This window comes from Coleofasciculus sp. FACHB-542 (genome assembly GCF_014695825.1).
GTDB lineage: Bacteria > Cyanobacteriota > Cyanobacteriia > Cyanobacteriales > FACHB-T130 > FACHB-T130.
Genome location: NZ_JACJPB010000052.1, coordinates 1 through 57,671 on the forward strand (window position 1 = coordinate 1; position 57,671 = coordinate 57,671).

Below are 57,671 nucleotides of genomic sequence, written 5' to 3' on the forward strand. Positions count from 1 at the left end.
CGATTTCTGGCAAACGAGTCATCAGCAGTGCAACTACTCAACTGAATCTAGCCTAAGATTTGCTTGATGCCTATCCAGAGGGATTTTAGATTCTCTTTATAAATCAGCTCTAAGAGCCGAGAACGGTTTGATTTAGCAGTTCAAGGTTCTAAAGATGGATTATGGGATTGGGATATAGCAACCAACGAGACCTATTTTTCACCTCAATGGAAGAAGATGCTGGGCTATGAGGAGCATGAGTTGCCCAATCAGATTGAAGAGTGGGAAAAACGACTGCATCCCGATGACCGCGATCGCGCGATCGCAACCCTTCAAGCTTATGTAATAAATAGCCAAGCTTCTAATTACGAATCACAGCATCGTTTGCAGCACAAAGATGGCTCTTATCGGTGGATTTTAGCGCGGGGAGCAGCGCTGCGAGATGGCAATGGCAAAGTGATTCGGATGGCTGGATCGCACACGGACATCACCCAGCGCCAGCGAGCAGAGGAAACTGCGAAAAAAGCCAAAGAAGAACTAGAATTCAGCTACAGCCTTGTGTGTGCGGTGATTGAAGGCACCCCGGATGCCATCTATGTGAAGGATCTTCAGGGTCGCTATTTGATGATCAACTCGGCGGGTGCCGCTATTTTTGGCAGACCGGAAGGGAAAATTATCGGCAAGGATGATACCGAGTTACTGCCTCTAGAGTTGGCACATCCAGTCATGGAGACTGACCGCCAAATCATGACGACGGGCGTGACTCAAGTTGTCGAGGAAACGATACTCACCAGAGGGATTACCCGGACGCTTCTTTCCACAAAAAGCGTCTACCGCGACCCCAAAGGGAACGTCATCGGTTTAGTTGGCGTAGCGCGGGAAATCACCCAGCGCAAACAAGCAGAGGAAGCACTCAAGAAAGCCAAAGAAGAGCTAGAAATCCGCGTTGAGGAGCGTACCTGCGAATTAAGAGCTGCCATTGGGCAATTGCAAAGCGAAATTGCCAACCGGGAAGAGGCAGAGGCGGCGCTGAAGGCGAGTGAGCAAAGATACCGCCATTTGGTCGAGACTTCCCAGGATTTGATTTGGTCGGTGGATAGACAGGGGCGATTTACATTTGTGAACTCTGCGGTTAAACAAATGCATGGATACGATCCCCAAGAAATGATCGGGCGTTTGTTCACCGATTTCCAGCCACCGGAACAAGTGGAGCAGAACTGGCAGATACATCTGCGCCTGCTGGAGGGTGAGCCGTATTTCCAATACGAGACGGTGCATCTGCGTAAAGATGGAACGCCGATTCAGATGAGCTTCAACGCGATCGCATCTAAGGACGACGCCGGAAACATCCTCGACACCACGGGCACTGCGAGGAACATCACAAGTGCCAAACAGGCTGAAGCCGCTCTGAGGGAGAGCGAACAGCAGCTTCAAGCAATTCTGGCTTACTCTCCAGCCGCTATCTACGTCAAGGATATTCAAGGTCGTAATATTTTGATGAACCGCAAGTGTGCCAACTTGCTCAACGTGGATGCAGAGGCAGTCAAAGGGAAGACAGAGTTCGAGTACTTACCTTATGAGGTCGCTGAGGCATTGCAAACCAACGATCAAAAGGTACTTGCGGCAGGGATTCCTTTAGAAAGTGAGGAAGTGATTCCTCAAGACGACGGCTTACACACCTACATTTCGATGAAGTTTCCGCTTTACGACGACAATGGTATGCCTTATGCAGTTTGCGGCATTTCCACCGACATCACCGAACGCAAACAGGCTGAAGTCGCTCTGCAACTATCGGAAACTCGATTCAGACAACTCGCTCAGCAGGAAGAACTACTCAACCGTCTAGCTAACCAGATCCGGAACACCCTCGATCTAGATACGATTCTAGAAACCGCCGTCGGGGCGATCCAAAGGCGGATGGGGATTGAGTCATGCACCTTCGCTTGGTATCGCCCCCATTCGTCACCCCCCGGATGGGAGGTTGTTAAGGAAGCGAGAACTTCCACCGAAGCGAACTGGCTTGGCTTCTATCCGGTGGGATTTTTTCCAAAGTTTGAGGAAAAAATGCTGAATTTAGAAATGTTCCGCCTGGATGAAGTGCAAACTCCGGACGATCCAGTCATTCCGCAAACATTACTCGTTGCAGGCACTCGGTCAGCGCTGGCGCTGCCAATACAGACACCGAGTGGCGAACTGGGTGCCTTGGCTTGTCATCGCCGGAACCAAGTGCAACCTTGGACGGACAGCGAGGTGGAATTACTCTCGGCGGTTGTCAACCAGCTAGCGATCGCGATTAACCAAGCCGAACTTTACACCCAGCAGCTTGATGCCGCTAGCACTGCCCAAACCAAAGCCGCTCAGCTTGAACACGCCTTGCGCGAACTGAAGCAAACTCAAGCTCAACTGATTCAAAGTGAAAAAATGTCCTCTTTAGGACAGTTGGTTGCGGGGGTTGCCCACGAAATTAACAATCCCGTTAACTTCATCTACGGCAATCTTTCATACGCTAATGCATACGCTCTCGATTTACTACGCCTGCTTCAGCTCTACCAGGAACACTATCCCCAGCCACCCGCTGCTATTCAAGCTCAGGCGGAAGAAATCGACCTGGTTTTCCTACTTGAAGACCTACCTAAAATCCTATCTTCTATGAAGGTAGGAGCTGACCGCATCCGCGAAATCGTCTTAAGTTTACGAAACTTCTCTCGTCTTGATGAGGCAGAGATGAAGACTGTCGATATTCATGAAGGCATCGATAGCACGCTGCTGATCCTGCAAAATCGTCTGAAAGCCAAACCGGATCGTTCGGGTATTCAGATCGTCAAAGAATATGGCAACCTACCCAAAGTTGAATGCTATGCGGGACAGATTAATCAAGTATTTATGAATATTTTGACGAATGCGATTGATGCCCTCGAAGCAGTTCATTGCTCGCCGTTCGCCGTTCGCGGCAATAAACCATCAGCGATGAACCCCGAAGAATCTCCAACAATTTGGATTCGGACTTCTACGGTGCAACCCAATCAAGTCAGGATTCAGATTGCTGACAATGGCCCAGGAATGACGGAGGAAGTCAGCAGTCGGTTATTCGATCCGTTTTTTACAACTAAGCCGGTCGGTTCTGGGACAGGTTTGGGGATGTCAATTAGCTACCAAATTGTAGATAAGCATAACGGTCAACTGAAATGTACTTCAGCACCGGGACAGGGTGCAGAGTTCTTAATTGAGATTCCAATTGAGCAACAAAAAAGTCAATTACTGGTGAATCAAGAAGTATAAAATGTGAATTTCTGCTGTATAGGACATTGCACACCCCCAAAAAATAAGAGCGATCGCTGTTTGCATCAATCTCTTAGCTTTTAGAGTGGATGCTATTTGGACTATAGCGTTATCATAAAAAACATTCAATTGTCATAACTCAGTCGGATTTGTCTTCCCGTGCAAAGTAACTTCAACAGAGATTCTGACTCTAGTCCTGCTATACAAGATAGCGATCCGGGTTTGCGAGCATTTGCTAACCGTCTTGCCAATAGTATCGAGCGAGATGTTTTAGTTCAAAAGACGACCGACGAGCTAAGAGATTTGCTTCAAGTCGATCGCGTAATTTTATATTACTTTTATCGCCAATGGAAAGGGCAGGTTACGTTTGAGTCCTTGAGGTCTAGAGAATACTCGATCTTCGGCTCAACAGGCCCTGATGATTGTTTTAATGATGAATATGCCGCCTTGTACCAAGCAGGAAGGGTACGAGCGATCGCAGATATTGAATTAGAACCGATTACCCCTTGCCACCGCGATTTTCTCCGCACGATGAAGGTACGCGCTAATTTAGTGGTGCCAATTCTAAATTCTGTTCGGTTGTGGGGATTGCTAGTTGCTCATAATTGTCAGGATGCTCGTACCTGGACATCATCGGAGCTTGAAGCAATGCAAAAAGCAGCAGAAACTTTGGCAACGGCTCCTTCAATCCGAGATAGCTAAGTTGTGCTATTTCTTCAATGATTCGTGAAGGCGAAATCCCCGATTTCGAGCGGGAAATCGGGGATATAAACCACTGGTATCTCAAAACTCATATCGGATTCTTATAAAAGTAACTGTAAAGGGGCTTGCTTTACCTAATTTTAGCCGATTTATGCTTGCAAAATGGTGGGGTAACAACTTTTTAGAATGATTGAGCGATCGCGCTCATTGCCTACTCGATAAATCGCCGGGTAAATTTCCTCTATTTCAGCTTAAATTCATCAAACTTTACCACCTCTGAGTCCAGTTTTCGCGTATCAAAACGGTAACTGCTTACCGTACCCGTTCCCGTGTCGAAGATGCTAAATGCCGTAATCTCATTACTCGCCACATACGACAATGGCTTCCCATCTTCACCCATTAGCGGCGCAATGGTCGGTACCACTGCTTCCAACCCATTCGGATCGCCCGTTACGATATCATTCTCTTGATACTCTTCTGGTACAGGTCGCTTCTTTTCGCCCAACGCCGCACCATAGGAGTTGCCGACATTCGAGGTTTCTAAAAAGTGCATCCCGCTAGAACTGACAAAGCGATTCCACAGGTGCGAGTGCCCATAAAATACTAACTGCACATTAGCAGCTTCTAGCAGTGGTACTACATCTCGGATAATGTAATCTGCTTCTCTAGGGTACTTGTAACGCACCGATTTAATATTGCCATTCCCATCTCGGTCGATCGTCTGCACTGGGTCGGTATAAGGAGGGACAATGTTATCGCCCAGTGAATGCGGTGGGTGATGAAACATCACGACTTTATACTTTGCTTTCTTAAAATCTGGGCTATTCAGTTCTTTTTCGAGCCAGGTGTATTGTTCGCTACCCTTGGCAATTGGCTCAAAGATGTGCTGCCCATATCCCCACTTTTCCGGGTTATTTAAGTGTTTTTCTCGTTCGCGGTATCTTCCCTTTGTCTTCTCCTCCAATCCCCAGTAACGCCACGCATTGGTCGCGTAAAGTACCACCAACCGCACATCACCAAATGTGACGGCATAATATTTTTTTCCACCCTTCTTGCTTTCGGGTAAAGTAAAAATTTCTTCGTAAGTATCGGTATTAAAAGAATTATCTTTTAACTGTTGAAGAGACGCGAAATTGCGCTTCGTGTCCTCACCGGGGTTTAGTTGCTCTGCCTTTTTTTCTTCTGCCTTTTGTGCATAAATTTCCTGAGCAGCCCAACGAGGATAGGAGTCATCGAACTGGTCGTTTAAGCTACTTTCCATCGAGAAGCGTCCCATCACCTCATGATTGCCAATCGCTGCAAACATGGGGGCGTTTTGAATTATCTGTCCACCCCGGTAAACCGTCTTGACACCATTGTGTTCAAGTTCATTGTGTTCAAGTTCGTAGTTGCTGCGACCTTGGAGACAAGGAAAGAAGGCACCCCCCCGATTGTCATCAAACCACTCGGAGGCACGGTCGGGAATGTTGACTAAATCGCCAACAAAGAAGACAGCGTCTACTTGCCCGACGGTCTCAACGACCTTCTGAAGATTGGCAGATGTCATCGGCTTGAGCTGGTGGTCGGAAGTCAGCAAAATTTTCAGTGATGTGCCCGGTGTGGGTTTGGGGGCGAGCGTGAATACCTTACTGCTAACGCTCGTACCATCTTCCCGCAGACTGGTGACGCGATAAGAAACTTGCGTGCCAGGAGTTAAGCCAGTCACCTCTGCTTCGTGCCGCCAGATGTCTCGGCTGGTTGGCTGCTGGTAAATCTGACCGTCTTGAGTCTGATTTCCTACCCGCGATTGACTATCCTCACGAGTGCGGCTGAGTTTGGTGGTACTGGCGACGACACTGCGAGCGAGATTCTCACCGTAGGCGACACGATGCTCACCAGCAAACTCAGTAAACCACACGACTCGCACGCTTGTTTCGGTCGGCAGTTGTAGAAAGGGATCGGTTAGCAGCTGGGGTTGAGATGTCATAACTGGCTGCTTAGTTAATAGGACAATTATTAGGGTAAGCGATGTCACAACCAGAAAAATAGCTGCCGTCAGCAGAGAGCGGCTGGTTAAACGTCTGAGCATAAGCGATCGCTCCACAACAATAACCGCGATACAGGCTCCCTACACGCTAAGCCATGAGCGTCTATGACTTAGCTTCTATGACAATGATGAGCGATTTTTTATCTCCCTCAGGAGAACTCGCCCCTTTCAACTTAACGGATTCTGCCGGACTAATCGGAGTGGCGGGATTCGAACCCACGACCTCAGCTACCCCAAAGCTGCGCGCTACCAACCTGCGCTACACCCCGGCACAGTCTTATATTCTATACCAGCTTTCTTAAAGCTGTCAAGATGCAATCAGAAAACCTTTAACATTTGAGCCGCTTGCATCAAACCCGGTACTGCTGCCTCATTCCAGCTACCCTCACCCCGCCGTCCCGTGTGGAGAATGAAACGAAGGCTGTAAGCATGGGGGTAGCCCTCTACTTCCATCCAAAGTAAGTCGCTTTCGGTTTCGCAGGCGATTTTCTCCTCATCCATCAACTCAGTCGCTATCTGGCTCATACTTTCTGCCAATTGTGCCAGCAAGCGACAAAACTCATTTAACTCTGCCTCTGTCAGCTCTATCGCCCAATCATCCCCACCAACTAACCCTTTAAACTCAGTCGTGTTAGGGTTCCAGCCAATGCGCCAGCCAACTCCACTTTTGATGAGACGTTCCATAAAAGTCATTAAAAATCAAAAACTAAAGCGCTTTTCTTACATTTTTAGTTTTTAATTTTTCCTTACTTGAGTAACTGAGCATCTCCTGGCTGAGGCAGTGCTAGCCCTCCACTGGGTTTGGGTGCTGCCTGTGGCTGAGGTGAAGCGCTGGGAGAAGGTACGGGTGCCTGCTGCTGAGAATTGGGAGTGAATAGACTCACGAGGACTTGAACTAAGGCGTCTCGTTGCGCTCGATTCAGGCGTTCAATGACCGCGCGATCGCTCTGCATGGGATTTTTCTGCAACGTATCATAACCCGGATATAGCGACTCCTGGATTAGTTCGTTTGCGCCCAGATAGTCCGCTAAGGTCAGTTTCCAGTCCAGCCGATAGTTGGGTGGACGTGACTTTACATAAACGTGATAGCGGATGATGCGACCTACTAGGGTATTTTCCGATGCCTGCTTGCCGGTTTCCTTACTGATGTATTGATTTTCTAGCGGCAAATCCGGTAGGCGTTGATAAACTTGCCGCCAGACATCCTGAGTTCCGTACATCTGGGCAATCGCAGGCTGTTCGGAAAGATGAAAAAGCGAGGATGAAGGATCAAAGATGCTTCCCCAAGGAAATAAAAACAGCGCCGTTAGAGAGGCAACGGCAAAACGTAGCATTCGCTTGGGAAATTTTCTGGTTTGTCGCTTCATCTTGCTTGTTGTTTTTTATCTAATCGCCAATAATTTCCGGTTGCGTTAGCTCATCGGACATTTCCAGAATCGCCCGCAGCACTGGCTTCATCATCGGATCGTCAACATTATCAAAGTCTTCATAGCGACGGCGCTTAGCGCGATTCGCTACTTGAACGGTAATCCGGTAGCGATTGGAAGCAGCACTCACCAGCTCTTCAGCCCGGAGTAAAACTTCGGTTGTATCAAACTTGAAACGCTTTTGCATCACGTTGGATTAGTTGTTAATTGTTGTTCGTGAGTAGCGGCGCACAGTCGCGCGACCCTCCTGTCACCTTGCACCCTTCAGTCTAGCAGGAGTCCCCAATTTTTGTGGCTGTTAGCACCGCCCGGAGATTCACTGAAGAATTTCTTTCAAGACAAAGAATCGTTTAATATTATGTAGATTCTTATCAATCTATCTATATCATTCTGAAAATAAGTTCGAGATTACAGTCCATGCAAACCCTTGTCCCTCCTACGATTAAGCCGTTTCCTGAAAGCGATCGCCATCCTCTGAAGCTTGTAGCACTGGGAGACAGTCTTGTTTATGGATTCGGCGATCCGGAAGGTGGCGGGTGGGTAGAGCGGCTGCGGCGTCGCTGGATGCTGCCGGATAGTCCGGGACACGTTCTCTACAATTTGGGTGTCCGGGGTGACGGCATCAGCCAAGTGCAACAGCGGTTAGAGCAGGAGTTTCGCCATCGCGGTGAGCTGAGAAATCGCGTACCCGATGCCATTATTCTATCAGTCGGGGTCAATGATTCGGCTCGGTTGGCTCGACCGACTGGGCGGAATTTTACCGACTTTGAAGTTTTCAAAGCAGAAATGGATTTGTTGCTGGAGCGATGTACTCAGAGCGCAACTGCAACGCTAACCCAAAGATTCTGTCCGGTACTCTTTGTGGGGATGGTGCCAGTAGATGAGGCGAAAATGCCGTTTCTCGACTGTTTTTACTACAATCACGCCGATCAATATCGCTATAAAGAAGCAACGCGGCTAGCGTGTCAGGCGCGACAGATTCCTTATCTAGATATTTTCGAGCTGTGGATGAATCGGGGTGAAGATTGGTGGCGATCGCATCTTACCGAAGACGGACTCCACCCCAATGTCGCAGGCTATCAGGCATTACTCCAAGATGTCCTCAACTGGGAGCCTATGCAACAATTGGCGAACGACCGTTTAGCGACAGCCTAAGCTGTCCCGCGTAGAAACACCCGTTACTGGGTTCACACCTTCTGCTCGCTGACAGAGCTGAGCCACTTCGTAGCGGTCAATTAGCGCATCCGTAAAATCAGCGCCAGTAATGATGGTGTCGTAGAAGCGAGTCCGCGTCAACGTCGCTTCCGTTAAAATCGCGTTGGTTAAATTAGCCTCGTCCAACGTTACTCGGTCTACCAAAGCCCCAGTCAGGTTTGCTCCTTCCAGATTTGCTTTTAATAACACTCCCTTGGTCAGAATCGCATTGGTAAGGTCAGCTCCCTGGAAGTTTGTTCCTCGCATTTCAGCTGCGACAAATACACCACCAACTAAATCAGCATTCGAGAAATCCCGATTTTCCAAATTAATATTGGTGTAATTAATTGTCCCTGCCTGAGCAAAAGCAGGAGTAGCGCTCAACATCACCCACAGCCATGCCAAAGCTAATAGCAAGATACCGCTAAGCACGCGCACCACAAAATTTTTAATTGCTTTTGAAGTTAAAGGTTGCATAGGATTAATCAAAAATTTAAAAAGCAAGTTGTTCTTTTTAAGGTTCTCCAGCTTCGTCTGCAATCAAAGATAAAAATAAGGCGGTTTTTCAATTTTTTATTGTACATTTTTCATTGTATCGAGCCAGTCTTCACCCACTCGTAGGGTAATCTCAGATTCCAAATCACCGATAGAAGCCGCTTCAATATGACCGACGCCCAGCACTCTTTTCAAAGCCGCTGCTTTTGTTAAATCGCCTTGCTGCACAATAATTTGAGTTTGGCGTTCGCGGTCGGGCCAATCATTGACAACATAAACATTTACAAATCCCTTCGCCGCCAGATATTCAGAAACGCGATAAGCGATACCAGGCTGCTCGGTGGCATTTTGGATTGCGATTCTCAGGGTGCTAAGAGAACGGCTTTCCTCTACAGAGGCAAGAGTCGTTTCTTGCCCAAAATATTGGCGCATGATGCGATCTCTCCCCCCGGAATCCAGAATCCAATAGCTGGCAATGTACTCCTGGGGGTCGCTGAATCGACCGGGCAACAACACCATTTTGAAATCATCTTGCTCCAAGTTGATGCCAAAATTTGCCAGCGCTAGGGTTTCTTCTAAGCTGAGATTCGTGTCAACGTACTTCCACATCACCCGGATCAGTTGAGGCAAGCGAGGCAATACGGCTGGGTTCGTCAGACGCTGCCGCAACGACTTGAGAAGGGCTTGCTGTCGCTGCACCCGACCAATATCGCCGTTCTTGTCATTCCGGAACCGCGCAAACTGTTCTGCTTGGTCGCCATTGAGAGTTTGCCAGCCTGGGGAAAGATCGATTTTGAGTTTTTGGGTTTCGTCTACATAGGACATCTGGCGAGGAACAAATACCTCAATGCCGCCCACCAAATCCACCAACTCCCGAAAGGCATCGGTGGTGACTCGCACGTATCGATCGATCTGGACGTTGTTTAGGGTACGGCTGACAACTCGTGCGGATAAGGCTGCGCCCCCGTTGACATTCGCCTGGTTGATCTTGTTAAAACCAACGCCCGGAATTTCCACTCGCGTATCTCGTGGAATGGAAAGCATTTTTACTGAATGGTCAGTCGGGTCTAACCGTAACAGCAGCATCGTATCGCTGTTGCCGGTGAAATTATCCGGCGAATTATCTGGTGAGTTGTGGAGGCGGTCAATTCCCATAACCAGGATATTGACGGGTCGCGCCAGACGGTACTGAAAACCTCGACCCCATCCCTCAGTCGCGGTCTTTTCTCCTGGAGTCTGGGAGGCAACGATCGGCGACAAAGGGGTAATCAGTGCTAAAGTTGCTCCCACTGTGGCAGAAACTGTTGCTGTAATGAGAAAGACAGCGATCCATAACAAGCGCCGCCCCAAGCTATTTCTTTGGGGCGAAACCTCATTTGCCACATCGCTTGTCTGCGATTGGGGTGAGGTATCGGAATCGTCATCAACGCCATCTGTACGGGGTTCCTGCTGATTGCCAGAACCTTTAGACATTTCGTGGTCTGGACTGGTTTGAGACTGTTTGATACCTTCTTCCACGTTTACCTCATCACCACAACCGCAGACTATATGTATCTTTCTGGAGACTTATTTCCAAGGTGGATTATAACTTCAGGTTCTCCATCTCCCAAAGGAAATGACATTGCAGCGGTACCTTAAGCTTGCTTCTACAGGTTGGTTTCTACAGAAAGTTGGGAGAAGTTGCACAAGGCGTTTGATCGGGAGCAAGCACAAAGGTTAAACAGCGATCGCGATCGCGTCAAGGTTAACATAGAGCCGAAAACAATAGGCTAAAGCCAAAAATGAATCAATCGCTAATCCCTGTAATTCTCGCCGGTGGTAAAGGGGAACGCTTCTGGCCCCTCAGCCGCAAGCACCGACCTAAGCAGTTTTTAAGTTTGGATGGCAGCGGCAAGAGTTTGCTGCAAGCGACTGCTGACCGACTGTTGTCTGTGGCTGGAGGCTGGGAGAAGCTATGGGTCGTTACTTCTGCTGTGCTGGCAGATGGGGTGAAAGAACAACTGCCCCACCTACCAGCAGAAAATTTGCTGGTAGAACCAGAGGGGCGCGATACTGCCCCAGCGGTCGCTTGGACAACACTGGAAATTGCCAAGCGGTATGGAGAAAACGCGGTTGTGGGCTTTTTCCCCGCCGACCACTGGATCGCGGATGAGAAGGCTTTTCAACAAACGCTGGAAGCCGGTGCAAGCTTGGCAGCAACTCAGCCGTCGATTGTGACGCTGGGGATTCAGCCGAATTATCCATCTACGGGCTACGGTTACATTGAGCAAGGGGAAGAAACTGGCAAGGTTGGGGAATTTCCTGCCTACCGCGTCAGCCGATTCACGGAAAAACCCGACCGCCCGACGGCAGAGGAGTTTCTGGCAACGGGTCGATTCAGCTGGAATAGCGGAATGTTCATCTTTCAAGCTGGGGTCGTCCTAGATGAACTCCGTACTTACGCACCGGAAATTATTCATCTTCTCGAAGAAAAAGGTGTCGAAGCGTACTCTCAGGTGCCGAAGAAGAGTATCGACTATGCGCTGATGGAGAAGACGCAGCTAGCTTATGTGCTGCCAGTGTCTTTTGGCTGGGACGATTTGGGAGATTGGAACGCCATCGAACGGTTGCTGAAAGGCGATAAGCCCAATGTAGAACTGGCGACTCACGTGGGAATGGATACGCAAGGGGCGATTCTCTACGCCGAGGGTGAGGATGAGGTAATCGTGACGATTGGGATGGAGGATGTGGTGATTGTGCGCGATCGCAATGTCACGCTGATTGTCCAAAAAGACCGCACCCAAGAAATCAAAAAGGTTCTTGAGTTGCTACGAACCGATCCGAAGCTTGAAAAGTTGCTGTAATCTACCCTCCAACGGAAGGCAGAAGTTGGAAGTATGAAGTATTAATAAGAGGGATGATGGCTAATGGCGAATTGCGAATTGTTCAAGACCCATTAGCCAGACTTCCATGATTCCATTAGCTATCCCTTAAAACCCGTGTTTTCCTTAACCCAAACCACTTCTCGCCAAAGAGAAATCCTTGAGGTCGTCTTCCGCAACGGTTGGGACTACATGAGACGGCTCTTGACCGGCGGCAAAGCTGATGAACCGAGGCTGCCGACTCCCGCCGTCCTTCGCAACATCTTAGTGGATTTGGGTCCCGTCTATGTCAAGCTGGGGCAACTGCTCTCGACTCGCCCTGACTTACTCTCGGCGGACTACATTGAAAAACTGTCAACGCTTCAATCTGAGGTACCGCCCGTGCCTTGGTCAGAAGTTGAAGTGGTGATTCGGAAGCAATTGGATCGTCCGATGGAGGAAGTTTTCAGCACCATCAACCCGGTGGCGGTTGCTGCTGGTTCAATTGCTCAGACGCATCGCGCCACCTTAGCAGATGGGCGGGAAGTGGCTCTGAAGGTGCAGCGACCTGGAATTGATGCGATTATCTCTCAAGATATTTCCATCATTAAAGGTTTAGCCGATTTAGTTGCTCGCACCGATATTGGGCCAGATATCGATATTGTCGCTTTAGCGAACGAATTTTCTAATGCTTTGCTGGCTGAGCTTGATTTTACCCAAGAAGCTAATTTCACCAACCAGCTACGCCGCAATTTATCGACCAGCCGCTGGTTTGACCCGAAGCAGGTGGTGATTCCGGAAATTATTTGGCAGTTAACCACCCAAAAGCTATTGGTACTGGAATGGCTAGATGGGGTACCGCTGCTAGAGGCAAATTTCGAGCAAATCAACGACGGTAAAAGCCCCAGCGACCAGCGGCGAGACATCACTCGGCTACTGTGTCGCGTTTTCTTTCAACAGTTGTATCTTGACGGCTTCTTTCACGCTGACCCGCATCCAGGCAATATTTTTTATCTGAGAGATGGTCGCGTAGCGCTGCTTGACTTTGGGCTGATCGGGCGACTAGACCCCCGGACTCAGCAGATTTTAACAGAGATGCTGTTAGCGATCGCCAATATTGATGCCCGTCGCTGTAGTCAGTTGACTTTGCAATTAGCTGAATCGGCTCAACCAGCAAATTTAGCAAAGTTGGAAAGTGACTTTGAAAAGCTGTTGCGAAAGTATTACAACCTGAGCCTGTCACAAATTAATTTGAGTCAAGTTTTTTATGAAGTGTTGCAAATCGCCCGCGACAATAAAATCCGGTTGCCTAGCAACATGGGCTTATATTCAAAAACGCTAGCGAATTTGGAGGGGACAGGGCATTTATTTGACCCAGACTTAAATCTCATCGAGGAAATTAAGCCTTTGATGACCGATTTATTTCGGCGTCAATTATTCGGAGATGACCCATTACAAGCTTTGTTGAGAACCGCTTTAGATATCAAAAGTTTGTCTTTGGAATCTCCCCGGCAAGTGGAGTTGCTGCTTGAAAGAATCACGACTGAAACTTTGAAGTGGAATATAAAGATGCCAGACATCATTCCATTTCGTCGCAGTTTGGAGAACTCTGCTAACCGCCTTTCCTTTAGTGTTGTCGTGGGTTCCCTAATTATCGGGGCGGCGATTATCTCCAGTAATGCTCAAACAGGAGGGGGGCTATCTTTATTAAGCAATGGTCTATTTGCTGCTGCTAGCTTCCTGGGTTTGTGGTTAATTGTGAGCATCCTACGTTCTGGGCGTTTGAAGTGATAGAGTTACTGTTGTCCGGGAAGTAACCTTTTTTTATCACGAATCAAGCTTAATAGGGCAATCCTATTTAAGGTATGAGAGCCTAACAGTTTTAAATCCCCGAATTCTTGAAGAATCCGGGGATTTCGCATTTCGGAATTATATAGAACTGCTAGATCAAGGCTATCTGCTCACCGATGTTTACAAACAGCCTCTAAAAGTCGGAGAATGGGCTATTAATTTAAAGTCACATACTTCTATTGATCAAAATAAAAGGCTCTCCTCTTTTGCTCGGCATCTTTCTGGTGTCGCTGACGCTACGCATCCTGGCAATTACCGTTCCCATCAATTCTGATGAAGTGCTGTGGATGACTCGCGGTAGCACCTTTATACAGAACTTGCTGGAGGGAGATTTAACTGGCACCTATCGCCGTCATCATCCAGGCGTCACCAATATGTGGGTGATTGGCAGCAGTATGTTAGCGAATTGTCGGTTGCAAAAGCACTTCCCAAGTTTGCTAGGTCTGAATCAGCCACTAGACCTAGATGCCTGTTTCAACCAAGTTCAGTTCCCCATCCTCTTCTACGTGCTGCCGCGCTTGCTACAGGGTGCGATCGCTTCAGCGTGTATGGTGTGTTTTTATATACTTGCAAAGCGGCTGTTAGGGCAATCCGTCGCCCTATGCTCTCTTAGCCTACTGTTACTAGAACCCTTCTTTTTGGCTTATCAGCGCTACCTCACGACTGACGCGCTCATGGCTGATTTTAGTATTTTGGCGTTGCTGCTATTTTTACTGTATCTGCGGAGCGATCGCTACCGCTATCGTCGCTTGCTTGTCGCCTCTGGGGTATTTATGGGACTGGCGACAGCGACAAAAGTGACGGCTCTATTTATCTTGCCTGCTGTTGCCCTCTGGATAGCGCTAATTGAGTCGGGAATCTGGCGACCCAGCTTCCCTCAAAGGGGTTGGAAGCAGCAGTTGGCGGATCTCAGGTGGTGGGGATTGAGCATTTTAGGGACAATCGTTCTAATTTGGCCTGCGATGTGGGTGTCCCCCTCCTATGTTGTGGCGCAGATTTATAAAGGTCTGTTGAAAGAGTCAGCCAGAGGCGTACTTTTCTTTTTAGGGCAAATCACTGATTCGCCGGGACTACTTTTTTATCCGCTAGTGCTGGCGTATCGTCTCTCTCCCGTGCTGCAAGTGGGGTTGCTGGCATTTTTAGCGATATTGTTAATCCCCAAGCTGCGGCGTCACCAAAAGAAGATGCCGGAAGTAACAGCACTCGCTTTAATTCCCTTGTGCGTGCTGCTGATCCTCTCAGTCAGCGACAGTAAGATTGACCGTTACATTAACCTTTTCTTCCCAGTGCTAGCACTGCTATCTGCGGTTGGCTGGCTAGAAATGATGATTTGGGTCGGACGCGGCGCGGAGGCACTGCGGCGTCGCTTCGGGAAGCATCGCTTCGGTAAATGGGGAATCAACCGAGGCGTAACCACAGCGATCGCGCTTTTCCTCTTCCAACTCATCGTCCTTATCCCCTACTATCCTTATTACCTGAGCTATTACAACCCTTTGCTGGGCGGTTCGGGTGCTGCCAAACACATATTTATGATCGGTCAAGGCGAGGGTCTCGACTTAGCCGCTAAATGGTTGAATCAGTCACCGAATGCCAAAGAAATCAAAGTCGCTAGTTGGTATAGTTCCTCATTTGCCGCCTATTTTCACGGTCAAACTTTACCGATAGAAAAAGATATCCTGCCCGATCCTCAACCTTGGACAACAGCGAATCGCGTGGTATTGTACTACAACCAATTCCAGCGTCAGTTGCCAGAACCAAAAGCGATCGCTTACTTTGTCCCTCAGCAACCGTTGTATGCGGCACGATTGCACGATATTGACTATGCACGAGTGTATCCTGGCCCAATGCCTTTACCGGAGGATTTAGAACGCATTCAGGTTCCGCTTTCTATATCTTTCGGCAAGCAAGTGCGATTGCTCGGTTATGACGTGAATACTTCTAAACTCTCGCCCGGTGAAGTGCTGGTATTGACATTCTACTGGAAATTTTTGGCACCGATACCCCCTGATATGACGATTAACATCAGTCTGCGCGACACGCAAGGAAACCTACAAAATCGTTCCGATGCACGTCCGCTGGATGGCTATTTTTTTACAGATAAAGTAACTTCAGGGACAGTTTTACGCGATGTCCATAAACTTACAGTTGCACCCGGTACACCCCCCAATCGCTACCGTCTTGAGGTAGGGTGGTATTCGCCCAGCAAGGGACAACAATTGGAAACCCACGATGCGGTCGGAAATTCCCCAGGAACCCAAGCAATCATTGGTGAGGTGGAGGTAATAAAGCCAGATACATAATATAAACGTTTGGCTAATTTCACTTATTACCTAAAACTCTATATAAGGTATGTCTGGTAGCTATTTAATTGAGAGCATCTCATTGTGAAAATTTATATAAACCCCTCAACTAGGATTTCTCCTTTTCTCTTTTCTCCCTCCCCGTTTACGGGGAGGGTTGGGGTGGGGTTCCGGAGTGCAATTAGTTTTTAAAATGTATTAAAAATATCCTCTCCATTTACCATTAGCCGCTCATTAATTATTGATTTTAGGCTTTTGCTACCTATAAAAGTAAAAAAAAATATTAAATATGACCTATTTAAAGAATATCTTTTTTCACCTAATCATACTATTTCTCTACGTTGGCTTCGTACTTGCAATTAGACCAGTCCAGCAAGCTTTTGAATTTGATTATGATGAGGGATTAAATTTAATAAAAGCGCTTTTATACTCCCAAGGCTTTTCTCTATATACCCAGATATGGAACGATCAACCACCTCTATTCACCGTCTTTTTATCCTACTGGTTTAATATATTTGGATATTCAGTTTTTGCGGCACGGGTGTTGGTTATACTCTTTTCAGCACTTCTAATCTGGTCTTTTTATCAAATTATACGCTTCTCTTTAGGAAGAATACCTGCCTTTGTCGCTACAGTATTACTCTTCACTTCATGGTTATTTCTTAGACTCAGCATTTCCGTGATGATTGGGATTCCCTCTTTATCTCTGGCAATGCTCTCTGTTTATTTGCTAACTCTCTACAAACGGCAGCGTCGTAAACGTTTCATTATTTTATCAGGAGCCGTTTTAGCAGTATCTTTGCAAACGAAACTATTTACTATATTTCTGGTTCCTTTAATGATTTTTTATCTGCTGGATTTTAAACTCCGAGAACCGGAGGGAAGTAAATCAAAAAACTTCTTTCCGTCCTCTGTTTTATCTCCTCTGCTTTTATGGTTAATTTTTATTGCAGTTATCTATCTAGGAGTTAGCTTAATTTTTCAAGCTTTTAATTATGAACAGCTAGTTCAAGCACACTTGGGAGAGAAAGTTCAAGGTCAATCAACAACCTTTAATAATATTGAAAATTTACCTTACTTTCTTTATCAAGACTATGACTATGTATTTTTGGCATTCATTGGTAGTCTAGCAATTTTATTTAAAAAACAAAGAGAGGGGATTTTTCCTATAACATGGCTAGTGACTGCTAGCCTAATTCTCCTCAAGCATAAACCTGTTTGGTATCACTACTATCCTTTACTGGCGATTCCTATCTGCTGGTTAGCTGCCTATGGAGTTGCTTTAGTAATTAATTTGTTTCCAAAAGGGTGGAATTCTAATCTAAAATCGCTAAATTTCAAAAAGCTAATTTTTCCCGTCTTAGCAACAGCGCTTTTGATTGTGTCGATGATTGCGATTCCTGCTAAGCCTAAAGGAAGACCACCGAAAAGTCTTGAAGTTATGAATCTAGTCTTGAAACACAAAGATTCTACTCAATGGATATTCACAGATCGCCCCATATACGCTTTTTATGCGGGTTTGCCGGTTCCTCCAGAACTTGCCGTTATGTCAGATAAACGATTTAAATCGGGAAATTTGACTTTCGATGATATTATTGCTGTTTTGACAAAGTATCGTCCCGAACAAATTGTCCTAGCAAGATGGATTGAAACATTTAAGAGTAATAGTCAATTCAACACTTACATCGACGAAAATTACTCAAAGACTTATCAAGATGACAAAGGGACGGTAGAACATTATTTATTAAAGAAATCTTCCAGTTAGGGAAATTGCGACTGTTGCTCGAAAAGAGATGATAGTGGATTCCCAAACGCAGCGCTACCGTATTTAATGACTGGGACTTTGCCATAAAGCGAGATATCTGCGAACCACTCCGGCTTATTTTGCAAGTCAATCTCGATCAGTTTAAACTCTACACCTTTCTCAAGCAGCGCCAACCGCGTTCGATGGGCATAGGGACACACGCTTGCGCTGTAGATTTCTACTTCAGCCATGACTTTATCGTTTGCTAGTTATAGCTTGATTGTCACTTTTTCAGCTGAGTTTGTGGGTAGTTGGGGAGGATGCGAGAAGGGATCGCAGTTTCAGAAATTATTAGTCATTCAGCCTTATGTAGCTGAATCCTATTTAAAATAGATATTTATACATCGATTATCTTAGCCTTGAAAATAATTAATGCTTCCAGTCGATCAATAGATTTATAGGTTAATGCTGTTTCTAATCCCGCTGTAGCGCCCAATTCCTCTCCTTTTTTCAAAACAAGCCCTGTAATTCTCTTTAGCGTTTTTAACTTAGAGCCTGCAATTACACCAAATAAAGCTTTTTGACCAAGCTTTCTGAAGTTATCGTCGTAACTAGTATCCAGGGGCACCGTTAACTTATAGTCAATGTTATTAATAGTTTCATCTGCGCCTGATAACATCGCATCATTATCAGAAACTAGAATCTTAAAATTTGAGTAAACTTCTGCCCCAATTGCATCAAAAACATCTTGAGATATACTTAGACCTCCATCTCGTCTTATCGGCTTAGTATTTAGTATGGTTTCTGTAAGGAAAAGAACTATTTGTCTTAGTTGTTTTAAGACTTTTGTGACTGTTTTTCGATCCTGTAATTTATAGGGAACCAGAACAGGCTTTCCCTCTTTGGCATGAAACAAGCTACAACGAACCTTATAGATATCTGTAATTGTAGCTTTTTCAAAAGGTTTATTTGTTTTAAAAATTGGACTTGGCTGCGTTAAAATTCGCTTTAACCAGACGCATTCTTTCTCGTCTTTTCTTTTAGGGTCTATATAGCTAACAAGCAACTCTAGTGATAAATACATATTTCGATATGAATCAAATAGATCGTTAGTTGCTTGTGCTAATCTCAGATATCTTAGGCTTTCGTGGTATTCTGTTTTCTGAATTGGCGGCGGAGGAATTATATTTCCGGATGAATCTCTTTGAAATCCAAAAGCAGAACATTTTAGGTTATGATTGCATACAAATATTATTCTCAAAATTTGAGTTGAGCCTTCGCGCCACCATATCAGATGCTCTTCAATACTATTATTACAAACAGATAAATCTATCCCATGATTGATAGAAAGTAAGTCAAGCCCTATTTGTACATATTCATATGCTAGCTCAAAAACTGTTGACTCTGTTGCATTTTTGCCTCTAGCAACTACATAAGGGCTACTTGAACACACTTCTATTTCCCAATCTGGATTAACTTGGATTACTCGATTATATGTATGACGTTGAGTAAGAATAAACGCCGCTCCTGAATCAAGTTTTAAATTTTTATCAACGAGTGCAACGCCTGCTAATTCTGTCATATTTTATAAGAATTTTTTTACAAATAATTTAGCTGAATAACCTTCCTACAAAAGTTTTTGTAGTATTCTATCTTTTAGGAAAAAGCAGCTAACCCCGTTTTGTAGTACAATTGTAGCACGGATGGTGCTAACCATTTGGTGAATGATACCAAATTCTATCTAATTACTTATCCTCGGTGTGAAGGTACCTAGAACAGAGAGAGGAGTGCGATCGCTCTCCCGGATTGCTTGGCATCAATAGCGATTTGGGGAATACTTCATCTAGATTCTCGTTGACGATAGTGGATTCCCAGACGCGATCGCTATCGTTACTGGTTACGGCTTAATTTTTACCTTTGCCATGAGTCACTGACTTAAGCCTGAAGCTCGTAGGCTGGATTTCCTTCGACGAACCCAGCCAAACCCTTTGAAATGTTGGGTAACGCTTAGTCGCACGGAACAAACTTACGAATTCTCGCATTTCTCCTTATGTCAGTGCCATTTCTCTATAAACGCTCACCGCTACAAATAGCTTAATACTCAGCATAACTGGTTGTTTTTATCTATAAATATTTAGTAAAGATTGTCTATAAAAAAATAAAGATTTAGTAAAGGTACGCCTCTAATTGAAAGTTGTTTCGCTTTACTAAGTTTGTTTTATATCTATCAGCTTTCGCTAATAGCTTATAGCAGTTATTGAAACAGTCAGTCCTTTGATAGAAGTAACAATCCGCTCTTGAGATAGAGCCATTCGTGCGTTTGCAAAAGTTATTCTGAAAACAATTCAAGCAAAAGTAGCGAATCAAACTACAACAAAGCTAAGAATTCTTTTTTGAAAGAAAGTGCGTCACGCCGACAGACTTTCAAGGTTCTATTTTATCTACATTTTTTTGGAGTTTATCAACAGCTATGACTAATCCAAAGGATTACCAAACTTATAACCGTGAAGTTCGTCAGGATTCTTACAATGACGCTAACGGTCATACTCACACCAACGTAACGCGAACAGAAACAGTTAATAATGGCGTTGTTAAACCTAACGCTGACTCGTACCGGGATGGTTACGTTAGCGGGCGAGTCTCCGAGCGCAGCTACCAAGAAGAGAATTTAGCGGTTCGGGATAACAACAATGCCGCGAGTGGCTTGGTAATTGGCTTGCTCCTGACTTCGCTGGTAGGCTTGGCCGCTGGTACTTGGTTCTTTTTAAACCAACGGAATGAGGCACCCGCTCCGGTTATCCCAAATATTGTGGTTCCTAGACAACCAGATGCCAAGCCAGCTCCTGAAGCGAAGCCAGCTCCTGAAGCAAAGCAAGCTCCTAGAAAAGAAACCACGATCATTGAAAGAACTAGGGATGTTTTGGTTCCAGTTCCTCAACAGCAAGCTCCGGCACCTCAACAGCAGGCTCCGGCACCTCAACAGCAAGCTCCGGCACCTAACATCAACATTACTGTGCCCAATGCTGAGCCAAAGCAGCCTGAGGCTCAACAAGCACCTTCGACACAAACTGCTCCCACACAGTCCGAAAGTGAGAGCGATCGCACTCCAGCTCAAGACGAATCGAGTGCAACAGATTCAACATCCAGCAGTCAACAAAACCCTGCTGCCGATAGTCCGGAAGCTCCTGGTCAGTAACAGCCATAAAAAAGCCGCGATCGTCTTACTTCAAGCGTTAATAGTTTGAAGGAGAATAGCCTCAAAGTGAATGGCTTTGAGGCTATATTTTATGTTTGGTAAAATACCCACCTAAAGAATGACAATCAGCTTTACTACCCACCCCTCACATAGTTGATGAAGCAGGGGGAGAGTTTTCATGGTGGGTTATTTCTGCCGAGCTGGTCTTGTTCAGACATGAAGTAAGCTGCTGTTGAGTGCAAGCACTTTTATAGAAAGCTTGAAACCAAGACTTCTGCCTGCTTGCGTGACAATTCATTGCGACCATCAACAATTTGACAATTGGGCAAATAAATATGTATTTAACACACCCAAGCCGGGAAAAACGGCTAAAATTTTAATCTAATTTTTTTAACAGAGGTCTATGAATAACTCCTCTAACTTCGTAATGCTAAAGAGTGCGGAATGGAAGTTTTGGTTAGGCTGGATTGCTTTATCTACTATAGGTAGTTTGCTTGGGATTGTTACTGGCTTTTTTGTAACACTTTTGACTGGAGGTTTTGGCAGCAACGGATTTCCCTTTGGCTGGACTGTTGTATGGGCTATTTTGGGTTGCTTCCAATGGTTGTTGCTCAAGCGGCGAATTAAGAGATCGAGTTTGTGGATTGCAGCGTCTGCTATAGGCGGGGCGGTAGCTTTACCAGTATGTGTGCTAGCGAGTTACTCTATATCTACAAACGCACTATCTGATTTTTTTAGTGACTTTATATCATTGGATCTAAGTAATTCGTATGAGCTTTTTAGCCTATCTAAGATAGGTGCAATAAATGAAGCAATTGTTGGAACTGCACAATGGTTCTTGCTGAAGCGACAGATTTCGAGAGCGGGTTGGTGGATTCCAGTTTCTGCGTTAGGCGGGGCAATGATTCTACCTCCGATTAGTGCTGCAATTAAAGGTTTAGCTTTGGTTTTGATGTTTCGGCAGACAACATCAAAACCAGATAGCTATATTCAAGAATGACCAATAATTCGCTAACGCACAGTCTTCGTTACGCTACTCCAACTAACTTAGCACTGAGATCCCACAGCTTTTGAGCTTTGTTATCATCGCTGGCTTCGTCAGAAACCTCTTGCACAAAAGACTGACGACCGGGTTTCTGGCGATTTCCCCAACTCCAATACATCCCGGATTCCTTGTATTCAGGATCGGCAACAATCGCTGCAACCCTTTCCCCTGCCAACTCCTGAGACACGTATCCCCCGGTGATGTTCTTTTGGAACAGCGGAAAGATTTTCCGAAACAGAGGATAGTGGTTGCGGAATAGGGGCGTATCTGCAACGCATCCCGGATAGAAGGAGTTAAAGGTAATGCCTGTGGAAGAGTGATAGCGCCGATGCAGTTCCCGCATGGTTAAAACATTGCAAAGCTTGCTATCTTTGTAAGCTTTGCCTGGTTTAAACTTCTTGCCGTTAATCATCGCAATCGGTTCTTTGAAACCAGCTTCAAAGCCCTGGAGATTGCCTAAATCTGGAGGCGCTGGAATCGGAATCTTACCTCCCAACTCCTTCGGATTTGCCGTCACAGTTCCCAAAATTACAAGTCTGCGATCTGGATAAGAGGACTTTTTCAGATCCTCCAGCATCAGGTTGCACAGCAGGAAATGACCGAGGTGATTCGTCGCCACACTCAGTTCATAACCTTCGGCACTCCGCATAGGTTCTTTTAATAAAGGTAGATAAACTGCGGCATTGCACACCAATGCGTCCAAGGACTTGCCGCTAGCTCTGAAGTTATTCACGAACTGGCGAACGCTCTCCAAAGAAGCTAGGTCAATTTGCATGAGGGTGTAGCTGTCTTGGGGGATTTCCACTGTTTCGGCAGCTTTTTTCCCCTTCTCCAAATCCCGACAAGCCATCACTACGTGCCATCCCTTTTTGGCAAGCGCTTTTGCACCGTACAAACCAACCCCTGACGAGGCACCCGTGATTACAACTGTTGGCTTCCGATGTGATTCCATTGTGTTTAGACTCCGTTGACCGCCGTTAACTGTCTCTAGGATCTAGGATTTTACACCACTGGGTCATCAGCTCTTATTTTTCGAAGTGCGCTGTTATGAGTATCTTGGGGAAAGTTTTCTATCCATACTGGTTTTGCAATCGTTCATCAACAACACCAATTCAGTAGCGATCGTACCAACAATTTTGTAACTACCTGGCGATAGCGTACTTGACTTGCTAATACCATTCAGCAGCGGCAAGCAACGCGAACTTCGCCAAATTTAGCTTTATCTAATAGCTCTGTTTTACTTAGAGCGTTCAGCGTAGCGATTACCGTTTAACAGACTTTGAAGAATAAGCCCTGAGTTGATGAAAAGTACCCCAACCATTCCATTGTCCGTCCGGTGGTTCCCAATATTTGACATATCTCGCAGCAGTCGGTTTGATTGCAACATCAATATCAAGTTTATTAAAAACAGTTGTTGGAGCGTAAGGATGAACAATGTTAGAAACTAACTGCCAAGACTTGTTATCTGTTGATACTTCGACTCGAAATGTCAAGGAATTCTTAAACGCGCCATCCCAATCGATGTTATAGCCGACTCCATTAAGTTGATAAACGGAACCCAAATCCACAACTTGAAACGTGCCCTTACCATTATTCGTTTCATTTCCCCATCGACCTAGCTGTGGATAATTTGTTGTTGTTTTGTAATCCACATTATCATTGGCATTGGCCCAACCTGGGTAAGTAATTCCTCCGCCTCTGGCAATCACCTGTTTTTTCGCAGCAACGTTAACCCCTGGAAAGTTAAGTTTTTTTGCAACTTTAACTTCTCGCTCGGGTTGAGCTTTTGATGGAAGCGGGGAGGAGTTTTTTAAGCCTTGGGTAGATTTAGAACAACCAACTAGCGTGAAAGCGACAAGAAAAGCAAAGGCAGATAATTTAACACCTTGTATTCTCATTTTATGACTCGATTGGCTTTTCGCAAAATTTAATTCGCATTTACCTAACATAGATAGTTTTTATCCATTTAGTAGGGAAATGGAAATAAAATTTTATTGGTTTTGATTAGGTTAGAGTAATCAAAAGCCCGGTCGAGTCAAAGCAGCAGCGTGGTGAGCGAAATGATCGCCGATAAATGAGGCAATGAAATAGTAACTGTGATCGTAACCGGGTTGTTTGCGGAGAGTCAGGGGATGATTTACCTCTGCACAAGCTTGTGCAAAAACGTCGGGTTGCAATTGTTCGCCTAGAAATCGATCGGCATCTCCCTGATCGAGCAAAATGGGCAATCTTTCTGGAGCAGATTTAATTAGATGCATCGGATCGTAAGCTAGCCAGTCAGATTTATTGTCGCCCAAATAATTTTGAAACGCTTTTTGTCCCCAAGGGACAAGGCTTGGGGTAACAATTGGAGAAAAGGCGGAGACACTTTTAAACATTCCGGGATTTTTCAGGGCGATCGCTAAGGCACCATATCCGCCCATTGAATGTCCGAAAATGCCCCGAATTGCCATGACGGGGAAATTGGCAGCGATCGCTTCCGGCAGTTCTGAAACTACATAGTCATACATCCGATAATGCCTTGCCCAAGGCATTTGCGTTGCATTGAGATAGAAGCCTGCACCTGTTCCCAAGTCCCAGCTATCTTCTTCTCCAGGGACATTACAGCCGCGCGGACTGGTATCGGGAGCAACCACAATTACACCGTATTGCGCTGCAAATTGCTGTGCGCCTGCTTTACTGATGAAATTTTGTTCTGTGCAAGTTAGTCCACTCAACCAATAGAGTACGGGACACGACTGCGTTTCAGCTTGGGGAGGAAGATACACGCCAAAATTCATCTCGCAGTCGAGTACCGCAGAGTGATGGCGGTAGACAGATTGCCAGCCACCGAAACTCCGGTTGCGGCTGACTAAGGTGAGGTTTGTCGGGATGGGTTGGTTCATGACTGATAATGCTGCATACCAAGTTCTGCGCGATCGAGAAGAACCCCACCCCCAGTCCCTCCCCGCAAGCGAGGAGCGGAGCTATAGGCTAAGGCTATGGCGGGGTGGGGTTCTCTTAATTATGGGCAAGGCGGACATGATATTACGAATACAGAATCACAGAACGAATGCTCTTACCCGCATGCATCAAATCGAACGCTGTGTTAATTTCCTCTAGTGGCATCGTCTGAGTAATGAATTCATCAAGTTTAATTTCGCCTGCAAGATATCGTTCTACATAACCGGGAAGTTGCGATCGCCCTTTGACTCCGCCAAAGGCAGAACCCCGCCACACGCGCCCCGTAACCAGTTGGAACGGACGAGTGCTAATTTCTTCTCCCGCACCCGCAACCCCAATAATGGTTGATTCTCCCCAACCTTTATGGCAAGCTTCAAGGGCAGCTCGCATCAAATTGACATTGCCGATGCACTCAAAGGTATAGTCAGCACCGCCATCCGTGAGTTCGACAATCACTTGCTGAATTGGCTGCTCGTAATCTTTGGGATTGATGCATTCCGTTGCGCCTAACTGCATTGCCAGTTCAAACTTACTAGGGTTGATATCTATGCCAATAATCCGCCCTGCTTGAGCCATTACGGCTCCCTGAACGACGCTTAACCCAATTCCCCCCAAACCAAACACCGCAACCGTTGAGCCTGGTTCTACTTTCGCCGTGTTCAATACAGCACCAATGCCTGTAGTAACGCCACATCCTAAGAGGCAAACTTTTTCTAACGGCGCGGCTTTGTTAATCTTGGCGATCGCAATTTCGGGCAATACGGTGTATTCGCTGAACGTACTGGTGCCCATATAGTGATAGATAGTTTCACCGTTCTTGCTGAAACGGCTAGTTCCATCAGGCATCAATCCTTTGCCTTGCGTGGCGCGGATTGCCTGACACAGATTCGTTTTTCCAGACAGACAAAACTTGCATTGCCCGCACTCTGGCGTATACAGCGGAATTACATGGTCGCCTGGTTGCACACTGGTGACGCCAGCACCCACTTCTTCCACAATCCCGCCGCCTTCATGCCCCAAAATCGTTGGGAAAATGCCCTCTGGATCTTTACCAGACAGCGTAAATGCATCCGTGTGGCAAACGCCTGTGGCAACAATCCGAACCAAAACCTCTCCAGCTTTTGGCCCTTCCAGGTCAATTTCTTCAATTTCTAAGGGCTTGCCAGTTTCCCAAGCGATCGCCGCGCGTGTTTTCATCGTGACTTCCTGCCAATTTTGTTCAGCACTACATCATCCCGAACTTTGTCCTAGATAGCGAGCGCTGTAATTCTTACTTTAGCGATCGCAGTTCGTTTCGCGGGTGAAAGCGACCCAGAAGTTTTAAAAATACGTTTGTAAACGCCCCCTCAATCCAAACATTGCTTGAATTAAGCCGGCTTTCTTACTTGTGGCTTAGGATAGGCTTGCAAAATTCTTACTTCGGGTAAATAAGGATGTGGCACAAAAAAAGTTTGTGGTGGATCTTGGGAGGATTGGGAGGAAGTGCGATCGCTATCTTTGCCCTACTCAATTTCTCCCACTGGCATCGTCTTCGTAGGTACGAGAAGATTCCTGACTTGAGGGCTGTGCAATGGAGTGGTAAAAACTTAGCTGGTGCCAATTTTTCCCGCCAAATTTTCCGAGAGGCAAATTTATCGGAGGCAAATCTGCGACGGGCAAACCTCCAAGGGACAGATTTCTCTGGTGCGGCTACTCGCCTGATTGACACCGACTTACGGGAAGCAAATTTAACTAAAGCTTTACTCTCCGGTACTCAGGCTACCAGAGCCAATTTCTCTGGCACAATCCTCCGGGAGGCCGACTTAAGCAACGCTAGCCTGAATGGTGCGCGTTTTAGAGATGCTGATTTGCAGGGAGCAATTCTGATTGGGGCAAAACTGGTAGGAGCTGACTTCAGCGAAGTGAAGCACGATCCGGCTTATCTCGATCGAGCGGATTTGACCGATACGGGTATTACAGGATTTCGCGATACACGGCTTTGCAACGCCACTATGACAAATGGTGCAATTTCTAAACAGGGTTGCTTTTGGCCTTCCTACGATTTGAAGCAAGCAGCACAAGCTCAGGATTGGCGCTGGATGGATTCGGCAACCAGTTATCTATTTCGAGAGGCGGTGATTCCTGGGGATGCCAAGGCACTTGAGCAGACTGTAGACGAGATTACACCCGAACAAATCCGGGCGATGCCCTGTAAACATCTCAAAACTCTAGACCAACTTTGGCGACAAGCAAGCGGCGATCGCTTTGGGTTCGGCATTCAGCGGCAAATTTGGGAAAGTTCTCAAGTAAATCGAGATTACACCAAGTTCGGAGAAGCTGTGGGATGGAAGCAGAACGGAACTTGGCTCAAATTTAATGATTTAAAGGCTAAAGAGTCCGCTTCCAATGGCAGTGTTCTCCCAATCGGTCATTTTCCCCGGCACTCTTGGCAAGTTCTGGAACCTACTAAGACCGAGCCTACTCGCTTTCGCCGTGTGGGATTTGGGGAATGGATGGCACGACTTAAAGCCTGTGGAATTTGAGCGGCTCCCAGTCGTTAATCTCAAACGCCTTCAAGTGATGTTCCGACGAGTCCCTAATGGTTCCGAAATTCCCAAAACTTGCTCTTGTCAATTCGGAGTCGTTATGAGCGTGGTTAATTTAACGAAGTCATTAAGAGTTTGACTTAAACAAGGTTAAGTAAGGATATCTATGAGCGATCGCGAAAAGTTGACCACAGCCACAGGTTGCCCAATTGCTGATAACTAGAATTCCCTAACAGCTGACCCGCGTGGTTTTCTGTTGATGCAGGATGTGCAGCTTCTAGAACAGATGCAGCAGTTCTATATCGATATTGTTACTCATCACAGCACGCTCTCGGCTTTATTTTGTCATCGCAGTCGCGACCCTCTTACTGAGGATGACTTAAACGTATAGCAGTTTATAATCTGTCCAACTAAACCACCGCATTGAGATTAAGCGCTGATTGATTCACCATTTGCATCCCAATTTTAGTTTGCTCTAAACCACTTGCTGTTTCTACCGATCCTTGTTTCAAATTATTCATCACTTCTACCACTTGCTCAATCGCCAGAGCTTGCTGCTTAGCAGTGAGAGAAATTTGCTGACTGCGTAACACAACATCATTAATTGCTGCTATTGAGTCCTGTTGATTGTTTAAAACAACTTCCTCAATCGCTTGAATTACGCTACCATACGCTTCCAACACAATATCATTAATTGCTTGGGTAACATTTGTAGAAGACTCTAAGACAACATCATTAATTGCTTGAGCCACTTTAGCAAAAGCATCGGCTGTTTCTCTAGACATTTCAATAGTTTCATCGGCATTCTTCTTCCCTCGTTCCGTCACTACCACTGTTAAATTTATTGCCTTTTGAATATCGGAAATCAGCGTATTAATCTTTTCTGCTGATTTTTTGCTTTGGTCGGCTAATTTGCGAATTTCGCTAGCAATGACTGTAAAACCTTTACTGTTCTCCCCTGCACGTACAGCTTCTACTGCGGCATTTAATGCCAGCATATTTGTCTGATTAGATATGCCTGTAACTAAGGCGCTAATGTTGCCAATCTGATTAGCTTGTTCGCTTAAACTCACAATATGGTCTGCGATCGCGACAACTTTTTCTTTCAATTCTGACATTCCATTTACAGTTTTTATGACAGATTGATTGCCCGATGCAGCTAAGGATAGTACCTGCCGCGAACCTGTGGCTGATGATTCTGCTAAAGCTAATACTTGATTTGCACCTTTGGTTGATGATTCTGCTAAAGCTAATACTTGATTTGCACCTTTGGTTGATGATTCTGCTAAGACTAATAGTTGTCTTGCACTTTCTAGCGATGCCTCTGCTTGTTCTGATGCTTGCCGAGCTGATGCATTTAATTCATTCATCGTTGCACAGGCTTGATTAACGGCAACAGCTTGGTTGGTTGCTATACGTTCTTGTTCTTCTACAGCAGTAGAAATTTCTGTAGAAGAACTAGCCAGCGCACTAGTCACGTCATTAATCGGTCGGACAACCTTTTTAGAAATAAACCATAAAGTAAAACAAGCTAAACCTATTGCAGCAGCAGTGCCGCCTAAAGAAATAAAATTTGATATTTCTTCGGCTCGTTTAGCTTCTTCTTTCCTTTTATCCAGTAGTTCATTTTCTATGGCAATCATTTCGCCAATCTCTTCGCGAAGATGATCCATAACTTGCTTCCCTTTACCAGAAAGCACTAAAGCTCTTAATTCTGTTTCTTTACCTGCTTTCTTTAAAGAAATAGTTTCCGCTAATTCTGAAATTTTTTCTTGAGACAAATCTTCAACATTAGCCAAATTTTCCAATTGTTTGGGGTTGTCTTGTATAAGTTTTTGTATTTCCTTGAAATCTTTATTTATTATTTCAAGAGCTTTATTATAAGGTTCCAAAAAAGTGTCTTTCCCCGTAATAATGAAACCTCTTTGCCCTGTTTCTGCATCAACTAGATTTTTTTCCAACCCCCCCAGTTTATCTTTAACCTCATAAGTGTGTGTTACCCAATCTACTGCTTCTACCAAAGTATTTGTACTGATTTTAGAAGTAATACCTATACCAACCATCAGTGCCATAATTGTCCCAAAGCCGACTTGGGTAACTTGACCGAGCTTAATTTTATTTTCCATATCTAGCTATCTCAATTAATTGCTTATTGATATATTAACAATCAGCAAGTTATTGACAGCAACCGCAAAAATACGGTATTTCCTTGTTAATCTAAATCAGTCCTTAATAATTCTTAATAAGCAATATTTTTTTATAAACAGATTCAGGTTTGAGCGAGTCGAGATTAGTTTGTTTAAATTTGAGAGAACAAGTCATAGCATTTTTTTTGCTTTACAGTAAATTTAGTAAAAAAATTAACAATTACTAAGCAAACACGCAAATCAGCAAAGTATTTCTGTAGTTAATTGATGGGCTGAAAACTTGAGATGTAAGAGACAGTTGGTAAATAGATATGAAGCGAGTATATAGCAGGAGATCAAATAATCGATACAAGATGCAACAAATGAGTCAACCCTTTTACGACAGTGACTTTAACGATGAGGAACAGCAACAGATTGAACCTTTTTTACTCCGTGCCAAGCCTTTTTGTAAACACTGATTTGTAAACACTGAGAGGTTAACTTACGAGAGATTTTGAATGCTATTGTCTACCGAGCAGATAATGGAATTAAATGGCGCAATTTGCCCCGCGATTTTCCAGGGTGCCAAACAGCCTATGGCTACTATCGTTTATGTAAAATTGGACATCTGGGAGCTTTCTCAATCCAGCCCTGGTGCAGCAAGTACGAGTTAGCAAGGGACGGCAGGCTCAAGCCAGTTTAGCCATAATTATCCATTTAAGAAGAGCCTCTGCCATACTCCGACGCAGGCAAGAGCCTTTTCGGCGGTAGGCATAGGCTGTTATTGACATGATACCGAGTATCACCATACCGTAAAAGATGTACTTGACTGGCTTGAATTGACCGAATAATCATCCTGCAAACATTGGCGATCGCACTCAAGCAGCGAGAGGGTCAAAGTTGCGATCGCCTATTTCTGCTTTAGACTAACTGCCATCTAACTGGTTTGTGCGAATAAAATATCACCTAGCGATCGCTAGTCCTTCCGTTGATGGACTAATCCCCGCTAATCTCTACTAACATCTCGCCTGAGCGCAAAAGCTCCAAAGCGTCTGGCAATGTTGCACTCAAAATCTCTCGCAATCGCGTATTGGATGTATTGCCACACGTCAACCAGATAATTTGTGGAGGTACCCCGTAGCGAGCGACCAAATCAACAAAATCTCTGTCCTTGGTTATAACGATCGCTCCTTGCGCTTTTGCTGCCTCAAAAATCTCATAATCTTCAGCATCTCTCAGACCAATATCGCGCAAGGCTACTGCTGTCACCCCAAATGTATTCGCGATCCAGGGTGCAATTCCAGGCGACAGTTGTGCATCTACCCAAATCGTCATGCCACCAGAACTGGATGATCGACTTTACGCGCCGCGTAGGTGAGTGCTGCTTTCAGATCCTCCATTTCCAGATCGGGCATTTCCTCCAAGATTTCTTCGGCACTTAAACCAGCCGCAAACAAGTCCAGCACATCTGATACCCGAATTCTCATACCCCGAATACAGGGACGACCACCACACTGTTTTGGATTAACTGTAATTCTTTCAAGCAAATTTGGCATCCGATTTTACTCCGAAATAAATCCTTATCTCAGTGTGGATCGAGTTTGCCTAAGTTGCAAATTCAAAAAATCTGAAGATGCGATCGCTTATTTTTTCTTCTGACTAACTGCTATCTAACTGGAATCACAAGGCGTAATTGCGATCGCTTGCCAGTTTCTAATCCCAACTGCTTGACAAGTGGCAATGAAGATATATCGTTAATGGGTAATCGCGTATTATCTGCTTTTGCATAATTACCCTGCCAGGAATACTCCTCATAGATCCCTGTATGGCTAACAATGTATAACCCTCACTTTAACTACAAAGTCGCTGGATAGTTACATTTTGGACATTCATGGATAAGTTTATCTCTAAAACTATAATATTTAGGTATTATGCACTGTTTACCATCTATTGTTAGAGAATAAAATTGCCAACTACTAAATCCAGGTAAGAATAATATATCCTTTAAAGACAAATTTTCAGGATTGTAAATATAAACTTGATTTGATTGAGGCACATCTTCAGAAGATGTAGTATCATCAGAAGCCATAGCAATATTGAAAATTGTAGATAAATCCGTCGGTTTTGATTTAAAACATACCTCTATAATTGTGTTAATTGCTTCATGAGATATCTTACGAAAATAGCGACCGTGTTTTGGGCAATCTCCAATTTCTTCAACCTCCCCATAAGTAAAACAATACGCTCTTTCGCTTGACGTAAATGGTAGTCTTACATATTGATATAAATCTACTGTTTTGACGTTGGCAACTTCTAGTAATTCCATTAAGTAAAGGTAAAAAATTAGAAGGGTATTGCCTATATTAGGAATACCTGTAGCTTTTGGCTTAGAAATATTTTTGATATCACTGTTCCTGAAATAGTGATATCTTAATCCATTTGGCACCAAGCCTTCTTCACAAGGTATTATTAACCCTTGGTTCAGAACAACAACAAAATTTGGCCAAATTGACGAAGGATTTTCTATCATAAATTCTTCTATGGTTTTTGCTAAGGTTGTCCATTGTAAGCTGCACTCATATGCAAATAAAATGCCAAATCTTTCCTCAGCCCCTTTAAGCTTCTTAAATGAAGCTATATTCTTTAATCCCTTATTTACATCGTCCTTGCTACTCAATTTTGACTTAACTTGTATTACACCGTAAACAGCCTCAATTGCTAAAAATGACAGACTTGAATAGCTAACTAATTTTGGGCTGTTGAAAGAGTCATAAATTGCTATATCAATTTGCTCAGTTTGATGTCCAGTTTGAGAAACAACCCGAACACTTGACTTTGAAACACCATACTTTAAGGGAAGATATCCTTTTTCAGACAAAAATTCTCGTAATATTTCTTCTCGAACAGCACCTTTATCTCCTGGGTGCCTGATGGATGATGACCGCTTATATTCATTAAATAGTTTGTCTTGATTTAATGCAAATTCCCGTTCCAATCCCTGAAATTCTATTGATTGCTCTCGAAACTCTTGAGCAGTTGATTTTAATTCGGAAATTAATTTGTGTCTAGGATCTGGATGTGTCATTTTTTTTAGTAAAATTTTGAAACTTTAATTTATTTTTGATTATTGTTATTGGGCGTTAATTCTTCAATTCTATGCTAATTCGCCTTAGCGATCGCACTAATTCGCGTTAAGGGCTTTTGTCTGTCTGCTCCAAAGCAGTTTTAGGCTGGGTTATGGCAGCAGGAGGCTGGTTTTCCTGCATAACTTTTATTAGAAACCGTAGAGCTTCATTGACTGCATTGGCATTGGGAAACATCTCTGCGACATCGGGTTCTAAGCGAACGATTGTCTCGCCAAAACTCTTTCTTTGGGAACCTAACTTTCTGACTCGTAGACTTTTTAAGTCATATTCCGATCGCATCTCATCTTCCATTTCGGGCTCAACCCTCTTCATAGACTTCTCGCTCGGAGCGGGTAACAACTCTTGCGCTAATGAGACGAATCGAGTCTCCTCTTTCCGTATAAGAGACAATTAATAAGCGTCCTTGATTGGACTCTCCAACAATAAGGTAACGCTCTTCGTCATCAGAGTGGTCTGGATCGTAGAAGTCAACATAGAGTTGATCGTCGAAAACAGTTTTGGCTTCTTCAAAGGAAACTCCGTGCTTTGAGAGATTGCTTGCCGCTTTGTTTTCATCCCACTCAAACCGCATAGGAATATCTTAGCATCAGATATTTGAGGAAACTTGATGAACGGTTAAGGCTTGAGTAGCGATCTCACTGAGCAGTCAGCCGTCGATGATATGTTGATTTGCATTAGCGATCGCTCTCCCGCTATCAGGTGTAAACTACAACCGGAACTCGCTTAAACGCAGGTATCCCAGACCGCTTATCTATACGCGCTTTAAAGATTACATTAACTTCGGGATAGAACATCATTGCTGCTCCTTGACGCACAGCACCAAAGATAATTTCAACATTCTCTAACTTGCCTGCATCACCCTGCACCGTGACTCGTTGATGCTCTTGCCATCCTGCTTCTTCTGCATCCAAGGGGTTCATTAAAATGCAATTTCGGTGCGGCATTCCGCGATACTTGTCGCCTTGTTTATAAACTACCGTGTTATGTTGCGAGTAGCTGCGTCCCGTCATCAATGCTAATACAATGCTTTGCCTAGATTCCGGGACTCCAAACTCTTTTGCTTCCGGTAAATGCAATTCTGGTAATGGCGTGAGAAACATATTCGCTTTACCCGACGGTGTAGCAAATTTTGGTTCCTTGAAAATGCGTCCGGCGATGGTGAATTCTTCCTTGGTTTCATCAATTGTCGCCATCTGCTCAAAGCCAGGAATCGTTTTGGCAATCAGTTGGCGGACATATTTAGTATCTTGCAGTTTGCGCCAATCAACCGGGTTGCTGCCAAGAATGCGATGGGCTAATTGCGTGAGAAATTCTACCTCCGAAATCAAATCTGCATCCTTGAGATGGGTTTTTCCAACATCATTCAGCCGCACAAAGTTGTTGCCTGATTCCGTAGTAGTTTGGTGCGGATTTTCAAAGCGATTAAATACGGGAATGATGATAGTATTTTTCTGGGCTAAACCGTGAAAGTGTCCTAGATTCGGTTTAGTGGCGAGGTAAATAATCGTTTCAATATTGCCTAAAGCTCGCTTTGCTTGATTTAAGTCAGGGTTCGCCGCATACAGATTCCCACCCAGGCAAATCAACGTGTCTACTTTGCCTGCATCAGCCGCATCAATTAAGTCGCGGGCGCGATATCCAGGGTTGCGGTTGAGCGATCGCCCTAGCAATTTCTCTAGTGCTTCTTGAATCTCTTTTTTGAGCTGGACTGTGACTCCCATCGAGCCAAAACCTTGGACGTTAGAGTGTCCCCGGATCGGCATCGTACCGCCGCCGTCTTTGCCAGCATTCCCCGTCAGCAGAGCAGTGTTAGCGATCGCATAGATGTTATCCACGCCGTTTTCTTGCTGCGTTGCACCCATCGCCCAGGCAAACACTACACCTTTTGAAGAGGCGATTAGTTCGGCGGCGATTTCGATCTCCTGTTGGGAAACACCGCAAGTTTGCGCGATCGCATCCCACGAAATAGAGTTAGCATAATCGACAACCGCTTCCCAACCCTCAGCATGGGCGCAAAGATAATCTGTTTGAATTAAGTTGCGTTCAATTAGCGCTTTTTGGATGCCGATAAATAGCGCCACATCGCTACCGGGAATCGGTTGCAGATAAAGTGAGGAAATCTCCGATCCGGTAAATAGCGACTTGAGGGGAAATGCTGGGGAAGCAAACTTGACCAACCCCACTTCAATAACTGGATTAACCACAATAATTTTGCCACCGCGATCGCGCAACTCGATCAGTTCGTTCATCAAGCGCGGATGGTTAGCAGGTGCATTCGACCCGATCAGCACCACGCATTCTGCCTTTTTCAGGCTATCCAGACTCACCATTGACGTGCCAGAGCCAAACATCTGCTTCAGTCCCACTGTCGAGGGGACGTGGCACAAATCGAAGCAATCTGCCAAATGATTCGACCCCAGCGATCGCATCATCAGTTGCAACAGATAAGCCGCTTCATTCGACGATCTCCCAGAACTATAAGAGGCGATTCGTTCCGGCGACTTGCGAAAACCAGCTTCGCCAATCTCGTAAATCTCATCCCAAGAAATCCGCTCGTAATGAGATTTTCCCTCGCGCAGAATGACCGGAAAACTGAGACGACCGAGGCGATCCGCTTCTAAAGAAGTCAACTGCTGGAGTTCGGCGATACTGTGGCGCTCGAAAAAATGCGTCGATACGGCTGGTTGCAACTCGGCGGAAATTGCCTCTACGCTTTTCGCGCAGCGTTGCATCGTTTCCCCCAACTCGTTTGCGAAGCCGCCTTTTTGTCCCCCCGTTCCCCAAGCACAGGACAAGCAAGCACTTTTATGCAACAACGTTTGCCAGAGTTTTGGCCCTTCGGGTGATAGGGTATGCTCTGCCCAATATTGCACGACGGGCAAACCGCCACCCATTTCTGGAGTATTGCTGGTTGCTTTGGTTGCGTCTTCTGGTTTAATTTCTGCGTCCATACAGCTTCCTCTTGAATGCAGCGCCACTCATCTGTCAGCCTGGAATGCGTTTTCTCCCTCGGAATTTATCTTGAGCTAAATACTATCTAGAGGGGCTTGAAATCAGCGTAACTCATCAAAACTTCTCTCGCACGATTGTATGGATGTGCGATCGCTGAGAGTTTTTTCCCTAGAAAACTAGCTTCTCAAACATCCTCTAACTATTTCAATCGTAGCGCTGGGATCTCAGTCTTTAAGCAGATTTTCAGATGCCTTCCCGTAGCCTGCAACTGCTCTATGAAATAATGGGGACACAACTGTTCCTAAAATTTTTATGACCATTTCTCACAGCCAGGGCTATCTCGTCACGATCATTTGCGAATCGGTATTGCAAGATCGCCTAGTTAAGCTGCTCAGCACAATAGGTGCTTCTGGCTACACCATTATTCCCGCCAAGGGCGCTGGTAGTCACGGTAAACGTATGGGAGATATCGCTGGCTATAACACCAACATTGAAGTCAAAACCATTGTGTCAAAAGAGATATCAGACCAATTGTTAGAAGACCTAAAGGAGTTTTCGAGCAATCATGCCTTGATTGCCTTTCGTCAAAAGGTAGATGGCTTGTTTGATTAAGTAGTTGAATCTAAACTCTGACTGGGGCCAGAGATTTCAATTTGTCAAGCTATTTATTGATTAGTTATAGCAAAAGTGGCTCAATTTTTGCTTGTACTTCCTCAATCAGACTTTCTGGCACAGACTCGACAAATTGAACACCACGAGCTTTCCAGTCTAAACACTTAATCTGATCTGCAAGAATAACCCCCTGAATCTTCAATCCAGATGGCAAGAGAACTTCAAAAGGATATCCTTTTTGTTGTTTTGTGATAGGCATGAACAAAGCCAGGGAGCTTTTCTCGTTATAAACAAGAGGCGAGATTACAAAAGCTGGTCTATGACCCCTCTGTTCGTGCCCCTTTGTCGGATCGAAGTCCAAGTAAACGATATCTCCTCGGCTTGGAATATACAGATTTGCTTGTGCTACCAAACTTCATTCCCTACAGCGATTCCACTATCAATTTCAGTGTGAAGATTCTCCGGTGTAATTCCCTCAATAAGCTCATCAAGCGAGTAACGCTTTCGATTTCTGGGCTTGATAACTAGAGTTCCATCTACCACACTAATATCTATCTCAGCCCCTTCAGCTAACTGGATCTCCTTGGCTAAATTCTGTGGAATCCGAACAGCAAGACTGTTTCCCCACTTTGCAACAGTCGCAGCCATAGTCTGAATCTCCATCTAGCGAAACCGCTCTCTATACTCTGCCCTTATTCAAGTACGTATCTACAGTATAGCGACGAAGCAAATGCTCGACAAGCATTCTGCCCCAAAGCCACTTGCAGCACTTCCAGCCAAAAATCATTGCAGTATTGTCTTACAGGCAACTTTCTAAAATTTTCAATTCGGTTTTGAGCATAATTCAGCTTCTTATTTGTCGTCAATCCTGGTGCCGATGCCCTTAGCGAGGCAAGACATACACCCGTAGAATGAGCAAATTATCTCAATTATGGCGATTCATAACGGTGAATTTTAGCGATAGCAGATAACCTCTTGCTTGCAACAGATAGCCTCCCGGCGCTTGGCTCTAACGATATGTTAGATCGCGAGAATTATAGGACTGGGCGTAGTTTCTTTCTCTTTCAAGAAAACTAGAAATGTAAAGTCGTCATAAAAGACCATCCTGATGATGAAATTTTTATCTTCAGATTTTAAGAATTGGTAGTAGAACACGTCTGGACAAGACCCTTTTTTAGTTAATCCTAATTCTTGGTGTTTTTCTCCATGAATAAAGCCTTGATTGATATGATTCAAAACGTAGGCATCTTGTGAGTTGCTCAAGTTCCTATTTAAGAGGTTGGGACTTTTGATAATGCAGCTATTAAGCCACTTCTCTTGATAGCCTGACTCACGATAGTAAAGAGCACGAGCAATCGATTCAATTACACGCTCAATACGCCGCATCTCATATGAAATAGCTAAAGTCTCGTAAGGGATAAGTAAGCCGTTATTTTCAGAAATAACTCTTGCGCTTCTAGCAGTGGAAAAGATTCTCTTTCCTAAGACACCTTCGCACCTAAGCAGGGTTTGAACCCATTTTGACTTAAAAATGGTAAATGCAAGATCACTCTTGGAGTTCATAACGATCACTGCTGCTGCATATTCATCATCACTGGATCTGGAATTATTATGTTCTGAACATGAAGGTACAGTTATTAGATGGCTTCTATAGTTAGGGCTATTGCTAGGCAAGTATTTCTTCTCAGGGAAGAAGCATTTGGGAGGAATGTGATCTTTTGTTGTTGCTGTTCGTTCACAGCAATAGCACTGTGCAGGCTCAGGGGGTTTCATTGTTCAGACACTTATTGCAGTCTAAATGTACTATTCTAGTTAATATTACACTTTGTAGTACAAAGTTTTGAAGAAGTGCCCAAGCTTAGGAGTAGGTAGCAGTTTGCTCTACGGTACAGGAATGCGCCGTGGCGAGAGATTGCGGCTGCGCGTCAAAGACATCGACTTTGGAAGCAAGGGGATGATGATTCGTGATCGCATTGAGGCGGAAAATTGCATCACCATGCTACTCAAACAGTTAGTAGAACCATTAAGGCAGCATTTACAATATGCGAGATCGCTTCATTTTCCCATTACCCGATGAAGCAGCCGTCAATAATATGCTGATTCGCACTTGAGCGATTGCATCATCAAAGACAGCATCAAAAAACGTCTTCCAGAAACAGAAAAAAATGCGATCGCGTCTTTAACTGTTGCTTAAAGCCATTGTTAATTGCCGACTAGATTTTGCGCTATGTCTGCGCTCAAGTTCCAGTAAACCTTCTTTAAGACGGACTCCACCTCTAAAACCTGTAAGTGTACCGTTGCTGCCGATGACACGATGACAAGGCACAATAATACACAGAGGATTTTTACCGTTGGCTGCTCCCACAGCACGCGCTGCTGTTGGCAATCCTATTTTTCTCGCTAGTTCTCCATAAGATATCGTTTGACCGTAAGGAATCGACTGGAGTGCTTTCCAAACCTGCTGTTGAAACACTGTACCTATGGGGGCAAGTGGTAGCGTGAATTGATACAATTCGCCATTGAAATATGCCTGAAGTTGATCAACGGCGTCACCGTCTAGCTTCTTTTGGAAATGCCAAGTGGCTTCTGGAGACTTTGCAGCCAGTCCTTCTTGAAAGTCTATTGCCACTAGCCCAACTGAGTTTTGCGCGATTAAGATACGTCCCAGAGGGCTATCCATGTAGGTATAGAAAATTGAATCAGAAATCATAAAAATTCCTTTTTGCTTAGATTTTCCAGAACGCGATCGCCTAAAACACCAGGTATATTTTTGCATGGATTCCCATCTGTGCATCATGGGAATGCGTTGACGAAGCCCACCGAAAGTATCGCTTATCAGCAACCCATACCATCGTTCAACCCAACAAATATTTATAAGAGTTGGATTGGTTTCCTTAAACGCCACGACGCAAGGACGCGGAAACTCCCGCTTGTGACTCGCCAACCTCTGTGGATTTTAAATTTTTAGCTCTAATTGCTCCATCTCGCCAGCAGCCTTTTTTGAGCAGAAATGGACGGTTGCAAAAAAAATCCCCTGGCAGAAATGCCAGGGGATGAAAGTGCTAAATCTTAGCTAATGAATTGAGGAACTTATGCTCTTAGGCGACCGGAAGTAACTCACGCTGTTCGGATTTGACTACCTGAATCTGACCGTCATCGTCAACATCAATGATGGCTGTGTCTCCATCTTGAATGGTGCCAGATAGCATGGCTTCAGCCAAGTTGTCTTCCAGGAGTCGCATAATCGCCCGACGCAGCGGTCTTGCACCGTAAGCAGGACTATAGCCTTCGGTTACGACACGGTCTTTGAAGCGATCGCTGACTTCCAGCGTAATTCCCTGTTCGGTCAAGCGTTCGGCAATTTCGCGCAGCATGATTACAGAAATTTGCTTCACTTCGTCCTTCGTCAATTGACGGAAGACAATGATTTCGTCGAGACGATTGAGAAACTCAGGACGGAAGTATTGCTTGAGTTCTTCATTCACCAAAGCGCGAACGTGGTTGTATTGCGCTTCAGCTTGATTGTCAGTAACCTCGAAGCCTAGACCGCCGCCGCCTTTCTCAATGACTTTAGAACCGACGTTGGAAGTCATGATAATCAAGGTGTTCTTGAAGTCTACTGTGCGACCTTGAGCATCGGTCAGGCGACCGTCATCCAAGAGTTGCAGCATCATATTGAACACATCGGGGTGAGCTTTTTCGATTTCGTCGAATAGTACCACCGTGTAAGGCTTGCGACGCACCGCTTCGGTTAACTGACCGCCTTCGTCGTATCCCACGTATCCAGGAGGCGAACCAATCAGCTTTGAAACCGTGTGGCTTTCCATGAATTCCGACATATCCAGGCGGATCATCGCTTCTTCGGAACCGAAGAAATAAGCAGCCAAAGACTTCGCAAGTTCCGTCTTACCAACTCCGGTCGGCCCAGAGAAGATAAAGCTGGCAATAGGTCGGTTGGGGTCTTTTAAACCAACGCGGGCGCGGCGAATCGCCTTAGAGGCGGCAGTGACGGCTTCCTCTTGACCGATGAGACGCTGGTGCAAGGTATCTTCTAAGTGCAGCAGTAACTCCGATTCGGATTCGGTGAGTTTGCTGACAGGAACTCCAGTCCAAGAAGCAACGATTTGAGCGATGTCTTCTTCGTTAACCACTGGGGAATCTTCAGGGTTAATGACTTCTGCCTTTTTGTTGTCAGCGATCGCCTTCAATTGTGCCTCAAGTTCCAACTCGCGATCGCGCAGTTGTCCCGCTTTATCAAAGTCTTGAGCCTTCACAACCGCTTCTTTCTCTTTGGTCACTTCACGCAGTTCGCGCTTCAGTTGCCCAGTCCCAGAAGACTTGCTGTTTCTCAAATGGACGCGAGAACCCGCTTCATCAATCAGGTCAATTGCCTTATCCGGCAAGTAACGGTCTGAGATGTAGCGATCGCTCAAGCTGGCGGCTGCAACTAGAGCAACATCAGAGATTTTAACTTTATGGTGCTGCTCGTAGCGATCGCGCAGACCAAATAAAATTTCGATGGTTTCACTGACGCTGGGTGCGCCTACCATAATCGGCTGGAAGCGACGTTCTAAGGCAGCATCTCGCTCAATATGCTTGCGGTATTCGTCCAGGGTGGTCATTCCCATGCACTGCAACTCGCCTCGCGCTAATGCTGGCTTGAGGATATTCGCGGCATCCATGCCACCTTCGGTTGACCCCGTACCAATCAGCGTATGCACTTCGTCAATGACCAGAATGACGTTCCCCGATGTCCGAACTTCATCCACAATTTTCTTGAGGCGTTCTTCAAATTCGCCTCGGAATTTGGTACCCGCGATCAGCGAACCCATATCCAGACCGATCACCTGCTTATCTTCCAAAAAGCCAGGAACGTCTTTATTCACAATCCGCTGAGCTAAACCTTCCGCGATCGCAGTTTTACCAACCCCTGGCTCTCCAATCAACACTGGGTTGCTCTTGGTGCGGCGAGCTAAAATCTGGATGGCGCGTTCGATTTCTTTGGCGCGACCGACGACCGGATCGAGCTTGCCTTGTGCGGCGAGTGCGGTCAGATTCGTGCCGAACTCATCTAACGTTGCGGTTTTGCGATCGCCACGTCCGGATGTCGAACGCTCTTCTCCACTGCCAGCAGAGACGGCTGTGACATCTCCCAGCATCCGAATCACGGCGGTACGGAGGTTATCGGGGTTAGCGTTCAGGTTTTGCAGCACTTTGGCGGCAACCCCTTCCCCTTCTTGAATTAACCCCAGCAGCAGGTGTTCCGGGCCTACATAGTTATGTCCGAAAGCCTTTGCTTCCAGAAAGGCTTGCTCGAAAACACGCTTCACCTTAGGGGTGAAGGGAATTTCAGAGGGTACAAAGCGAGACCCCCGACCAATAATTTTTTCTACCTCAATCCGGCATGCTTGGAGGGTGATGCCTTGATCGATCAGAACTTTAGCCGCCACACCCGTGCCTTCTGCAATTAATCCTAAAAGGAGTTGCTCGGTGCCCACGAGGTTGTGTCCCAGGCGACGTGCTTCTTCCTGGGATAGCATAATTACCCTAACGGCTTTGTCTGTGAAATGTTGAAACATAGCAACTTTCCTCTACCGAGCTGTTTAGGCGATGGGTGAAGTGGCATTTCCCCATGCATAAACTTTTATGTACTTGCTTAATTAACAATGTATCTCCACCCTGATAGCGATCGCAGTGGGCACAACCGTATGAAATCAGGTGTAGTTGCCGCCTATGCATGGGAATAGAAGCGCGATGCATATATGGCGGAAAAAAATATACCTCGGTAGTTATAAATTTAGGTATATAAATGGAGGGATAATTTTAAAATTCTTCCCTACCGTCGCCAACATTCAACCAGAAGCAGCTTCATCAATTCTTATAAACTTAATAATCCTTATTATTAAGTCCCCATACATCGCTCCCTGTATTCGTAGCTTAAGATACCAATCAGAGTTTCATCCACTAAAAATGTCGGAAAACCTTATATTTCTACCTGGCGGTATATTTATATCTCCTGCATGAATCATGAGGTCTAATGATTCTGGCGTGTGCAACGGCAGGACTAGACATGAGATCGTAAAGCTATCATGTAATCGACAGCCGTTCTCATTGGGATCTCCCTCCTTTAGTTTTGAAGCCCAGTGAGCGATAAAGACATTGCCCTAGTATTTCACTATCGCTCCGGCTTGATATCCTTCAGGCTTTTCCACTCAGCCAGGAACGAGTGAATCATCTTGAGAAAATCCCCTGATTGAACTCTTTCGGTAGATGTAAATGGGGTGTAAAGTATGGACGAAGCAAGTGCATCCCAAGGTAAGCAAAAATACCGGAATCCGACTGCCAACTTCTGATTTTCAGATAAAAAACGGCTGAATCATTCGCTCATAGTGTTCGCAATTCGAGCATTAGAGAATAACACCCTCTCTTAGGATTCAACTTTTCCTACAAGCTCGCTGCATCAAGATCCGGTTGTTTTTATACACCTCTAAAGTTCCAGCCTGCGGATTATCTAACGTACCATCCCACACCCAATATTCATAGTTTCTATTCCGAAACTTATACACTCAAACGCCTTCTGTCCTTTGGCTAGTTCCTCTGCCCAAACTTAAATTCCCGTTGGGATTAGTTGCACGATAGAGTAGTTCACCAGAAGTATGTTTCTGCCAAATATTGATGTTATAACCACCCTGGCAGTTCATGCTTAGGATGATGCCAGCAGTAGAATCAGCAGAGGCTCTTAAGGAAAAATTAGCTAAGCTACTGATTGGCAGTAAACAATCTGTTGAAGTAGCACTGTCAAGCTAGTTAACTTAGCAGGGTTTGTTGATGGGACAAGGATTGTTATCTACAATCCTTGTCCCATCAACATTGTTTCTGAGGCGACATTATTTCCTACTGAGGGCTAGTCCTGAGTTTTTTACTTGGCAAACAATTCTTTGCCTGCTAAGGCAGCAGCCACTCGTGTTACATTCGCACCATGATACTTGGCAGCTTCCAGCCTCTCTTCAGTAAACCATCACTGGCGATTACATCATCTTCAGTAACATCCTCAACAAACTTTACCGCCACTTCAGTACCTGGAACTGATGTCACACCAGATGCTACCGCTTCTGCCATCTTCTGGGTATTGCCGTAATCAGTTGCGTAAACGATTAAAACTTTTGTCATCTTTTACCTCACACTTGTTGAAGTTGATAGCTGTTTGTGCGCCAAATCTCAATCGCTTTGCGTTTAAGTCCCGCTACCCTAAATGCTGTTTTAAAAATGCCAACGTGCGATCGCGTGCTAATTCTGCGGCTTCTTGGCGATAAGCGGAACTATTCATGCGGCTAAACCCGTGACTCACTCCTTCATAGCGATAGATTGTGACCAGAGGGTTGTCTTTCAGTCCTTGCTGAATGGTTGTTTGAGCGCTTGGGGACACATACTCATCATTTCCACCTATATGCAATATCAGCGGTTTCTGAATCTTTGTCGCCTCGGCTAAATTCTTGTCAATCTCAACACCGTAGTAACTGACGTTGGCATCCGCATCGGTGCGTGTTGCCATGAAATATGCCAGTTTGCCGCCCAAACAAAAGCCCACACTGCCGACCTTGCCTGTGCTGCTGGGATACTGCCGCAGAAAAGATAGACTGGCCTTGAGGTCTTCTACGCCGCTATCCACATCAAATGCTCGAAGTAGCTCAAAGGCTTTAGCCCAATGCTCCTCCTTGCCAGGATCGAGTTGCACATCGGGTTCCAGTCGCCAATACAGATCCGGCACCAGTACCAAATAGCCTGCCTTAGCATAATCATCGGCAGTCTGTCGCATATTCGGATTGACCCCAAGAATTTCTTGAATCAGCACAATCCCTGCACGAGGCTGAGTATCGGGTGCTGATAGATAGGCGTTAAAACTGCCGCCTGAAAAGGCTGGAATGGTTACATTTTGAGTTGTCATGATGCCTTCATTCTTCCTGATTACGATAGCCATCTGGATGCTAGAACGTTAACTGGCGTCAGCCACGGCGCTGTCAACGATCCACTCCAACGATCGCGGCTGAAAATCCAGTTCGCGTTTTGCCTTGGCATTCGATACGCCTCGCATCTGAGTCTGGTAGTAAACAATATCCGCACCACCATCCCTTTTCAGAGCATCCTCAACTGATACCTGTGGCGGTGGTGGAGCATTCAGCGATCGAGCAAACGCAGGGAGCCATTCGCGCACCGCTAAAGGGCGATCGTTCGCAATCAGATAAACACCAGGATTGCCCTGCTCTGCGGCTGCAACTGTGGCAATCGCTGCATCCTCAATGTGTAACCACGACCAGACGCCATCCCCATTCCCGACGATCGGAAACTGTTGCTGCCGCACCTGTTGCGCTACATCACCATCGGGGTTGAACCAGGTGCCGGGTCCGTAGAAGAAACCATAGCGTAAAGCAATTCCTTCGAGATTGGATGTTTCCAATAAACGGTGTTCAATCTCAGTTACGAGGCGAGCATCGGCGGCAACGGCGGGGGAGGCATCAAGCGATAACGGTGTTTCCTCATCTGCCAATCCAGTACCGGGAATTCCCCAGAAGGCGACCGACTGTCTCAGGTAGCGGCGCACCCCTGCTGCCTGTGCAGCCGCCAGCACGTTGGCACCCCCTTCTAACCGAATGCGCGTATTCAGAGGCGCTGCTGCACTCATGGATTCACGACTGTAAGTCCTGGGTAGGGCGGTGAGTTGTTCAATCACCACTTCCGGTTGAGCGCGGGCGATCGCCGCTTTAACTGAATCAGCGTCGAATACATCCGCGACCGCAGGCTCTATTCCCTCTGCCACTAATGACTGTGCCCTTTCCGGGGAGCGGGTTAGAGCTATAACATCGTGACCTCTGGCAAGTAATTGGTTGAGTAGCGGACGACCGATTGCTCCTGTTGCTCCGGCAACAAAAATCTTCATCTGTAAACCCTCTAAAACTTTGTTGACGTTGAGTATCTTTCTCGTTCAATCGTTTTCATTGCTTACTTCATAGCCTAAGAGAATCAACAAAAATCAAAGTAGTGTTTCTTTGTTTTCATTAGGCAGGGATGGGTTGAAGCCGTGACGCGAGAAATTGACGGATGTAGTTTGCGATCGCATCCCCATCTTCTTCCAGCGCAAAGTGCCCGGTGTCGCGCTCTGGAGCTTTAGCCGCAATCCGAGTAACCAATCGGAACACCATAATCCATTAAGTAAAGGCTATATTTCTTGAGAGCGATCGCAGCGATAAATTTCTCGACGATCTGTGCCAGATGATCGAACGTGTAATCAAACTCATCCACAGTTGGCATCGAACTGTTACTAAAACCCGGATAATCGGGAGCAACGAGATGGAAACGATCGCTAAGCGCGGGCATCAGATTGCGGAACATATGAGATGAGATTGGGAAGCCGTGCAACAGCAGAATCGTTGGATTATCGCGAGAACCAGCTTCTCGATAAAAGATATCTAAACCATCGATCGAAACGGTGCGATATGTAATCATCGGATTACTCCTTGTAAGTTTACTGGAGTCGTTTTACGGCAATTACTTTGGCATGGGTTGCCACATCGAGAAGTTAGCAAGATGTGCCCAGTAGGAACTCAATCCAATAAACGCAAAAATGAGGGCTGCCACAATTAACACAATGGCTCCAACAGTTCGTAAGAGCCGGTTTTCTTTGAAATAGAGAGTTGGTACAGCAAAAATTCCTCCTAAACCAACTAAGATAAACCCAGTTCCTGCTGGCACAGCGATTGGTATGAGTCCCAGGTTGATGAAGCGCAAGCCAATGAGCAGCGATACAAGTCCTGCAAAAAATCCATAAATGCCATTTTCGGACAATGGGTAATGGATAAAAAGTCATTAGTTGTTACCTGAGGACTCATAACTAAGAAGGAATAACTAATGACCAAGATGTTGCCAATTGCCCTAATTTATACGCCTGATTTTGCTATACACGATCCTGGTCAAATTAGGGTCGAAGGAAATAATTTATATCACCGGGTAGCGGGGCAAGATTTGCTCGATCCAGTTTACACGTTAGACCAAATTCAGTTTCCTTACCCAGTCGTTAGTCCGGTTCCCCACCCGGAATCCAGTAGTCGCCTGACAGCAGCAATGGCAGCGCTAAGAGATTTTGGGTTAAGCCAGCAGATGACTCTTCTTGAGCCTGAACCAGCAACGGAAGAGGATTTACAGGCGGTACACACATCGGAATACATTGCTCAAGTCCGGGCAATCAGTGCGGCTGGCGGGTATTTGGCTGAGTCTACCTATGTAAGCCCCGGCTCTTACAAAACCGCCTTGATTTCCGCTGGGGCAGGAATTAGCGCCCTCAAGGGCATTTTGTCCGGGCAGATTCAAAGCGCTGTGTGCTTAAACCGTCCGCCTGGACACCACGCCGGACGCAAACAAGCGGGTGGTTTCTGCTTATTTAATAATGCAGCGATCGCAGCCAAGTATTGCTTAAAAAAAGAGGGTGTAGAGCGTGTTTTAATCTTGGATTGGGACTTGCATCACGGAGATGGCACCCAAGATATCGTACAGGACGACCCGCGTATCATTTTTTGCTCCCTCCACCAGTTTGGTAAAGAGCTTTACCCGCAAACCGGCAATCTGGAGGATATTGGCGCACAAGGTAACATTATTAACCTGCCGCTACCCGCGAAGCTAGCCGATGATGAGTATTGGGCCTTGTTCCAGACCGTTGTACCGACTCTAATTGCCCAGGCTAAACCCGACATCGTGATTGTGTCGGCAGGGTTTGATGGACACTTCGATGATATCAATCATCTTTACCTGTACGATCCTGGCGCAGGCTTGTGCCTGAGTGCCCAACTTTACTACAACCTAACCCGTTTAGTCGCAGAAGCGATCGCCTCTGTGGGTGGGCATTACCTGCTGTTGTTAGAAGGTGGCTACGATGCCACGAATTTGGGCAACTGTCTAGTGAATACGTCTGCGGCGATGTTGGGTTTGCCGCTTGTCATTGAAGAAACCCTCCCTCAAAAAGAAACGGAGTCTTCTTTTAACTTGGAGGAATATATTGCCACACTCAACGCAGTACAGCGAGGTCGTTGGCAATTCTCTCGATAGTCACTTCTCACCCCTGACTGCTCACCCCTGACATCTCTACCCCTCAGCCCTCAGTCCTCAGTCCTCAGTCCTCACCCCTCAGTCCTTTTTTTCAGAAGCGCTTTTCATACTCCACCACTCCCCTCGTTTCCCCAGACAAATCGGTGCCACCTCGCAGCAGAATCTCATTATTGACTCGATAAGTAACACCAAACTCAGGAGGCTCATCAGCAGTCAAAATCTTCGATACAGAGGCAGAAAGCTTAGGAGTGACGGAAACCCCAACTTCTGCCGCCAAGCCCAACGTTGAAGTGCGGGACTTTTCATCCCTAACCACCGTGGGGAATAAGCGAAACTCACTTAATCCCAACGCATCTCCCACCACATTTTGGAAAGGTGTCAACAGTGCCGAACCTGCCAAATTTGCGAGTCCTAGCGTGGTATCTCCTCGACCCAGCGTTTCCACAAAGCCACCACCCAAAAGGGCGACAATTTCGCTCTCGCTGCGAGGCGGATTACTGGTCAGCTCAAGATTATCTGCCAATTGACTTGCCGAACCTGTGGCTCTGGCTTGAATGCGAACCGTTCGCAATGCCCCCAAATTGGTAGCGGGAACATCGCTAATTTCACTACTCACAATACCCGTGGCGGTTGTGTCAGCAATCCGGCTGCGGGTTACTTCGGAAACAGACGCGACCAGCCGAATATCCAGAACCGGGTCAAGTCCCTCACTGGGGGTAAACTCAGCCGTGTGTTCGTAGCCGCGTGCCAAGCGGAACTGAGTCGTAAATAGATTCACCTGACCCCTGGTTAGCCGAATCGTCCCCTTTGGCTGAGGTTCATCCAAAGTGCCATTGAGAGTAAAGCCACCAGTCGCCTGGAAACTCAGCAGCGGTGGGCGGGAGATTTCGACGCCTTTGTCTAAAGCCAGTTGCAGGTTATTAAATGCGGGAGTGAAGGGTTGCTCGTTAGAGGTTGGCGATGATGGGGTAGCGGTACCACCACCGGGTGAAGCCGTTCCGTTTGTGCCATCCCCTGCCGTCTCTCCTATCAGCACCCGACCATCGGCAAGTCGCACTTCACCCCCAATTTGCGGATTGAGAGCCGAGCCAGTAATCTCCACGTTGCCGTTGACGCCGCCTGAGTATAACCCTTTCAAATTTACAGCGAGTTTTTCAAGGCTAACCGTGAGTTTATCCCCCGACTCTTGCCCCGTGCCTGAGATGGGGATGGCTCCGGAGGCGACCACTTCACCACCACTAAAGTCACCCCGGAAGTTTTCTACTTGGATGCGGTCAAAGTTAAATAAGACCCTACCGTTGACATCGGTGAGCGGTTCGGGCAAAGCTTGCGCCTTGATAGTGGCATCGTCAACAGTCGCAATCCCGTTAGCGACAAGCTGGTTTAATTTGCCCGTATTTGGATTCACCGTACCCTGAACGTTGAGTTGCACTTGTCCGGTACCATCCACCCAAGTGACAGCAGAACGCGAAAGCAGGTTTAACAGGGAAAGTCCCTCATTTTGAACGTTTAAATCCAGGCTGAGTTGGTTGTTATCGGGTGCAACGGAGGCAAAGGGCAACTGGTAAAAGGGAATGCTGCCAGTGATTTGAGTCGTCGAGGGGATACTGGCGATTGGAGATGGGGTACGAGGAGTTGTTGCAGGTTGAGTATCGAGCCGAGTCTCCCCAGCTTCCGGGCTTGCCTGCTCTCCAGATTCGGCAGTGGCGATGGTGCTGCTGAAGGTCAGACGAGCATTGGTGTATCGGAAACTGCCCCGCGCCGCTTGGACGGCGGTTTGGTTCAGAGTGCCATCGATGAGAGTCAGTTCGCCGATGGCTTGGGGATTGTTGATGCTGCCTGCTAGGGTTGCGGTTCCATTGAGATTCCCGGTGATATCGACTGGTAAATTGGCGAACTGTTGGAATGGGGCGACAGGGACATTTCTCAGGCGCAGCTGACCGCTTTGTTCGGTTCCGCCAAGGGTGCCAGTGAAGGCAAGCAGCGTTTCTTCAGATTCAATTCGTAAGGGCAGAAGGGTGAGGACGCCGTTTTGGAAGCTGCCTTTGACAATCACATTATCAGCGGTGTAGAGACGATTTGGCTGGTCGTCTCTGCCCCACTTCCAGTTATTGCCGCCGAAGTCAAAGTCAAGGTTAATGCCTTGTCTAGGGGAAGCTGCTACGTTGATTCCGCCGGAGAAATTGCCGGTGAGGTCTTTGAGTTCGGGGATGGGCGAAGCTTCCCGTTCCTCTTTCTGGGCGGCAAGGATGGCTTCTATTTCTGACAAGCGGCGCAGTTGAGCTTCCAGGGTAGCATTGGGTAGACCGACGGGTTGGGGTTTAACCTCGGCGGCGCTGGCATAGGTAGGAGGTTGTCCGCCTCTGGCGAGATCTTGTAAATCAAAGATTTGCAGGAGGGGGAGGACGTTTTGGATTTTTCCTTGAGCCACTTTCAGCGAACCTTGCAGTTCTGGGCCGCTGGAGGTTTGAGTGACGCTACCGGCGAGGGCGTATAGACTTTCGCCTTGGCGGAACTCTCCCCCATCCAAGGTAGCGGTACCATTGGCATAGCGGAAACTGCCGATGGTTAGCAAATCGCCTTTAATAGTGCCAAGGACGGGTTGCGCGATCGCTACATCATTCCCGGCAACATTAAAATTGGCGAGATTCAGGATAAAATCTCCAGAAAGTTTACCTTCGATGGGTTGGGATGCGATCGCTGGCGGTAGACTTGCTAAGGCATTCTGGGGAGCTAAGTCTTTCAACAATTTGAGCGGAACGTTTTGCACATCCACCACCAACAAATCGCCCTCTCGGTTGCCTTGTGCCACTACCTCGTCACGCTTTACTAAAAAAGAGACGGGTTGATAGCTAGGCGACAACACCAGCGAAATCCGGTCTTGTTGATTGCCTGCTAGCTCAACGCTACTCGGCTGTCCGGGGACTAAATTGATTTGCCCGGTAAGAACGGGGTCGAACACCAAGTCATTGGCGGCAAAATTTTCGACGCGCAACTGTCCGGTTGCTCGGATAGCCGCCGGATTGACAGCACTCAGCGACCCAGAAGCATCAACGTTGCCACTCACCCGTCCTCGCAGCGCCGGAACCGGCACGGAATCGGGTAATGCTGCGGCAAGCTGTTCTAGATCAACATTGTTAGCAGAAATTAAACCCGCAAAGCGCCCGTCTTGGAGTTGGACATTTGAGGCGGTGAGGGTGCCATCCCCCACATTCAAACTTCCAGAAATCGTCCCGTTCAGGGTTGCCGGGGTGAAGGCAGCCAAACTGCCGGATAGGTTGAAGGAACTATTATTCAGCCGACCTTGGAATTGCGGGGGCAGTTGGGGAAATACTTTTGCCAACTGGACGCCATTCGCCTCGCCAGATGCTTGCCAGCGACCGTTGCCGAACTGTAGGTTGGTGGCACTGACGCTTCCCTCACCCAAGTTCAGATTTCCAGAAGCCTTGCCAGTAATCGTTTCGGGGCTGAAAGCGGCTAAGCTTCCGGAGAGATTAAAAGAACCATTATTTAGCTGACCTTGGAATTGGGGCGATTGCGGAAACACCCTAGCAAGTTCGATATTGGACGCCTCACCAGAAGCTTGCCAGCGACCGTTGCCAAACTGTACGTTAGCGGCACTGACGCTGCCTCCGGCCAAATTCAGGCTTCCAGAAGCTGTGCCGCTAAGAGTTTCTGGCGTAAAAGCCGCCAGACTTCCCGATACATTAAAAGAACCATTATTCAGCTGACCTTGGAATTGCGGTGGCAGTTCGGGAAATAGCGTTGCTAACTGAACCTCAGACGCTTGCCCGCGAGCTTGCCAGCGACCGTTGCCAAACTCTACATTGGCGGCACTGACGGTTCCCCCACCCACATTCAGGCTTCCAGAAGCTGTTCCGGTAACGGTTTGCGGGCTGAACGCCGCCAGACTCCCCGATATATTAAAAGAACCATTATTCAACCGACCTTGGAATTGCGGCGGCAGTTCGGGAAACACCCTTGCTAGTTGTACCCCAGAGGCTTGTCCGCGAGCTTGCCAGCGACCGTTCTGAAACTGGACAGTCGAGGCAGTAACCGTGCCACCGCCAAGATTCAGACGCCCTGAAGCTGTGCCGCTAATCGTTTCGGCGCTGACATTTTCCAGACTCCCGGAAACGTTAAAAGAAGCATTATTCAGCTGACCTCGAAATTGCGGGGGAATTTGGGGCAACACCGTTGCCAACTGGATGCCAGAAGCTTGCCCAGAAGCTTGCCAGCGACCATTGCCAAACTCCACGTTGGTAGCACTGACGCGACCACCGCCAACCTGAATATTTCCTTGGGCAGTCCCGCTAATCGTTTCCGGGGTGAAAGCCGCCAGACTTCCTGACAGGTTGAAGGAACCATTATTCAGCCGACCTTGGACGGGTGATTGGGGCAACACCGTTGCCAATTGAACGCCAGACGCTTGCCCAAACGCTTGCCAACGACCGTTGTTCAGCCGAACGTTTGAGGCATTGACGCTGCCCCCGCCAATATTCAGTTGAACCGAGGCGGTGCCACTAATAGTTTCCGGTTTAAAGGCAGCTAGACTTCCAGATAAGCTAAAAGAACCATTTGCGGTTTGATTTTGGAATTGCGGCGGCAGTTGCGGGGCTAGCTGCCTCAACTGGACAGCAGAAGCCTGCCCAGAAGCTTGCCAGCGCCCTGCATTCAGCGCAATTTTTGATGCCTTGACGGTGCCACCAGCAACCCGGACATTCGCTTGAGCGGTGCCGCCAATCGTTTCCGGTTTGAAAGAATCGACACTTCCGGCTAGATAAAAAGTCCCATCTGCTTGGGCTGACTGCAACTGTGGCGGGAGTTCTGCCAACCGTGCTAGTTGAACATCATCGGCAACTCCTGCCGCCTCCCAGCGACCATTTGCCACCTGACCTTTGACGTTAACGGTGCCTGCCCCGACTCTCAGAGTCGTGTTGCGAAAGTAGGTTTTATCCTGAGTAACGATGACTTCTCCACTGCCTGGGTAGGTGGCTTGGGGTGCCTGAACTTGCACGACGGTCTGGAGGTTGCCGGTAGTGCCAAAAAGCTGTGCTTTAGCGGCTACGGTGCCGATTTGGATATTGCTCGGCTTGGCGTTGTAAATCTGGGCAACGGCATCCCCTGGAATGTCTTGACCGATGACATCAAATACCAATCCTCCTTTGTCGCCCATCTGAATTCGACCATTACCAGCCAGTCTGCCGCCAACGCTAGGCAAGGCACGGATGTTGGTAATGGTGAGGAGGGTATCGATCATCTGAAATTGACCGCTGATGCCGCGAAAGTTTACCTTATCTACGATTAGGGGCACTTTTTCGGTGGGCTGGAGGGTGGCGACGGTTCCTGAGAGGATCGGTTTTTCCAGCGCTCCTTTGAGCTGCACGTCAACGCGGACTTGTCCAGTTACGGGGAAAGGTGACTCTACTTTGAGAGTATTGAGGGCAGTCGCGATCGCGACCGATTTCACTTGGGCGGCAATGTTGTACCCACCCTTTTCTTCTTGGGTATCAATAACCCCATTGGCAACTGCGGGAACCTGACCGTAAAGAGCGCTGACATTCTCCAGCGCGATCGCATATCCATTGAATCGCACGAGTCCGTTGGCATTGTTAAACGGTTGCGGCACCTCTGCAACCTGCGCTTTCACATTTTTGAGGATAGCTGTTCCCAGAAATGTGGCTCGCTCTTCATTTTGGAATCGGACTTCCAAGTTGCCATCCAACAGCCCTGCATACAAGTCTATTGGCAGCTTCGCTAAACGATCGACATCGACTGCACTCAGGTTCTGCCCTTGAACTTGCAGGTTGGTTTGTCCGGTTGGGGCGCGGTATTCACCAGAAAGTTTGAGGCTGCTTTGGATGGGCGCAGGTGTTGGATTGGCCTGCTGTTTTTGAGGGACACTTTTTGTCGGTGCCCCTAATTCGACCTGAGATTGAGCGCTGACATCAAAGCGAATCCGCTGGTTGTTATCGAAAAAGCGAGCCGTACCGCCTACCTGACGAAAAGCGACTGGTACCCCCCTCCTCTCTGCTCTAGGAAGCAGAGATTCCAGTCGTCTGGAGAGGGTGTCTTGAGTGTTACTGCGCGGAAGATTTTGAGAGGGCAGCGTTGCATCTACATTTCCTCTTGCTTCCTGGCTGCCTTTTTTCCTCTCTACAATTTTGGGCGTTGGTACCAGCACAACGTCTGCATTTTGAACCCGAACGCTTTGGATATCCGTCTTAATCGGCCCACTCGGTTCTTCTGACTTCAGTTCCGTAGAAACCCAGCGCCCCTCTTTGTCTTGTTCAACGTAAATATCAGGGTTGACCAGGGTAATATCTAGCTCCAAAGTCCGCCTAAAGAGAAGCGCTAGTGGATCAAAAACCACGTCTACACCCTCTACCGAAGCGCGGTCGGGGTCAGTGGGCGTAACTGGTATCGAGGAGGCACCAAAGCGCAGATTGTTGATGGAAAAGCCTTCGACTTTCCCCAGTTGCACGGGTCGTTTCAGCGTTTGACTGAGATTTTCTTCAACAATTGGTGCTAACCGCTGATGGACAAAAATCCACGCCCACCAGACCCCGCCAATTGTGCCAAGCAACAGGATAATTCCCAGGCCAAGGCCGGTGCGGCTTAAGAGTACCCATAGACGCCGATTGGAACGGGTAGCTGCTGTTTCATTACCCGAATTTGGGGAGTTCTTCATAGAAAACTAGCAACGGCGGTAACGAGGGTGTCTTTAGACATGATTACAGGCTTCTACCGATGAATACTATCGGCTTGTCCTATGTTAAGTGTCAACTCTGCTCCTTACGCCTGTTCCTTATATTTGGGAATTTTCCCACACTCGCGTACTCAGAATGAGACTTGCTTTGAAAGGGTCTGCCTGCGATCGCGTAGGTGACACTCTTAACCTACAATCAATGCATAATCCAAAAGACTTAAGTAGCGCTGATATGTTTCACCACTCCGTCAATTCCCTAAAACTCATCCCCTTTTAGAGTTTTGATTTCTGATTTTGGTTCGTAGAAGATTGGCTGCGATCGCGTTAGCGAAGCGAGGCGTTAGCCTAGCGCTGAAAGAGTCGGTTCGAGTCTATCGCAGTAGCCACTGACAACCCTTTATTTGTGGCGACCTTAAGCTGAAATGATTTCAGTAGTATTTAATCTAGGGTGGCTTTAATCATACATTTGGCTTGCAGTACAACCAGCTCCCCTGTCTCAAAAACCGAACAACGCTGCATCAGACCAGACATGGCTGGAATCATTCCCCGATCTAGCATTCCTAACATCTCTTTCGCTAGCGGCTGCCACTGCCTAAACCAAGGATTGTTGGTAATATATTCAGAAGTAAATGCTGCGCGATCCAGCAAGAAAAAATCCACATCATAGGTTTGAATAAAATTTTGAATTTCTGCCAAATTCTGAGTGTACTGAGTGTGAATTAAATCGGTAGCTCGTTGGCGAATTTGACGCTCGTATATTACATGATAAGGATTTGCATACTCCCACCCGACTAAAATAGCTCTCTGGGAAAAAGTAGGCAGGTTATCCACTTCTTCCGACAAAGAAGCAATCAGAATATTTTTAGGTTGTTTCTGAAAAAATTCATATAGTGCAGGTGCCTTACCAACGACATAGTTACTGTTTGGAAATTTCTCCAATAAGTACGGATAAAAGAGGATTGTAGTTCCTAGTAGAGTGGTGAATCCCAAAGCTATGAACTGCCGTCGAATTAAAAATTTATCTTGCTGCTTTGCCCATTTAAAAACTGCATCAAGCAGTGCGACTAATACGATTGCTGCACTCAAAATCATCACCAACTTGAAGCTATATCGCGTGTAACGAGCCGGAGCAAAAAGCTTGTAGAGCATGGCATGGGCAGCCACAAATATCCCGAAAGATGCTAGCGCAATCTGAGGCAAAATGATGATGTTGCTGGCAATTTGCTTAATTAGGGGAAACCTGTCGGGATAGCGCATTAAGATTGGCAAGAATAATCCCAGCAGAGATAGGGGATGTTCAAACACATTAGGCAAAAGACCACTATGTTGCCCAAATAGCCAAAACCACAGGGGATTAGTGTTATCAAAAAAAGGAATTCTTCCCGTTTGAGAAAATGCTGGTAACGATCTTAGCTCCATCCCGGCGATCGCTGGGCCAACTTCAGAGGATTTCAAAGCATAGGCCAAGATCGCTAGCAGGCAAAATCCCAGCCCAGTAGCGCCGAACAGATAATCAAGCCGATTCTTAGATAGATGGAGTCGCTGTCCGTCCCAGCGCCACAGTCTCAAGATTAAGATTCCGGCTAAAATGAACAACAACGGGGGATAAAACAATCCAGCCAAAGCGATCGCGCCTAGACATAAAAATAAAGAGCGCCGCAGTAGATAGTACAAAAATGCTAGAAAAAATAAATAAATAAAAGATCGGGGAGTGCTAGAAACTAAATCATCTCTCATAGAAAGATTTTGATTGAGTAGCAGCGTACTAATAAATCCTGCTGCTGGTACCGGAAATATTTCCAGGCAGACTGCAAAACAGTAGGTGGTTGTCAGCAGTGTCAAAAAGACTGGTAGTAATTTACTCAAGCCAAGTGGCTCAATCCCCAAAAATGCTATCAATCGATAGAAAGCAGCATATCCCGAGGGGGTTATAGCTTGAAAATAGTCAGCAATAAAATCATTCGGAAACAAGCTTGAGTCTACAAATCGCTGCATCCAAAACACATATACCCGCGCATCATCTTGCACCACATACGAGCTACTGAAAGCCTGCTTGAGTCCCAAAAAACTATAAATGAGGGCGAAAGTTAAGCTTAAAGTGAACCAAAATATCATCTGAGATTTAGAAGTTTTAGCAGTCGAGGTTGTTAAAAATTTGTGCAGGTGAGTAATTACCATAGGTAAGGTGACAGACTTAAGTTGAATGGGCAAAATGAAACGGAATAGACAAACCCCGTAATCCGACGCTAAGCAGAATTAAACTTAAAGCTCTTCATCAGACTAGACACGGCTGGGATAGTTCCTTGTTTCAGGGAAGCAGGAGCGTCTCCTAGGCGGCAGATGCAGGTAAGGGAGTAGCCGCATAAAGCAGCATACGCTACGCGAGGAGCGTATACACGTACCTGCGCTCCTCGCGTAGCGCTTTTCGCTCTCATCAACAAAATGCTCCCAGTTAGCTGCCTGGAGCGTACACAGGACACGCTCCAGGTAGCTTGCATCAGTTTGATGGGGTTGTAAGGGCACATGAACCCTTAGTGTCACCAGAGGTTCATGTGCGGAACTATGGCATTCGGCTGAGTAATTGGGCTAGACTTTGGACTTGAACGCCTTTGGATTTGTCGCGCTCATCGCCATTATTTGTCAATGACGCTACATCAATTACCAACCTGCTAACAGCTAGTAGAAACAAAAATATGGGGAAAATTTTAGTTACTGGTGCCGCTGGTTTTGTTGGTTTTTACTTGTGTAAACTGCTGCTAGATAGAGGAGAAGAGGTCATTGGCATCGATAATCTCAATGATTATTATGATGTCAATTTAAAACAAGCTCGTTTGGAGCAACTGAAGGACAAAAATAATTTTCAGTTTTACAAACTTGACTTGGCGGATCGTCAAGGAATTGCGGAGTTATTCGCGAATTCCCAGATTGAACAAGTACTACATATGGCTGCCCAGGCCGGTGTACGTTACTCGCTGCAAAATCCCCATGCTTATGTTGATAGCAATCTGGTGGGATTTACGAATATCTTGGAGGGGTGTCGGCATTCGCAAGTTAAACACTTGGTGTTTGCTTCTTCTAGTTCAGTTTATGGGGCAAATAAGAAAATGCCTTTTTCGGTGCATGACAATGTAGATCATCCGGTCAGCTTGTATGCAGCTAGTAAAAAGGCAAATGAACTGATGGCGCATACCTACAGTCATTTGTATGGTTTACCAACGACTGGCTTGCGCTTTTTTACAGTATATGGGCCGTGGGGTCGTCCAGATATGGCAATGTTTTTGTTTACCAAAGCCATTTTAGGAGGGCGTCCGATTGATGTTTTTAATTATGGTAAAATGCGGCGCGATTTTACATACATTGATGACATTGCAGAAGGAGTTTTACGAGTAGCTGATAAAATTCCACACCCAAATCCTGATCTAGCAGGAGCTGACTCCGATCCGGGAGTGAGTGCCGCACCTTATAAAATTTACAATATTGGCAATA

Annotated in this window: 44 protein-coding genes, 1 tRNA gene and 1 pseudogene (1 of these 46 running past the window's edge); 14 read left to right on the forward strand and 32 right to left on the reverse strand. The window is 46.4% G+C overall.

Features of this window, described 5'->3' with window-relative positions; all coding sequences use genetic code 11:
• The first annotated feature begins 102 nt into the window (after positions 1-102).
• On the forward strand, positions 103-3,258 hold the full coding sequence (locus H6F52_RS21160) for a PAS domain S-box protein (protein ID WP_347276242.1): 3,156 nt from the start codon (positions 103-105) through the stop codon (positions 3,256-3,258).
• A 159-nt stretch (positions 3,259-3,417) separates the two neighbouring features.
• Complete coding sequence (locus tag H6F52_RS21165; RefSeq protein ID WP_190536665.1) at positions 3,418-3,960, forward strand: GAF domain-containing protein; 543 nt, start codon at positions 3,418-3,420, stop codon at positions 3,958-3,960.
• A gap of 241 nt (positions 3,961-4,201) precedes the next feature.
• Here H6F52_RS21165 and H6F52_RS21170 read toward each other — a convergent pair whose 3' ends face one another.
• From H6F52_RS21170 to H6F52_RS21190, 5 genes are all read right to left on the reverse strand, one after another.
• A complete protein-coding gene (locus tag H6F52_RS21170) occupies positions 4,202-5,926 on the reverse strand; it encodes a metallophosphoesterase (RefSeq protein ID WP_347276243.1) in 1,725 nt (574 codons plus the stop codon).
• Positions 5,927-6,181: 255 nt separating this feature from the next.
• Positions 6,182-6,255, reverse strand: a tRNA-Pro gene (locus H6F52_RS21175).
• Positions 6,256-6,304: 49 nt separating this feature from the next.
• Positions 6,305-6,670 carry a DUF1818 family protein gene (locus tag H6F52_RS21180; protein WP_190416142.1) on the reverse strand — a complete coding sequence of 122 codons (366 nt, stop codon included), beginning with the start codon at positions 6,668-6,670 and terminating at the stop codon, positions 6,305-6,307.
• Between the two features lie 62 nt (positions 6,671-6,732).
• Positions 6,733-7,353: a hypothetical protein gene (locus H6F52_RS21185; RefSeq protein ID WP_242030534.1), complete on the reverse strand. Its 621-nt coding sequence runs from the start codon at positions 7,351-7,353 to the stop codon at positions 6,733-6,735.
• 19 nt (positions 7,354-7,372) lie between these two features.
• Positions 7,373-7,600: a DNA-directed RNA polymerase subunit omega gene (locus H6F52_RS21190; protein ID WP_190416141.1), complete on the reverse strand. Its 228-nt coding sequence runs from the start codon at positions 7,598-7,600 to the stop codon at positions 7,373-7,375.
• Between the two features lie 230 nt (positions 7,601-7,830).
• Here H6F52_RS21190 and H6F52_RS21195 point away from each other — a divergent pair, with 230 nt between their 5' ends.
• Entirely contained in the window at positions 7,831-8,568 is a 738-nt protein-coding gene (locus H6F52_RS21195) for a GDSL-type esterase/lipase family protein (RefSeq protein WP_190536667.1), read from the forward strand.
• Here H6F52_RS21195 and H6F52_RS21200 read toward each other — a convergent pair.
• Together H6F52_RS21200 and H6F52_RS21205 are read right to left on the reverse strand one after the other, a co-directional pair.
• Positions 8,554-9,060 carry a pentapeptide repeat-containing protein gene (locus H6F52_RS21200; protein ID WP_190536755.1) on the reverse strand — a complete coding sequence of 169 codons (507 nt, stop codon included), beginning with the start codon at positions 9,058-9,060 and terminating at the stop codon, positions 8,554-8,556. The genes H6F52_RS21195 and H6F52_RS21200 overlap by 15 nt on opposite strands.
• A 120-nt stretch (positions 9,061-9,180) precedes the next feature.
• Complete coding sequence (locus H6F52_RS21205; RefSeq protein ID WP_347276240.1) at positions 9,181-10,620, reverse strand: LCP family protein; 1,440 nt, start codon at positions 10,618-10,620, stop codon at positions 9,181-9,183.
• A 263-nt stretch (positions 10,621-10,883) separates the two neighbouring features.
• On the opposite strand from H6F52_RS21205, the gene H6F52_RS21210 reads away from it, so the two are divergent.
• The 4 genes from H6F52_RS21210 (at position 10,884) to H6F52_RS21225 (ending at position 17,858) form a co-directional block, all read left to right on the forward strand.
• A complete protein-coding gene (locus tag H6F52_RS21210; RefSeq protein ID WP_190536668.1) occupies positions 10,884-11,945 on the forward strand; it encodes a mannose-1-phosphate guanylyltransferase in 1,062 nt (353 codons plus the stop codon).
• Positions 11,946-12,080: 135 nt separating this feature from the next.
• Positions 12,081-13,733, forward strand: coding sequence for an AarF/ABC1/UbiB kinase family protein (locus H6F52_RS21215; protein ID WP_339380856.1), 1,653 nt, complete (start codon positions 12,081-12,083; stop codon positions 13,731-13,733).
• A gap of 266 nt (positions 13,734-13,999) precedes the next feature.
• Entirely contained in the window at positions 14,000-16,093 is a 2,094-nt protein-coding gene (locus H6F52_RS21220; RefSeq protein WP_199300669.1) for a glycosyltransferase family 39 protein, read from the forward strand.
• Positions 16,094-16,382: 289 nt separating this feature from the next.
• Positions 16,383-17,858, forward strand: a complete 1,476-nt coding sequence (locus tag H6F52_RS21225) for a glycosyltransferase family 39 protein (RefSeq protein ID WP_190536669.1) — start codon at positions 16,383-16,385, stop codon at positions 17,856-17,858.
• Here H6F52_RS21225 and H6F52_RS21230 read toward each other — a convergent pair.
• Positions 17,855-18,088 carry a glutathione S-transferase N-terminal domain-containing protein gene (locus H6F52_RS21230; protein WP_190536670.1) on the reverse strand — a complete coding sequence of 78 codons (234 nt, stop codon included), beginning with the start codon at positions 18,086-18,088 and terminating at the stop codon, positions 17,855-17,857. The genes H6F52_RS21225 and H6F52_RS21230 overlap by 4 nt on opposite strands.
• A 146-nt stretch (positions 18,089-18,234) precedes the next feature.
• Positions 18,235-19,419 carry a hypothetical protein gene (locus H6F52_RS21235; RefSeq protein ID WP_190536671.1) on the reverse strand — a complete coding sequence of 395 codons (1,185 nt, stop codon included), beginning with the start codon at positions 19,417-19,419 and terminating at the stop codon, positions 18,235-18,237.
• An 888-nt stretch (positions 19,420-20,307) separates the two neighbouring features.
• Here H6F52_RS21235 and H6F52_RS21240 point away from each other — a divergent pair.
• Together H6F52_RS21240 and H6F52_RS21245 are read left to right on the forward strand one after the other, a co-directional pair.
• Positions 20,308-21,033 (forward strand): hypothetical protein, encoded by a 726-nt coding sequence (locus tag H6F52_RS21240; RefSeq protein WP_190439546.1) that lies wholly within the window; start codon positions 20,308-20,310, stop codon positions 21,031-21,033.
• A gap of 403 nt (positions 21,034-21,436) precedes the next feature.
• Complete coding sequence (locus H6F52_RS21245; RefSeq protein WP_190536672.1) at positions 21,437-22,033, forward strand: hypothetical protein; 597 nt, start codon at positions 21,437-21,439, stop codon at positions 22,031-22,033.
• 28 nt (positions 22,034-22,061) lie between these two features.
• Here H6F52_RS21245 and H6F52_RS21250 read toward each other — a convergent pair whose 3' ends face one another.
• From H6F52_RS21250 to H6F52_RS21265, 4 genes are all read right to left on the reverse strand, one after another.
• The gene (locus H6F52_RS21250) at positions 22,062-23,030 is read right to left on the reverse strand and encodes a protochlorophyllide reductase (RefSeq protein ID WP_190536673.1); all 969 of its coding nucleotides are present in this window, start codon (positions 23,028-23,030) and stop codon (positions 22,062-22,064) included.
• A gap of 310 nt (positions 23,031-23,340) precedes the next feature.
• Positions 23,341-24,027, reverse strand: coding sequence for a discoidin domain-containing protein (locus H6F52_RS21255; RefSeq protein WP_190536674.1), 687 nt, complete (start codon positions 24,025-24,027; stop codon positions 23,341-23,343).
• A 69-nt stretch (positions 24,028-24,096) separates the two neighbouring features.
• On the reverse strand, positions 24,097-24,963 hold the full coding sequence (gene fghA / locus H6F52_RS21260) for an S-formylglutathione hydrolase (protein ID WP_190536675.1): 867 nt from the start codon (positions 24,961-24,963) through the stop codon (positions 24,097-24,099).
• 142 nt (positions 24,964-25,105) lie between these two features.
• On the reverse strand, positions 25,106-26,218 hold the full coding sequence (locus tag H6F52_RS21265; protein ID WP_190536676.1) for an S-(hydroxymethyl)glutathione dehydrogenase/class III alcohol dehydrogenase: 1,113 nt from the start codon (positions 26,216-26,218) through the stop codon (positions 25,106-25,108).
• A gap of 236 nt (positions 26,219-26,454) precedes the next feature.
• Between H6F52_RS21265 and H6F52_RS21270 the strand changes: the two genes are divergently transcribed.
• A complete protein-coding gene (locus tag H6F52_RS21270; RefSeq protein WP_190536677.1) occupies positions 26,455-27,543 on the forward strand; it encodes a pentapeptide repeat-containing protein in 1,089 nt (362 codons plus the stop codon).
• A 413-nt stretch (positions 27,544-27,956) separates the two neighbouring features.
• Here H6F52_RS21270 and H6F52_RS21275 read toward each other — a convergent pair whose 3' ends face one another.
• The 7 genes from H6F52_RS21275 to H6F52_RS21310 form a co-directional block, all read right to left on the reverse strand.
• Positions 27,957-29,672, reverse strand: coding sequence for a CHASE3 domain-containing protein (locus tag H6F52_RS21275; protein ID WP_190536678.1), 1,716 nt, complete (start codon positions 29,670-29,672; stop codon positions 27,957-27,959).
• A 996-nt stretch (positions 29,673-30,668) separates the two neighbouring features.
• Positions 30,669-31,007, reverse strand: a complete 339-nt coding sequence (locus H6F52_RS21285) for a DUF5615 family PIN-like protein (RefSeq protein WP_190416125.1) — start codon at positions 31,005-31,007, stop codon at positions 30,669-30,671.
• On the reverse strand, positions 31,004-31,228 hold the full coding sequence (locus H6F52_RS21290; RefSeq protein WP_190416124.1) for a DUF433 domain-containing protein: 225 nt from the start codon (positions 31,226-31,228) through the stop codon (positions 31,004-31,006). The genes H6F52_RS21285 and H6F52_RS21290 overlap by 4 nt, the downstream gene beginning before the upstream one ends.
• A 299-nt stretch (positions 31,229-31,527) precedes the next feature.
• Complete coding sequence (locus tag H6F52_RS21295; protein WP_190439521.1) at positions 31,528-32,757, reverse strand: DUF6602 domain-containing protein; 1,230 nt, start codon at positions 32,755-32,757, stop codon at positions 31,528-31,530.
• Positions 32,758-32,863: 106 nt separating this feature from the next.
• Positions 32,864-33,130, reverse strand: a complete 267-nt coding sequence (locus H6F52_RS21300; RefSeq protein WP_190439518.1) for a hypothetical protein — start codon at positions 33,128-33,130, stop codon at positions 32,864-32,866.
• The gene (locus tag H6F52_RS21305; protein ID WP_190439515.1) at positions 33,117-33,389 is read right to left on the reverse strand and encodes a BrnT family toxin; all 273 of its coding nucleotides are present in this window, start codon (positions 33,387-33,389) and stop codon (positions 33,117-33,119) included. The genes H6F52_RS21300 and H6F52_RS21305 overlap by 14 nt, the downstream gene beginning before the upstream one ends.
• A 124-nt stretch (positions 33,390-33,513) precedes the next feature.
• A complete protein-coding gene (locus H6F52_RS21310; protein ID WP_190536679.1) occupies positions 33,514-35,769 on the reverse strand; it encodes an FdhF/YdeP family oxidoreductase in 2,256 nt (751 codons plus the stop codon).
• A gap of 313 nt (positions 35,770-36,082) precedes the next feature.
• Between H6F52_RS21310 and H6F52_RS21315 the strand changes: the two genes are divergently transcribed.
• Positions 36,083-36,382: a hypothetical protein gene (locus tag H6F52_RS21315; protein ID WP_190525450.1), complete on the forward strand. Its 300-nt coding sequence runs from the start codon at positions 36,083-36,085 to the stop codon at positions 36,380-36,382.
• Positions 36,383-36,446: 64 nt separating this feature from the next.
• Here the strand turns inward: H6F52_RS21315 and mazF are convergent, their stop codons facing one another.
• The 3 genes from mazF to H6F52_RS21330 form a co-directional block, all read right to left on the reverse strand.
• Positions 36,447-36,794 carry an endoribonuclease MazF gene (mazF, locus tag H6F52_RS21320; protein ID WP_190439508.1) on the reverse strand — a complete coding sequence of 116 codons (348 nt, stop codon included), beginning with the start codon at positions 36,792-36,794 and terminating at the stop codon, positions 36,447-36,449.
• Positions 36,788-37,030, reverse strand: a complete 243-nt coding sequence (locus tag H6F52_RS21325; protein WP_190439501.1) for an AbrB/MazE/SpoVT family DNA-binding domain-containing protein — start codon at positions 37,028-37,030, stop codon at positions 36,788-36,790. Before H6F52_RS21325 ends, mazF begins: the two co-directional genes overlap by 7 nt.
• Before the next feature lie 372 nt (positions 37,031-37,402).
• Positions 37,403-38,155, reverse strand: coding sequence for a hypothetical protein (locus H6F52_RS21330; protein WP_190536680.1), 753 nt, complete (start codon positions 38,153-38,155; stop codon positions 37,403-37,405).
• A gap of 67 nt (positions 38,156-38,222) precedes the next feature.
• Here H6F52_RS21330 and H6F52_RS21335 point away from each other — a divergent pair, with 67 nt between their 5' ends.
• Entirely contained in the window at positions 38,223-38,459 is a 237-nt protein-coding gene (locus H6F52_RS21335) for a tyrosine-type recombinase/integrase (RefSeq protein WP_190434905.1), read from the forward strand.
• A gap of 102 nt (positions 38,460-38,561) precedes the next feature.
• Here H6F52_RS21335 and H6F52_RS21340 read toward each other — a convergent pair whose 3' ends face one another.
• The 7 genes and pseudogenes from H6F52_RS21340 to H6F52_RS21370 all read right to left on the reverse strand — a co-directional run bounded on the left by H6F52_RS21340 (position 38,562) and on the right by H6F52_RS21370 (position 46,222).
• Complete coding sequence (locus H6F52_RS21340) at positions 38,562-39,092, reverse strand: methylated-DNA--[protein]-cysteine S-methyltransferase (RefSeq protein ID WP_347276244.1); 531 nt, start codon at positions 39,090-39,092, stop codon at positions 38,562-38,564.
• Between the two features lie 388 nt (positions 39,093-39,480).
• Positions 39,481-41,961, reverse strand: coding sequence for an ATP-dependent Clp protease ATP-binding subunit (locus tag H6F52_RS21345; protein WP_190536681.1), 2,481 nt, complete (start codon positions 41,959-41,961; stop codon positions 39,481-39,483).
• A gap of 1,387 nt (positions 41,962-43,348) precedes the next feature.
• Positions 43,349-43,552 carry a flavodoxin domain-containing protein gene (locus H6F52_RS21350; RefSeq protein WP_190416112.1) on the reverse strand — a complete coding sequence of 68 codons (204 nt, stop codon included), beginning with the start codon at positions 43,550-43,552 and terminating at the stop codon, positions 43,349-43,351.
• 73 nt (positions 43,553-43,625) lie between these two features.
• Positions 43,626-44,327 (reverse strand): dienelactone hydrolase family protein, encoded by a 702-nt coding sequence (locus H6F52_RS21355; protein ID WP_190416111.1) that lies wholly within the window; start codon positions 44,325-44,327, stop codon positions 43,626-43,628.
• Positions 44,328-44,375: 48 nt separating this feature from the next.
• Positions 44,376-45,317 (reverse strand): NAD(P)-dependent oxidoreductase, encoded by a 942-nt coding sequence (locus H6F52_RS21360; protein WP_190536682.1) that lies wholly within the window; start codon positions 45,315-45,317, stop codon positions 44,376-44,378.
• A 214-nt stretch (positions 45,318-45,531) separates the two neighbouring features.
• Positions 45,532-45,883, reverse strand: a pseudogene (locus H6F52_RS21365) (alpha/beta fold hydrolase); the annotation flags it as partial.
• A gap of 42 nt (positions 45,884-45,925) precedes the next feature.
• Positions 45,926-46,222, reverse strand: coding sequence for a DUF981 family protein (locus tag H6F52_RS21370; protein ID WP_199300670.1), 297 nt, complete (start codon positions 46,220-46,222; stop codon positions 45,926-45,928).
• A gap of 63 nt (positions 46,223-46,285) precedes the next feature.
• Between H6F52_RS21370 and H6F52_RS21375 the strand changes: the two genes are divergently transcribed.
• The gene (locus H6F52_RS21375; protein ID WP_190536683.1) at positions 46,286-47,476 is read left to right on the forward strand and encodes a histone deacetylase; all 1,191 of its coding nucleotides are present in this window, start codon (positions 46,286-46,288) and stop codon (positions 47,474-47,476) included.
• A 91-nt stretch (positions 47,477-47,567) separates the two neighbouring features.
• Here H6F52_RS21375 and H6F52_RS21380 read toward each other — a convergent pair whose 3' ends face one another.
• Together H6F52_RS21380 and H6F52_RS21385 are read right to left on the reverse strand one after the other, a co-directional pair.
• Entirely contained in the window at positions 47,568-54,167 is a 6,600-nt protein-coding gene (locus tag H6F52_RS21380) for a translocation/assembly module TamB (RefSeq protein WP_190536684.1), read from the reverse strand.
• 456 nt (positions 54,168-54,623) lie between these two features.
• Positions 54,624-56,300 carry a hypothetical protein gene (locus tag H6F52_RS21385; protein WP_242034024.1) on the reverse strand — a complete coding sequence of 559 codons (1,677 nt, stop codon included), beginning with the start codon at positions 56,298-56,300 and terminating at the stop codon, positions 54,624-54,626.
• 578 nt (positions 56,301-56,878) lie between these two features.
• Here H6F52_RS21385 and H6F52_RS21390 point away from each other — a divergent pair.
• Positions 56,879-57,671 carry the 5' portion of an NAD-dependent epimerase gene (locus H6F52_RS21390; protein ID WP_190536686.1) on the forward strand. It continues 218 nt past the right edge of the window, so only the first 793 of its 1,011 coding nucleotides appear in the window; it begins with the start codon at positions 56,879-56,881; the stop codon falls past the right edge of the window.

Bases quoted from the DNA above. Each gene is read 5' to 3' on its own strand.
- H6F52_RS21170 (WP_347276243.1), bottom strand. From the start codon at position 5,926: ATGACATCTCAACCCCAGCTGCTAACCGATCCCTTTCTACAACTGCCG.
- H6F52_RS21180 (WP_190416142.1), bottom strand. From the start codon at position 6,670: ATGGAACGTCTCATCAAAAGTGGAGTTGGCTGGCGCATTGGCTGGAAC.
- H6F52_RS21185 (WP_242030534.1), bottom strand. From the start codon at position 7,353: ATGAAGCGACAAACCAGAAAATTTCCCAAGCGAATGCTACGTTTTGCC.
- H6F52_RS21190 (WP_190416141.1), bottom strand. From the start codon at position 7,600: ATGCAAAAGCGTTTCAAGTTTGATACAACCGAAGTTTTACTCCGGGCT.
- H6F52_RS21195 (WP_190536667.1), top strand. From the start codon at position 7,831: ATGCAAACCCTTGTCCCTCCTACGATTAAGCCGTTTCCTGAAAGCGAT.
- H6F52_RS21210 (WP_190536668.1), top strand. From the start codon at position 10,884: ATGAATCAATCGCTAATCCCTGTAATTCTCGCCGGTGGTAAAGGGGAA.
- H6F52_RS21225 (WP_190536669.1), top strand. From the start codon at position 16,383: ATGACCTATTTAAAGAATATCTTTTTTCACCTAATCATACTATTTCTC.
- H6F52_RS21230 (WP_190536670.1), bottom strand. From the start codon at position 18,088: ATGGCTGAAGTAGAAATCTACAGCGCAAGCGTGTGTCCCTATGCCCAT.
- H6F52_RS21235 (WP_190536671.1), bottom strand. From the start codon at position 19,419: ATGACAGAATTAGCAGGCGTTGCACTCGTTGATAAAAATTTAAAACTT.
- H6F52_RS21240 (WP_190439546.1), top strand. From the start codon at position 20,308: ATGACTAATCCAAAGGATTACCAAACTTATAACCGTGAAGTTCGTCAG.
- H6F52_RS21245 (WP_190536672.1), top strand. From the start codon at position 21,437: ATGAATAACTCCTCTAACTTCGTAATGCTAAAGAGTGCGGAATGGAAG.
- H6F52_RS21250 (WP_190536673.1), bottom strand. From the start codon at position 23,030: ATGGAATCACATCGGAAGCCAACAGTTGTAATCACGGGTGCCTCGTCA.
- H6F52_RS21255 (WP_190536674.1), bottom strand. From the start codon at position 24,027: ATGTTAGGTAAATGCGAATTAAATTTTGCGAAAAGCCAATCGAGTCAT.
- fghA (WP_190536675.1), bottom strand. From the start codon at position 24,963: ATGAACCAACCCATCCCGACAAACCTCACCTTAGTCAGCCGCAACCGG.
- H6F52_RS21265 (WP_190536676.1), bottom strand. From the start codon at position 26,218: ATGAAAACACGCGCGGCGATCGCTTGGGAAACTGGCAAGCCCTTAGAA.
- H6F52_RS21270 (WP_190536677.1), top strand. From the start codon at position 26,455: ATGTGGCACAAAAAAAGTTTGTGGTGGATCTTGGGAGGATTGGGAGGA.
- H6F52_RS21275 (WP_190536678.1), bottom strand. From the start codon at position 29,672: ATGGAAAATAAAATTAAGCTCGGTCAAGTTACCCAAGTCGGCTTTGGG.
- H6F52_RS21285 (WP_190416125.1), bottom strand. From the start codon at position 31,007: ATGACGATTTGGGTAGATGCACAACTGTCGCCTGGAATTGCACCCTGG.
- H6F52_RS21290 (WP_190416124.1), bottom strand. From the start codon at position 31,228: ATGCCAAATTTGCTTGAAAGAATTACAGTTAATCCAAAACAGTGTGGT.
- H6F52_RS21295 (WP_190439521.1), bottom strand. From the start codon at position 32,757: ATGACACATCCAGATCCTAGACACAAATTAATTTCCGAATTAAAATCA.
- H6F52_RS21300 (WP_190439518.1), bottom strand. From the start codon at position 33,130: ATGAAGAGGGTTGAGCCCGAAATGGAAGATGAGATGCGATCGGAATAT.
- H6F52_RS21305 (WP_190439515.1), bottom strand. From the start codon at position 33,389: ATGCGGTTTGAGTGGGATGAAAACAAAGCGGCAAGCAATCTCTCAAAG.
- H6F52_RS21310 (WP_190536679.1), bottom strand. From the start codon at position 35,769: ATGGACGCAGAAATTAAACCAGAAGACGCAACCAAAGCAACCAGCAAT.
- H6F52_RS21315 (WP_190525450.1), top strand. From the start codon at position 36,083: ATGACCATTTCTCACAGCCAGGGCTATCTCGTCACGATCATTTGCGAA.
- H6F52_RS21325 (WP_190439501.1), bottom strand. From the start codon at position 37,030: ATGGCTGCGACTGTTGCAAAGTGGGGAAACAGTCTTGCTGTTCGGATT.
- H6F52_RS21330 (WP_190536680.1), bottom strand. From the start codon at position 38,155: ATGAAACCCCCTGAGCCTGCACAGTGCTATTGCTGTGAACGAACAGCA.
- H6F52_RS21340 (WP_347276244.1), bottom strand. From the start codon at position 39,092: ATGATTTCTGATTCAATTTTCTATACCTACATGGATAGCCCTCTGGGA.
- H6F52_RS21345 (WP_190536681.1), bottom strand. From the start codon at position 41,961: ATGTTTCAACATTTCACAGACAAAGCCGTTAGGGTAATTATGCTATCC.
- H6F52_RS21350 (WP_190416112.1), bottom strand. From the start codon at position 43,552: ATGACAAAAGTTTTAATCGTTTACGCAACTGATTACGGCAATACCCAG.
- H6F52_RS21355 (WP_190416111.1), bottom strand. From the start codon at position 44,327: ATGACAACTCAAAATGTAACCATTCCAGCCTTTTCAGGCGGCAGTTTT.
- H6F52_RS21360 (WP_190536682.1), bottom strand. From the start codon at position 45,317: ATGAAGATTTTTGTTGCCGGAGCAACAGGAGCAATCGGTCGTCCGCTA.
- H6F52_RS21375 (WP_190536683.1), top strand. From the start codon at position 46,286: ATGACCAAGATGTTGCCAATTGCCCTAATTTATACGCCTGATTTTGCT.
- H6F52_RS21380 (WP_190536684.1), bottom strand. From the start codon at position 54,167: ATGAAGAACTCCCCAAATTCGGGTAATGAAACAGCAGCTACCCGTTCC.
- H6F52_RS21385 (WP_242034024.1), bottom strand. From the start codon at position 56,300: ATGATATTTTGGTTCACTTTAAGCTTAACTTTCGCCCTCATTTATAGT.